The sequence below is a fragment of the Citrobacter sp. CK202 genome, from assembly GCF_030333225.1.
Classification (GTDB): domain Bacteria; phylum Pseudomonadota; class Gammaproteobacteria; order Enterobacterales; family Enterobacteriaceae; genus Citrobacter_B; species Citrobacter_B koseri.
In genome coordinates, this window is the sequence record NZ_JAOWGI010000024.1 from 168,847 (window position 1) to 224,832 (window position 55,986).

59 protein-coding genes and 1 pseudogene (1 of these 60 only partly in view) are annotated in these 55,986 nt (G+C 54.2%); 22 read left to right on the forward strand and 38 right to left on the reverse strand.

Annotated features, from left to right (window positions below; translation table 11 throughout):
- Positions 1-203: 203 nt before the first annotated feature.
- Complete coding sequence (gene cydH / locus OGX84_RS09065; RefSeq protein WP_096753851.1) at positions 204-293, forward strand: cytochrome bd-I accessory subunit CydH; 90 nt, start codon at positions 204-206, stop codon at positions 291-293.
- Between the two features lie 174 nt (positions 294-467).
- A complete protein-coding gene (locus OGX84_RS09070; protein ID WP_071258165.1) occupies positions 468-1,634 on the forward strand; it encodes an MFS transporter in 1,167 nt (388 codons plus the stop codon).
- Positions 1,635-1,681: 47 nt separating this feature from the next.
- Here OGX84_RS09070 and sodB read toward each other — a convergent pair whose 3' ends face one another.
- Positions 1,682-2,263, reverse strand: coding sequence for a superoxide dismutase [Fe] (gene sodB / locus OGX84_RS09075; protein WP_110494293.1), 582 nt, complete (start codon positions 2,261-2,263; stop codon positions 1,682-1,684).
- Between the two features lie 125 nt (positions 2,264-2,388).
- Positions 2,389-3,201 (reverse strand): C40 family peptidase, encoded by an 813-nt coding sequence (locus tag OGX84_RS09080; RefSeq protein ID WP_049008644.1) that lies wholly within the window; start codon positions 3,199-3,201, stop codon positions 2,389-2,391.
- A 337-nt stretch (positions 3,202-3,538) separates the two neighbouring features.
- On the opposite strand from OGX84_RS09080, the gene grxD reads away from it, so the two are divergent.
- The gene (gene grxD / locus OGX84_RS09085) at positions 3,539-3,886 is read left to right on the forward strand and encodes a monothiol glutaredoxin 4 (protein WP_003832760.1); all 348 of its coding nucleotides are present in this window, start codon (positions 3,539-3,541) and stop codon (positions 3,884-3,886) included.
- Between the two features lie 110 nt (positions 3,887-3,996).
- Here the strand turns inward: grxD and rnt are convergent, their stop codons facing one another.
- From rnt to OGX84_RS09105, 4 genes are all read right to left on the reverse strand, one after another.
- The gene (gene rnt, locus OGX84_RS09090; RefSeq protein ID WP_047457270.1) at positions 3,997-4,644 is read right to left on the reverse strand and encodes a ribonuclease T; all 648 of its coding nucleotides are present in this window, start codon (positions 4,642-4,644) and stop codon (positions 3,997-3,999) included.
- Between the two features lie 101 nt (positions 4,645-4,745).
- Entirely contained in the window at positions 4,746-5,153 is a 408-nt protein-coding gene (gloA, locus tag OGX84_RS09095; protein WP_024130371.1) for a lactoylglutathione lyase, read from the reverse strand.
- Positions 5,154-5,241: 88 nt separating this feature from the next.
- A complete protein-coding gene (locus OGX84_RS09100; RefSeq protein ID WP_058669065.1) occupies positions 5,242-6,339 on the reverse strand; it encodes an alkene reductase in 1,098 nt (365 codons plus the stop codon).
- A 58-nt stretch (positions 6,340-6,397) separates the two neighbouring features.
- Positions 6,398-6,997, reverse strand: coding sequence for a TetR/AcrR family transcriptional regulator (locus OGX84_RS09105; protein WP_047457263.1), 600 nt, complete (start codon positions 6,995-6,997; stop codon positions 6,398-6,400).
- Between the two features lie 101 nt (positions 6,998-7,098).
- Between OGX84_RS09105 and OGX84_RS09110 the strand changes: the two genes are divergently transcribed.
- From OGX84_RS09110 to sodC, 3 genes are all read left to right on the forward strand, one after another.
- Complete coding sequence (locus OGX84_RS09110; RefSeq protein WP_012132532.1) at positions 7,099-7,338, forward strand: DUF1289 domain-containing protein; 240 nt, start codon at positions 7,099-7,101, stop codon at positions 7,336-7,338.
- 49 nt (positions 7,339-7,387) lie between these two features.
- Complete coding sequence (locus OGX84_RS09115) at positions 7,388-8,284, forward strand: aldo/keto reductase (protein WP_012132531.1); 897 nt, start codon at positions 7,388-7,390, stop codon at positions 8,282-8,284.
- A 79-nt stretch (positions 8,285-8,363) separates the two neighbouring features.
- Positions 8,364-8,885 carry a superoxide dismutase [Cu-Zn] SodC gene (sodC, locus tag OGX84_RS09120; RefSeq protein WP_012132530.1) on the forward strand — a complete coding sequence of 174 codons (522 nt, stop codon included), beginning with the start codon at positions 8,364-8,366 and terminating at the stop codon, positions 8,883-8,885.
- Here sodC and OGX84_RS09125 read toward each other — a convergent pair.
- The 3 genes and pseudogenes from OGX84_RS09125 to OGX84_RS09135 all read right to left on the reverse strand — a co-directional run bounded on the left by OGX84_RS09125 (position 8,861) and on the right by OGX84_RS09135 (position 12,000).
- Positions 8,861-10,901: pseudogene (locus OGX84_RS09125) on the reverse strand (FUSC family protein). The gene sodC and the pseudogene OGX84_RS09125 sit on opposite strands and share 25 nt — an antisense overlap.
- Complete coding sequence (locus OGX84_RS09130; protein WP_112002410.1) at positions 10,901-11,761, reverse strand: efflux RND transporter periplasmic adaptor subunit; 861 nt, start codon at positions 11,759-11,761, stop codon at positions 10,901-10,903. Before OGX84_RS09130 ends, OGX84_RS09125 begins: the two are co-directional and overlap by 1 nt.
- 2 nt (positions 11,762-11,763) lie before the next feature.
- On the reverse strand, positions 11,764-12,000 hold the full coding sequence (locus OGX84_RS09135) for a DUF1656 domain-containing protein (protein WP_012132527.1): 237 nt from the start codon (positions 11,998-12,000) through the stop codon (positions 11,764-11,766).
- Positions 12,001-12,194: 194 nt separating this feature from the next.
- Between OGX84_RS09135 and slyA the strand changes: the two genes are divergently transcribed.
- Positions 12,195-12,635 carry a transcriptional regulator SlyA gene (slyA, locus tag OGX84_RS09140; protein ID WP_012132526.1) on the forward strand — a complete coding sequence of 147 codons (441 nt, stop codon included), beginning with the start codon at positions 12,195-12,197 and terminating at the stop codon, positions 12,633-12,635.
- 48 nt (positions 12,636-12,683) lie between these two features.
- On the opposite strand, the gene slyB is transcribed toward slyA, so the two are convergent.
- On the reverse strand, positions 12,684-13,151 hold the full coding sequence (gene slyB, locus OGX84_RS09145) for an outer membrane lipoprotein SlyB (protein WP_012132525.1): 468 nt from the start codon (positions 13,149-13,151) through the stop codon (positions 12,684-12,686).
- A gap of 283 nt (positions 13,152-13,434) precedes the next feature.
- On the opposite strand from slyB, the gene anmK reads away from it, so the two are divergent.
- The 5 genes from anmK to pdxY all read left to right on the forward strand — a co-directional run bounded on the left by anmK (position 13,435) and on the right by pdxY (position 18,010).
- Entirely contained in the window at positions 13,435-14,556 is a 1,122-nt protein-coding gene (gene anmK, locus OGX84_RS09150; protein ID WP_024130367.1) for an anhydro-N-acetylmuramic acid kinase, read from the forward strand.
- Between the two features lie 86 nt (positions 14,557-14,642).
- A complete protein-coding gene (gene mliC, locus OGX84_RS09155; RefSeq protein WP_012132523.1) occupies positions 14,643-14,972 on the forward strand; it encodes a C-type lysozyme inhibitor in 330 nt (109 codons plus the stop codon).
- A 58-nt stretch (positions 14,973-15,030) separates the two neighbouring features.
- Positions 15,031-15,687 carry a pyridoxamine 5'-phosphate oxidase gene (gene pdxH / locus OGX84_RS09160; RefSeq protein ID WP_049011113.1) on the forward strand — a complete coding sequence of 219 codons (657 nt, stop codon included), beginning with the start codon at positions 15,031-15,033 and terminating at the stop codon, positions 15,685-15,687.
- A 126-nt stretch (positions 15,688-15,813) separates the two neighbouring features.
- Positions 15,814-17,088, forward strand: a complete 1,275-nt coding sequence (gene tyrS, locus OGX84_RS09165; RefSeq protein WP_024130365.1) for a tyrosine--tRNA ligase — start codon at positions 15,814-15,816, stop codon at positions 17,086-17,088.
- A 61-nt stretch (positions 17,089-17,149) separates the two neighbouring features.
- The gene (pdxY, locus tag OGX84_RS09170; protein WP_112002437.1) at positions 17,150-18,010 is read left to right on the forward strand and encodes a pyridoxal kinase PdxY; all 861 of its coding nucleotides are present in this window, start codon (positions 17,150-17,152) and stop codon (positions 18,008-18,010) included.
- Positions 18,011-18,341: 331 nt separating this feature from the next.
- Here pdxY and gstA read toward each other — a convergent pair whose 3' ends face one another.
- The 12 genes from gstA to blr form a co-directional block, all read right to left on the reverse strand.
- Positions 18,342-18,947, reverse strand: coding sequence for a glutathione transferase GstA (gene gstA / locus OGX84_RS09175; RefSeq protein ID WP_024130363.1), 606 nt, complete (start codon positions 18,945-18,947; stop codon positions 18,342-18,344).
- Between the two features lie 104 nt (positions 18,948-19,051).
- Entirely contained in the window at positions 19,052-20,557 is a 1,506-nt protein-coding gene (dtpA, locus tag OGX84_RS09180; protein WP_024130362.1) for a dipeptide/tripeptide permease DtpA, read from the reverse strand.
- 611 nt (positions 20,558-21,168) lie between these two features.
- Positions 21,169-21,804, reverse strand: coding sequence for an endonuclease III (nth, locus tag OGX84_RS09185; RefSeq protein WP_049008478.1), 636 nt, complete (start codon positions 21,802-21,804; stop codon positions 21,169-21,171).
- On the reverse strand, positions 21,804-22,496 hold the full coding sequence (locus OGX84_RS09190; protein ID WP_012132516.1) for an electron transport complex subunit E: 693 nt from the start codon (positions 22,494-22,496) through the stop codon (positions 21,804-21,806). Before OGX84_RS09190 ends, nth begins: the two co-directional genes overlap by 1 nt.
- A gap of 3 nt (positions 22,497-22,499) precedes the next feature.
- The gene (gene rsxG, locus OGX84_RS09195) at positions 22,500-23,120 is read right to left on the reverse strand and encodes an electron transport complex subunit RsxG (protein WP_012132515.1); all 621 of its coding nucleotides are present in this window, start codon (positions 23,118-23,120) and stop codon (positions 22,500-22,502) included.
- A 9-nt stretch (positions 23,121-23,129) separates the two neighbouring features.
- Positions 23,130-24,182, reverse strand: coding sequence for an electron transport complex subunit RsxD (rsxD, locus tag OGX84_RS09200; RefSeq protein ID WP_012132514.1), 1,053 nt, complete (start codon positions 24,180-24,182; stop codon positions 23,130-23,132).
- A complete protein-coding gene (rsxC, locus tag OGX84_RS09205; protein ID WP_286457870.1) occupies positions 24,183-26,201 on the reverse strand; it encodes an electron transport complex subunit RsxC in 2,019 nt (672 codons plus the stop codon).
- Positions 26,194-26,772 (reverse strand): electron transport complex subunit RsxB, encoded by a 579-nt coding sequence (gene rsxB / locus OGX84_RS09210; protein ID WP_012132512.1) that lies wholly within the window; start codon positions 26,770-26,772, stop codon positions 26,194-26,196. Before rsxB ends, rsxC begins: the two co-directional genes overlap by 8 nt.
- A complete protein-coding gene (rsxA, locus tag OGX84_RS09215; RefSeq protein ID WP_005121199.1) occupies positions 26,772-27,353 on the reverse strand; it encodes an electron transport complex subunit RsxA in 582 nt (193 codons plus the stop codon). Before rsxA ends, rsxB begins: the two co-directional genes overlap by 1 nt.
- A 76-nt stretch (positions 27,354-27,429) precedes the next feature.
- Entirely contained in the window at positions 27,430-27,870 is a 441-nt protein-coding gene (locus tag OGX84_RS09220; RefSeq protein ID WP_012132511.1) for a DUF2569 domain-containing protein, read from the reverse strand.
- Positions 27,871-27,959: 89 nt separating this feature from the next.
- Positions 27,960-28,175 carry a transcription modulator YdgT gene (gene ydgT / locus OGX84_RS09225; protein WP_024130361.1) on the reverse strand — a complete coding sequence of 72 codons (216 nt, stop codon included), beginning with the start codon at positions 28,173-28,175 and terminating at the stop codon, positions 27,960-27,962.
- A 306-nt stretch (positions 28,176-28,481) separates the two neighbouring features.
- Positions 28,482-28,607: a division septum protein Blr gene (gene blr / locus OGX84_RS09230; RefSeq protein ID WP_048902389.1), complete on the reverse strand. Its 126-nt coding sequence runs from the start codon at positions 28,605-28,607 to the stop codon at positions 28,482-28,484.
- Between the two features lie 244 nt (positions 28,608-28,851).
- Here blr and OGX84_RS09235 point away from each other — a divergent pair, with 244 nt between their 5' ends.
- Complete coding sequence (locus OGX84_RS09235) at positions 28,852-29,892, forward strand: oxidoreductase (protein ID WP_024130359.1); 1,041 nt, start codon at positions 28,852-28,854, stop codon at positions 29,890-29,892.
- A gap of 116 nt (positions 29,893-30,008) precedes the next feature.
- Here the strand turns inward: OGX84_RS09235 and add are convergent, their stop codons facing one another.
- From add to malX, 3 genes are all read right to left on the reverse strand, one after another.
- Complete coding sequence (gene add, locus OGX84_RS09240; RefSeq protein WP_275166268.1) at positions 30,009-31,010, reverse strand: adenosine deaminase; 1,002 nt, start codon at positions 31,008-31,010, stop codon at positions 30,009-30,011.
- A 100-nt stretch (positions 31,011-31,110) separates the two neighbouring features.
- Positions 31,111-32,283 carry a MalY/PatB family protein gene (locus tag OGX84_RS09245; protein ID WP_112002416.1) on the reverse strand — a complete coding sequence of 391 codons (1,173 nt, stop codon included), beginning with the start codon at positions 32,281-32,283 and terminating at the stop codon, positions 31,111-31,113.
- 10 nt (positions 32,284-32,293) lie between these two features.
- Positions 32,294-33,886 (reverse strand): maltose/glucose-specific PTS transporter subunit IIBC, encoded by a 1,593-nt coding sequence (gene malX / locus OGX84_RS09250; RefSeq protein ID WP_112002417.1) that lies wholly within the window; start codon positions 33,884-33,886, stop codon positions 32,294-32,296.
- A gap of 176 nt (positions 33,887-34,062) precedes the next feature.
- Between malX and OGX84_RS09255 the strand changes: the two genes are divergently transcribed.
- Positions 34,063-35,091, forward strand: a complete 1,029-nt coding sequence (locus OGX84_RS09255) for a Mal regulon transcriptional regulator MalI (protein ID WP_112002418.1) — start codon at positions 34,063-34,065, stop codon at positions 35,089-35,091.
- 70 nt (positions 35,092-35,161) lie between these two features.
- On the opposite strand, the gene OGX84_RS09260 is transcribed toward OGX84_RS09255, so the two are convergent.
- The gene (locus OGX84_RS09260) at positions 35,162-36,670 is read right to left on the reverse strand and encodes a YdgA family protein (protein ID WP_112002419.1); all 1,509 of its coding nucleotides are present in this window, start codon (positions 36,668-36,670) and stop codon (positions 35,162-35,164) included.
- A gap of 102 nt (positions 36,671-36,772) precedes the next feature.
- On the reverse strand, positions 36,773-37,948 hold the full coding sequence (gene manA, locus OGX84_RS09265) for a mannose-6-phosphate isomerase (RefSeq protein WP_049011602.1): 1,176 nt from the start codon (positions 37,946-37,948) through the stop codon (positions 36,773-36,775).
- Between the two features lie 261 nt (positions 37,949-38,209).
- Here manA and fumB point away from each other — a divergent pair, with 261 nt between their 5' ends.
- Together fumB and fumC are read left to right on the forward strand one after the other, a co-directional pair.
- Positions 38,210-39,856: a class I fumarate hydratase gene (fumB, locus tag OGX84_RS09270; protein ID WP_012132495.1), complete on the forward strand. Its 1,647-nt coding sequence runs from the start codon at positions 38,210-38,212 to the stop codon at positions 39,854-39,856.
- Positions 39,857-40,015: 159 nt separating this feature from the next.
- Positions 40,016-41,419 (forward strand): class II fumarate hydratase, encoded by a 1,404-nt coding sequence (gene fumC / locus OGX84_RS09275; RefSeq protein WP_112002420.1) that lies wholly within the window; start codon positions 40,016-40,018, stop codon positions 41,417-41,419.
- Here the strand turns inward: fumC and tus are convergent.
- The 3 genes from tus to rstA form a co-directional block, all read right to left on the reverse strand.
- Positions 41,416-42,345: a DNA replication terminus site-binding protein gene (tus, locus tag OGX84_RS09280; RefSeq protein WP_012132493.1), complete on the reverse strand. Its 930-nt coding sequence runs from the start codon at positions 42,343-42,345 to the stop codon at positions 41,416-41,418. The two genes, fumC and tus, sit on opposite strands and share 4 nt — an antisense overlap.
- A 97-nt stretch (positions 42,346-42,442) precedes the next feature.
- On the reverse strand, positions 42,443-43,744 hold the full coding sequence (gene rstB / locus OGX84_RS09285) for a two-component system sensor histidine kinase RstB (RefSeq protein ID WP_248623288.1): 1,302 nt from the start codon (positions 43,742-43,744) through the stop codon (positions 42,443-42,445).
- Positions 43,745-43,756: 12 nt separating this feature from the next.
- Positions 43,757-44,491 carry a two-component system response regulator RstA gene (gene rstA / locus OGX84_RS09290; RefSeq protein WP_275166267.1) on the reverse strand — a complete coding sequence of 245 codons (735 nt, stop codon included), beginning with the start codon at positions 44,489-44,491 and terminating at the stop codon, positions 43,757-43,759.
- Between the two features lie 127 nt (positions 44,492-44,618).
- On the opposite strand from rstA, the gene OGX84_RS09295 reads away from it, so the two are divergent.
- Complete coding sequence (locus tag OGX84_RS09295) at positions 44,619-44,954, forward strand: GlpM family protein (RefSeq protein ID WP_012132490.1); 336 nt, start codon at positions 44,619-44,621, stop codon at positions 44,952-44,954.
- Here OGX84_RS09295 and folM read toward each other — a convergent pair.
- The 3 genes from folM to ydgH all read right to left on the reverse strand — a co-directional run bounded on the left by folM (position 44,951) and on the right by ydgH (position 48,326).
- A complete protein-coding gene (gene folM, locus OGX84_RS09300) occupies positions 44,951-45,673 on the reverse strand; it encodes a dihydromonapterin reductase (protein WP_024130355.1) in 723 nt (240 codons plus the stop codon). The two genes, OGX84_RS09295 and folM, sit on opposite strands and share 4 nt — an antisense overlap.
- 36 nt (positions 45,674-45,709) lie before the next feature.
- Positions 45,710-47,092: an amino acid permease gene (locus OGX84_RS09305; RefSeq protein ID WP_012132487.1), complete on the reverse strand. Its 1,383-nt coding sequence runs from the start codon at positions 47,090-47,092 to the stop codon at positions 45,710-45,712.
- Positions 47,093-47,381: 289 nt separating this feature from the next.
- A complete protein-coding gene (ydgH, locus tag OGX84_RS09310; protein WP_012132486.1) occupies positions 47,382-48,326 on the reverse strand; it encodes a DUF1471 family protein YdgH in 945 nt (314 codons plus the stop codon).
- Positions 48,327-48,851: 525 nt separating this feature from the next.
- Here ydgH and pntA point away from each other — a divergent pair.
- On the forward strand, positions 48,852-50,381 hold the full coding sequence (gene pntA, locus OGX84_RS09315) for a Re/Si-specific NAD(P)(+) transhydrogenase subunit alpha (protein ID WP_286457872.1): 1,530 nt from the start codon (positions 48,852-48,854) through the stop codon (positions 50,379-50,381).
- Between the two features lie 10 nt (positions 50,382-50,391).
- On the forward strand, positions 50,392-51,780 hold the full coding sequence (gene pntB / locus OGX84_RS09320) for a Re/Si-specific NAD(P)(+) transhydrogenase subunit beta (protein ID WP_012132483.1): 1,389 nt from the start codon (positions 50,392-50,394) through the stop codon (positions 51,778-51,780).
- A gap of 60 nt (positions 51,781-51,840) precedes the next feature.
- Here pntB and OGX84_RS09325 read toward each other — a convergent pair whose 3' ends face one another.
- The gene (locus tag OGX84_RS09325; RefSeq protein ID WP_047457210.1) at positions 51,841-52,875 is read right to left on the reverse strand and encodes an AI-2E family transporter; all 1,035 of its coding nucleotides are present in this window, start codon (positions 52,873-52,875) and stop codon (positions 51,841-51,843) included.
- Between the two features lie 136 nt (positions 52,876-53,011).
- Here OGX84_RS09325 and OGX84_RS22795 point away from each other — a divergent pair, with 136 nt between their 5' ends.
- The 3 genes from OGX84_RS22795 to mdtI all read left to right on the forward strand — a co-directional run bounded on the left by OGX84_RS22795 (position 53,012) and on the right by mdtI (position 53,975).
- The gene (locus tag OGX84_RS22795) at positions 53,012-53,185 is read left to right on the forward strand and encodes a protein YdgV (RefSeq protein WP_012132481.1); all 174 of its coding nucleotides are present in this window, start codon (positions 53,012-53,014) and stop codon (positions 53,183-53,185) included.
- 111 nt (positions 53,186-53,296) lie between these two features.
- Positions 53,297-53,659 carry a multidrug/spermidine efflux SMR transporter subunit MdtJ gene (gene mdtJ / locus OGX84_RS09330; protein ID WP_012132479.1) on the forward strand — a complete coding sequence of 121 codons (363 nt, stop codon included), beginning with the start codon at positions 53,297-53,299 and terminating at the stop codon, positions 53,657-53,659.
- Positions 53,646-53,975, forward strand: coding sequence for a multidrug/spermidine efflux SMR transporter subunit MdtI (gene mdtI / locus OGX84_RS09335; protein WP_012132478.1), 330 nt, complete (start codon positions 53,646-53,648; stop codon positions 53,973-53,975). The genes mdtJ and mdtI overlap by 14 nt, the downstream gene beginning before the upstream one ends.
- A 45-nt stretch (positions 53,976-54,020) precedes the next feature.
- On the opposite strand, the gene OGX84_RS09340 is transcribed toward mdtI, so the two are convergent.
- The 4 genes from OGX84_RS09340 to OGX84_RS09350 all read right to left on the reverse strand — a co-directional run.
- The gene (locus tag OGX84_RS09340) at positions 54,021-54,839 is read right to left on the reverse strand and encodes a trypsin-like serine peptidase (RefSeq protein WP_047457207.1); all 819 of its coding nucleotides are present in this window, start codon (positions 54,837-54,839) and stop codon (positions 54,021-54,023) included.
- Between the two features lie 101 nt (positions 54,840-54,940).
- Positions 54,941-55,021, reverse strand: coding sequence for a small membrane protein YdgU (gene ydgU, locus OGX84_RS22800; RefSeq protein WP_455549893.1), 81 nt, complete (start codon positions 55,019-55,021; stop codon positions 54,941-54,943).
- Positions 55,022-55,109: 88 nt separating this feature from the next.
- Positions 55,110-55,373, reverse strand: a complete 264-nt coding sequence (gene asr, locus OGX84_RS09345) for an acid resistance repetitive basic protein Asr (RefSeq protein WP_047457204.1) — start codon at positions 55,371-55,373, stop codon at positions 55,110-55,112.
- Positions 55,374-55,533: 160 nt separating this feature from the next.
- A protein-coding gene (locus tag OGX84_RS09350) for a carboxypeptidase M32 (RefSeq protein ID WP_275166266.1) crosses the window boundary here: on the reverse strand, positions 55,534-55,986 show its 3' end. Its footprint extends 1,038 nt past the window's final position; only the last 453 of its 1,491 coding nucleotides appear in the window; its start codon lies off the right edge, out of view; it ends in the stop codon at positions 55,534-55,536.

Consider the following 55,986-nt stretch of genomic DNA (forward strand, 5'->3'; position numbering starts at 1 on the left):
ACGCCGGGAAAACGACACGGAACATCAGGAAGGGGGCAATGGCCGGTACGCTAATCAAGTAAGCGTGGAATTTTGTCTGATCTTGACGAAAAGGGGAAGAGTTAAAAGCGCTTATCAATATAAATCATGGGAGATTTTTGCATTCAAGTGTGTAAAAATGCGCAATATCACTTTTTGTGTGGGAATAAAAAGGAGAAAACTTGATGAGCACCGATCTGAAATTTTCGTTAGTGACCACCATTATTGTGCTGGGCCTGATTGTCGCAGGCGGTCTGACTGCCGCACTGAACTGATTTACCTCTGAGGGAGAGCATTCTCCCTCTGTCTTTCCTCTCTCTTCTTCCTCATTTTTAACCAAATCGTAAAAGTCTTTTGCTATTTTGCTTACTTTATTAGTTTTGTGATTGATGTCATGCTTTTGACTCTTTTGCGTGCCCCGTGACGGCACGAAGCTGCGGAGTCGATGTATGAAAATAAATTATCCCTTACTGGCGCTGGCAATTGGCGCATTTGGTATTGGAACCACCGAGTTCTCTCCGATGGGCTTGTTGCCCGTTATCGCTCGCGGCGTGGATGTCTCGATTCCTGCGGCCGGAATGCTAATCAGCGCGTATGCCGTTGGTGTGATGGTCGGCGCGCCGTTGATGACGCTGCTGCTTTCCCATCGCGCACGTCGTAATGCGCTTATTTTTTTGATGGCGATTTTTACCCTCGGAAATGTGCTGTCGGCCATCTCGCCGGATTACACTACGTTGATGTTGTCGCGGATTCTGACCAGCCTGAATCACGGCGCTTTCTTCGGTCTGGGGTCGGTGGTGGCGGCCAGCGTCGTCCCCAAACATAAACAGGCCAGCGCGGTCGCCACCATGTTTATGGGGCTGACGATCGCCAATATTGGCGGTGTTCCTGCGGCGACCTGGCTGGGAGAAACCATTGGCTGGCGTATGTCCTTCATGGCGACGGCGGGGCTGGGCGTAATTTCAATGATTAGCCTCTTTTTCTCGTTGCCAAAAGGCGGTGCGGGAGAGCGCCCTGAGGTGCGCAAAGAGCTGGCGGTGCTGTTGCGACCACAGGTGTTATCGGCATTACTGACCACCGTTCTGGGCGCAGGCGCGATGTTTACGCTCTATACCTATATCGCCCCGGTGCTGCACAGCATTACGCATGCAACGCCTGCTTTCGTTACCGGTATGCTGGTACTGATTGGCGTTGGCTTTTCTATCGGTAACTACCTGGGGGGAAAACTGGCGGATCGTTCGGTTAACGGCACCCTGAAAGGATTTTTGCTGCTGCTGATGGTGATTATGCTGGCGATCCCGTTCCTGGCGCGCAATGAAGTGGGCGCCGCTATCAGCATGGTGGTATGGGGGGCGGCGACATTCGCGGTGGTTCCGCCTTTACAAATGCGCGTCATGCGGGTTGCCAGCGAAGCGCCAGGTCTCTCTTCATCGGTCAATATCGGTGCCTTTAATCTCGGTAATGCGCTTGGCGCAGCGGCGGGGGGCGCAGTGATTTCCGGTGGTTTGGGCTACAGCTTCGTACCGGTGATGGGGGCGATTGTGGCAGGGCTTGCGCTGTTGCTGGTCTTTGTCTCTGCGCGCAGACAGCCTGAAGACGTTTGCGTGGCGAGCTAAGCGCCAGCATTAAAACGCAGAAGGGACTCCCTTCTGCGTTATTCTCTTTATGCTGCGAAGTTTTTCGCCACAAAGTCCCAGTTTACCAGCGCCCAGAAGTGCTCCAGGTAGCCAGGACGGGCATTGCGGTAGTCGATATAGTAGGCATGTTCCCACACATCAACGGTCATCAACGGCGTGGCGTCGGTGGTCAGCGGCGTACCGGCATTCGACGTAGAGACGATAGCCAGTTTCCCATCCGTCCCTTTCACCAGCCAGGTCCAGCCGGAACCGAAGTTCTTAATTGCGGCGTCGGTGAACTGCGCTTTGAAATCGGCAAAGCTGCCGAAGGACGCGACAATGGCGTCAGCCAGTTTACCCGTTGGTTCGCCGCCAGCATCAGGCGCCAGGCAGTTCCAGTAGAAGGTGTGGTTCCAGACCTGTGCCGCGTTATTGAAGACGCCGCCTTCAGCGCTGCGAACGATCTCTTCCAGTGATTTCCCCTCAAACGGCGTGCCTTTGATCAGGTTGTTAAGGTTGGTCACATAGGTCTGATGATGTTTGCCGTAATGATATTCCAGCGTCTCAGCAGAAATGTGCGGTGCAAGAGCATCTTTGGCATACGGTAATGCAGGTAATTCAAACGACATTGCTTCTCTCCTTATATTTATATTAGGTGCGCACAATAACCTTATTGTACGTAAGGATAGGGTAGCAAATTGAAAGGTGATACAAAAGAAGAACTTACCCTGTAGCCATACTACAGGGTAACGTTTTATCGAATGGTTTTCGGCGTCATGACCCGGCGTGCGCCCACGTAATGGCGCTGCCAGTAATCTTCGCTAAGAGAGGTAATCTGTATTTCCTGACCGCTGCGCGGAGACTGAATAAATTTGCCGTTGCCAACGTAAACGCCAACGTGATCGGCGGTACCGCGACCCTGGGTACGGAAGAACACGAGATCGCCATTTTTCAGTTCGCCACGTTCAATCGGCGCGGCATCGCGCAAATGATACATTTCATTTGCAGTACGCGGGATGCGGAATTTCACCAGATCCTTATACGCGTAATAAACCAGACCGCTGCAATCAAAACCGGTTCGTGGAGACGTTCCGCCCCAACGATACGGTTTGCCAATCTGATTCATTAATTTATTCATCGCCGTGTTGGTGGCTTTCTGCATTTTCGCTTTATGCGCATCAGCAATGGCAAGCGGGGCGCCTTTTACTTTGACACAATGCGGCTTACGACCCTTGCGCGGCGTACATTTTTCCGTCCAGGTTACGGCGGCGGTTTGTGTGGTGGCGGGTTTGCTACGACGGCTTGCGGTTTTGGTGGTTTTCGCAGGGGAGGCAATGCGTTTTTTCGATGTGGAGGCCGTTTTACTTTGGGTTTTACTCACGGCTTTTTTTGCAGTCTTCGTTTTTTTCTTGCTGGTCGCTGTGTTCTTCTGCTTATCTGCCGTTTTCGTGACATGCGCGGCAGGCGTCGCCCTGGCTTGCCGGGAAGCATGCGCCATTGACGTAAAAGGGAGCGTGGTAAAAAGCAAAGCACAGAGCGTGATCGAGATCCGGTTTATCCGCGCCACTGAGCAATCCTCTGGTTAAGGGCAGGTCGAATTCATGCCTGCGTATGATTTACAAAACGCATCGATTCTAATCTATAAAATCCCCGGAAGTTAATAGCTTTTGTCATCTAAAATCGCGTTTCGTTATTGAGTGCAAAAAAAAGCAGCAACAAAAGCGGAAACGGGTCAACAGATAAACAATTCCATACTGTTTAAGTGGATAAGAGATATTTAGAATGCAACTTCAGGCTTCAGACGATAAAATAGTAAAGCGTGATGAAAATGTTATTTTCCGTTGCCAGCCTGACCCGCTACAATGTCAGACTACTGCCGTAAAGAAGTTTAAGGAAGCAAGACAATGAGCACCACTATCGAAAAAATCCAGCGCCAGATCGCTGAAAACCCGATTCTCCTGTACATGAAAGGCTCTCCAAAACTGCCAAGCTGCGGTTTTTCCGCACAGGCTGTTCAGGCGCTTTCTGCCTGTGGTGAACGTTTTGCCTATGTCGATATTCTGCAAAACCCGGACATCCGCGCCGAGCTGCCGAAATATGCAAACTGGCCGACCTTCCCGCAACTGTGGGTGGACGGTGAGCTGGTTGGCGGCTGCGATATCTTAATTGAAATGTACCAGCGCGGTGAGTTGCAGCAGTTGATCAAAGAGACTGCGGCAAAATACAAAACCGAAGAGCCTGACGCTGAGTAATTCAGCCGAAATAAAAAAGCGACCATCTGGTCGCTTTTTTTTTGCTGAAAACGCGCTTGCCTGATGGCGCGTCGCTTATCAGGACGCGCGGACACTGCCACCCGACACGATTATGCCTCTTCTGGTACCGGCAACGGCCAGCCGCCAAGACGCTTCCAGCGGTTAACGATTTCGCAAAACAGAACGGCCGTTCGTTCGGTGTCGTATAGCGCAGAGTGCGCCTGCGTTCCATCAAACGCCATTCCCGCCGCCAGACACGCTTTTGACAGCACGGTCTGTCCCAGCGCCAGGCCGCTCAGGGCCGCAGTGTCAAAGGTCACGAAGGGGTGGAAGGGGTTACGTTTCAGCGAAGCGCGCTCAGCGGCGGCCATCATAAAACTGTGATCGAACGTGGCGTTATGGGCGACCATGATCGCACGATTGCAACCGCTGTCTTTAATTCCCTTGCGCACCATTTTGAAAATAGCATGCAGCGCATCGTACTCGCTGACCGCGCCGCGCAGCGGGTTAGAAGGATCGATTCCGTTAAAGGCAAGCGCTTCAGGCTGTAAGTTTGCGCCTTCGAACGGCTCAACATGGAAATGCAGCGTCGTGTCCGGCATCAGCCAGCCTTGTTCATCCATTTTCAGCGTGATGGCGGCAACCTCAAGCAGCGCATCGGTTTTGGCATTGAATCCCGCCGTTTCGACATCAATGACGACAGGATAAAAACCACGAAAACGGTCGCACAGACCGGAAAGTTGAGCGTTATCGGACATCTGGATCTCTTAATACGGAAAATTGCAGCGCGCATTATGGCAAATTTTACGCTGAGATGCAGTAAAACAACGGGCACAGAGAGTCTGCGCCCGGCGGGAGATTAGTTGCCCAGACCGCGACCGGCGTCTTTGGCTTCAATCAGCTCAATTTTGTAGCCATCAGGATCTTCAACAAACGCGATGACGGTGGAGCCGCCTTTTACCGGACCCGCTTCACGCGTGACGTTACCGCCGTTCTGGCGAATGCGCTCGCAGGCTTCGGCAGCATTGTCGACGCTCAGGGCGATATGGCCATAGGCCGTGCCCAGCTCGTACTTATCAACGCCCCAGTTGTAAGTTAACTCGATCACCGCTTCTTCGCTTTCCGGGCCGTAACCCACGAATGCCAGAGAGTATTTGTATTCCGGGTTTTCGCTGGTGCGCAGCAGCTTCATGCCCAGTACGTTGGTGTAGAATTCGATGGAACGCTGCAAGTCGCCAACACGCAGCATGGTATGAAGTAAACGCATCTTTTTCCCCTCAAAAGTGCTGAATGGTCAATACATTCAAAATGTTGTTCTAGTATAGCGGCGTTTTTACGCCGCTACCAACGCAGGATTACAGGGTAGGATAGTCCGTGTAACCTTCCGCGCCGCCGCCGTAGAAGCTTTCTGCGCGTTGTGGATTCAGTTCTGCTTTGCGTTGCAGACGAGCCACCAGGTCCGGGTTAGCGATATACGCCCGGCCAAACGCGACGGCGTCGATCAGGCCCTTATTGAGCAGGTCTTCCGCTTTTTCCGGCGTATAGGCGCCTGCGCCAATGATTGGGCCGTGGAAGCGGGCGCGAACTTTCTCACGGAAGGCGTCAGTATACGGTTCGCCGCCAGCCCAGTCAGGTTCGGACATGTGCAGATAGGCAATGCCGCGTTTACCCAGTTCCTCAATCAGATAGAGCGCATCGGCTTCTTCATTCGGGCCATTGTCGACATTCTGGAATGTGCCGATAGGGGAAACACGAATACCAATTCGATCTGCCCCCCATTCCTGAATACCGGCATCGACGACTTCCAGCACCAGACGCGCGCGGTTCTCAACGCTACCGCCGTACTGGTCAGTACGATGGTTTGACGTCGGGGAAAGGAACTGGTGCAGCAGATAGCCGTGGGCGGAATGCAGTTCTACCAGGTCGAAACCGGCTTCACGCGCATTGGCGATAGCCTGACGGAAATCGTTGACGATGCCTGGGATCTCGTCGGTTTCCAGCGCGCGCGGCATTGAGGTATCGACACGAATGGCCTGGCCGTTTTCATCGCGCAGCGAGGTACGGGTGCCAGCGCCGATCGCAGACGCGGAGACAGGGGGCTGGCTGCCGGGTTGCAGGCTGGAATGAGAGATTCGACCGGTATGCCAGAGTTGAACAGCAATGTGCCCTTGTTCGGCATGAACGCCAGCGGTAATTTTTTTCCATGCCTCGATCTGCTCCACGCTGTGCAGACCCGGCGCGCCCGCATAGCCTTTCGCCTGTGCGGAGATCTGCGTCGCTTCGCTGATGATTAGCCCGGCGCTGGCGCGTTGACGATAATACTCGGCCATTAACGGGGTGGGAATGTCGCCCGGTTCAATGCTGCGCAAACGCGTCAGAGGGGCCATGAACACACGGTTTGCTGCCGTAATTGCGCCCACTTTCAGCGGGGTAAACAGTTTCTCAGATGACATAATGGCTCCTGGTATAAGTAGACCGGTCGTCTAGTGATAAGGAAAATAAAAACGCCCGTTAAGCCGCAGGCGTTGCGATAATCGTTTTTACATGTGCCAGCGCGCTTTCAAGCGGGGCGGCACTGCGAGAAATTTTGGCGTGCAGATTCGCGCCTAACCACAGCGCATACAGGATCTGCGCCTGTTGCAGCGGCTCGCCAGCAAAAGAGAGACAGCGGGCTTCGCGTCCTTTTTCCAGCGCTTGCGCTAACAGCGTAATAATATGCCGCGCGCCTTTGTCCATCGCAGTGCGCATATCTTCTGAGAGATCGCACACTTCGGCGGACAGCTTTACGGTCAAACAGCCGCTGATAGTGCCTTGCTGGCAAAACTGATTCAGGGTTTCCTGATAGTAAGCCAGAATGCGGTCACGGTAGTTGCCCGCACCGGCGTCAAAATGCGTTGCCAGCCGCTGATGATATCCGGCGTAATGCCGTTCCAGCATGGCGACGCCAAACGCTTCTTTGGAACGAAAATAGTGATAAAACGACCCCTTCGGCACTTCGGCGGTTTTGAGCAGCTCGCTCAATCCCATTCCGGTGAAGCCACGCTGCATACAAAGCTGCTCGCCGGTAGCCAGAAGATGTTCGCGGGTATCATGTTCAGTCTGTTTGTTCATGCCGCAGAGTGTAATAGACCAATCGGTCTAATGCAAGTCAGGTTGCCAGAAAGCCAGTTAGCGTCTTCAATAAGCATAAGTGCTTTCGTTGAGGAGAGAGTGTGGCCGAGCAGTTAGAGTTTTTTCCCGTCCCAAGCCCGTGCCGGGGGATCTGTCAGTCGGATGAGCGCGGATTTTGTCGCGGCTGTCTGCGCAGTCGGGATGAACGTTTCAACTGGCAAAAAATGAGCGACGCCGAGAAGCAGGACGTGTTGCGGCTTTGTCGTCAGCGTCTTATGCGCAAATTACGCGCAAACAAACCGAACCCGCAGGAAGAACCTCAACAACCCTCACTCTTTTGAAACCGTAATTGCGTATACTCGCTAAACATCTATATATGAGGAAGCGGTTATGGTTCAGCGTATCACTATTGCCCCGCAAGGCCCGGAATTTTCGCGCTTCGTGATGGGTTACTGGCGTCTGATGGACTGGAATATGTCTGCGCGTCAGCTGGTCAGCTTTATTGAAGAGCATCTTGATCTGGGCGTCACGACCGTTGACCATGCGGATATCTACGGCGGTTATCAATGTGAGGCCGCGTTTGGCGAAGCGTTGAAACTGGCGCCGCACCTGCGTGAGCGGATGCAGATCGTAACGAAGTGTGGTATCGCCACGACCGCCCGGGCTGAAAATGTACTCGGCCATTACATCACTGACCGCGACCACATTGTCGCCAGCGCTGAACAGTCCCTGAAAAATCTGGCGACCGACCGTCTTGATCTGCTGCTCATCCATCGTCCCGACCCGTTAATGGATGCGGACGACGTAGCGGAAGCATTCCAGCATCTCCACCAGAGCGGAAAAGTGCGCCACTTTGGCGTCTCTAACTTTACCCCGGCCCAGTTTACGCTGCTGCAATCGCGTCTGCCGTTTACCCTTGCCACGAACCAGGTTGAGATTTCACCGGTTCATCAGCCGCTGCTACTGGACGGCACGCTGGATCAGCTACAGCAACTGCGTATTCGACCGATGGCGTGGTCCTGTCTTGGCGGCGGTCGTCTGTTTAATGATGATGAATTCGCGCCGCTGCGCAACGAACTTGCTGCGATTGCGGAAGAGCTGAACGCGACCACGATTGAGCAGGTGGTATATGCGTGGATTTTACGCCTGCCGTCTCAGCCGTTGCCGATTATCGGCTCCGGTAAAATTGAGCGCGTACGCGCAGCGATTGAGGCGGAGTCTCTGACGATGTCGCGTCAGCAATGGTTCCGTATCCGCAAGGCGGCGCTAGGTTACGACGTGCCGTAATGCTCCGTTTTCGGCTTTCCGTTCAAAATTGTGTCACTGGTTTACACTTAACCGGGTAAACACATTTGACGGAGGTCTTATGAAGCGTTTGAGTCTGGCAATGTTAACCCTGCTGGCCTGTGCGGGTGCACAGGCCGCCAGTGAAGAAGTGACGATGAATCTGGTGACTTCGCAAGGCGTCGGGCAGTCGATTGGCAGCGTAACTATTGCCGAAACGGATAAAGGGCTGGAGTTTACTCCCGATCTGAAAGCGCTGCCGCCGGGTGAACATGGTTTTCATATCCATGCTAACGGCAGTTGCCAGCCTGCGATTAAAGAGGGTAAAGCCTCGGCGGCAGAAGCGGCGGGTGGGCATTTCGACCCGCACAATACCGGGAAGCACGAAGGGCCGGAAGGCGCCGGGCATATGGGCGATCTTCCCGTGCTGGTGGTCAATAATGACGGGATAGCCACCACGCCTGTTACTGCGCCGCGCCTGAAATCTCTTGATGAAATCAAAGATAAAGCGCTGATGATCCATGTCGGCGGCGATAACATGTCCGATCAGCCGAAACCGCTTGGCGGTGGTGGCGAGCGTTACGCCTGCGGCGTCATCAAATAGTCAGGATGTCAGTGAACCCTGCGGGGGCGCTTGCTCAAGCTGCGACAGCGAGCAGTGTAATCGCCAGATGAGCGCCGCCAGTTCCTGAGCCGCAGATTGATGATGATGCGACAGCGTGTTGCAAATACGCTGTAGCTCCTGGAGCGTGGCCGCCAGCGGTCGTTGCTGTACGCCGCGCTCGCTCATCACGTCGCGCAACAAGGCAATACAGATATCCCGGACGCGCGAAAGCGGGTCGGAGCGGGTTTCCCAGGCACGCAGTTGCCACACCACATGTGAACAATTCAGCAGTACCACTCCCCAGCGTAACAGCCAGCGTCGCGCCAGCGCATCCTGGCTATTGCTGAGTTGACTGACGTGATGATAGGTCAGCGATTCAAACTCATTCTCGCTGTGTGATGGATGACGACTGAGCTGATCGACAAAATCTCTGCGCAATGCGCGGATATGGCGACGGCTTTTGCGGGCATCCGAACCCGGACGCAGGATCGCAAACGCCAGCCACGACAGCGCGACCCCGGCAATTTTAGCCGTATTGTCATTAAGAAAATCAGCAAAGTCATACACGGGGGGATTGGTGACGGCGATAAACGATCCCATAAAAACGATCAACTGCCCCCAAAGTCCGGCGAGTTTCGGCATTTGCAGCTTCAGCAGTTGCATCGTGGCCAGCAAAGGAAACAGAAACAGCAAAAACTGCCAGAGATCGGTTATCTGCACCATCAAACCGAATTTGACGACGAAGCTGAATAACGAGAGCAGAATCAGCGTGCGCATCAATAAAGAGAGTGATTTAAACGGCGTGGCGACGGCGGAATAGAGCACGCAACTGATGGCCGCCAGCGTTAATGCCCCTGAACCGGATTCCCATTGTGAACCGATACTCCACGCGCCAATCACCATGAGGGTGGTAAATGTGCGCAATCCGCTCCATATCGCTTCGGCGTTGTCCGTATGGCGGGCCAGACCGGGGCTACGCGTTACTTTGATCTCATCGACTGCGGCGCCGTTTTCCAGCAACCGTAGCTGATGGCTGTTGTGTAAGTAGAGCTGGCAGAAATAGCGCAATCGCTGCCAGAAGGCGACGTGGCGGTAATCCTGTCGGTTTTTCGGATGTAGCGGGGCAATAATGCGCGCGACGGTATAACTGTCGGTACGCGGATTAGCCAGCGCGGCCAACAGTTGTTCAATCACATCGCGGGTCTGCTCCGGCGGGTTGGGCCAGTTCAGCAACATCCTGCGGAGGCTGGAAATGACGCTGGTCAGGCGAAGCTGCTGATGCAGCAGAGCGTTAAGCAGCGCGTTCTGGCGACGAAAACGGTAGTGACTCCAGAATGCCTGAATGCGCAGCAGGTTCATCGTCAGAATTTGGCCGATAACCCCTTCATGGGCAGAACGTATCGCATCGGTGGTTTCCGGCTGCCAGAGCAGGCTGGCGTGCTCCAGCAACCGTGCGTGCATATTTTTCAGCGCGGTCAACAGCGCCGTGCCGTCAGAGGTGCTGGGCAGGATCATCATCATCATGCCGCCGCAAAGAATACCGACGATCACCTCGCAGACCCTGGCCTGGGCGATATCCCACAACTGTGTGACCTCGATGATGTTGACCATGGGAAAGGCAATGATGGCGGCCGTGTAACCCGCCAGCTGGAAGGCGTAGGCGACGTTATTGGTGAAATGGGCGCAGGCCCAGGTGCAAAAGCCAATCCAGGCCGCCATGCTTAATAAAAAGAGCCAGGGTTCGTTTAGCGTGTGACCTGCGATGATGAGCGCGGCGGTGGCGCCAAGTAAACTCCCGGCAATACGCCCCAGACTTTTACTGATCACGCCGCCTACCGTCGGAAAACTTACCACGGCGGCAGAGGTCATCGCCCAGTATGGCTCATCCAGGTTGATGTAGTAGGCGAACGTCAGCGCCAGGCACATGGCGAGGGTATTGCGCAATGCATAGCGCCATTGCCCAGAGGTTGCTTTGAACCAGGGCGTATCGCGCCAGGTCAGGTGAGGGAGCTTCATTAGCGCTGACCGATAGCCACGCTGCATGTTGTGCCCGAAACCAGCGTGACATCATGGGGTAACGCATCAAATTCGATACGCACCGGTACGCGCTGCGCCAGACGAACCCAGGGAACGTTAGGTTTAATGTCAGGGACCAGGCCGGAATCGCTCTCCACGCTTTGATCATAAATCGCCCGGCCAATACTGGCGACGTGACCCTGTAACTTTACGTTGCCGCTGTAGAGGGTGATCTGCGCCGGAGCGCCTTCGCGAATATGGCGCAGTTTCGTCTCTTCGAAATATCCCATGACGTAGAACGAGTGGCTGTCGACCAGCGCAAACAGCGGTTGGCCGGTGGAGGCGTAATCCCCCGTGCGCGTTGAGAGGTTTGTCACCCAGCCCGCGACCGGCGCGCGAACGTCGGTCTGGGCTAATTGCCATTGCGCCTGTTTTAATGACGCTTCCGCCGCTTCGACGCTGGCCTGCATCGCTTTAACGTTCAGGTTTGCGGTGTCCATATCTTCGGCAGAGATGTAATTTTGTGATAAATGGCGACGCCGGTTGGCTTCATTATTGGCTTTCGCTAAATCGGAGCGGGCTTTAGCCAGTTCTGCCTGCGCATTAAGCTCAGCGATGTGAAAAGGGGTCTTATCGATAGAAAAGAGCAGATCGCCTGCATTCACGAACTGGTTATCTTTTATATTGAGTTCGGTGATGCTGCCGGAGACCTGAGGCGTAATGCTCACCTGTTCCGCCCGTACTTTACCGTCGCGCGTCCACGGAGATTGCATGTAGTAATTCCATAGCCACCAACCGGCCAGAACCGCGATGGCCGCAACCACAATCGTTGAAAAGTATTTCATTGTTTTAAGCGACATAATCACCACGCAATCAGCAAAATAAGGCTCAGGCACACGCAAAGTGCAAATATCGACAGATCCATCAGCAGGGGATGCCAGATTTCACCCGAGTAAATCCAGTCGCGTAGCAGGCGATGCGCCAGCAGCCAGATAACAAATCCAAGCGCGAATGCTTTGAAAAGCGGAGGGAAATAGACAGATGCGCCGATCACCAGATCTTGTAGGGGCAATCCTGTTGCAGTGGGTATAAACGTCACAAGCAAGAATCCTTTGCGTTAAACAGCGTTGCTATAGGTTTAGTAAAAACCGAGGTACAGCACGTCTTTTCCGCATAATGTCTGAAAAAATGTCTACCTGTAAGCAAATTTAGCAATACATTTGTTTTGAGCATATAAATGCTGCACACTATTCTAAAATCAGTATAATATCTTAGCAAGCTAATTATAAGGAGATGAAATTGGAATCGCCACTAGGTTCTGATCTGGCACGGTTGGTGCGCATTTGGCGTGCTCTGATTGACCATCGCCTGAAACCTCTGGAGTTGACGCAGACACACTGGGTAACGCTGCATAATATTCACCAACTTCCGCCGGATCAGTCGCAAATACAGTTAGCCAAAGCGATTGGCATTGAACAACCGTCTCTGGTGCGTACGTTGGATCAGCTTGAAGACAAAGGGCTTATCTCACGACAAACCTGCGCCAGCGATCGTCGCGCCAAGCGAATTAAGCTGACGGAGAAGGCGGAACCGCTCATCACAGAGATGGAAGCCGTGATCAATAAAACGCGTGGAGAGATTCTGGAAGGGATTTCGCCGCAGGAACTTGAGCTGTTAATTAAGCTGATTGCGAAACTTGAGCACAATATTATTGAGTTGCAGTCTCAGAACTAAGACCAGAAGAAAGGCGTGTGGCCAGAGGCTGACCACACGTCTGTTGGATTAGCGCGGAGAAACAGTAACCTGGCTGCCGTTGCTGGCCAGAACAACACGCTGACCTGCGGAGAAACGGGTATCGCCCTGTTTCTGTACGACCATGATGGTGTTGCCGTCATCCTTACGGATTTCCAGCTCCACACCCTGAGTTTTGTTCATCGCGCCCTGGACGCCTTGTCCCGCTACGCCACCTGCGACTGCGCCAGCGGCCGTCGCCAGTGAACGACCCGTCCCGCCACCGATGGTATTACCGAGGAAACCACCGAGCACTGCACCACCGATAGCGCCGATCACGTTGGAGTCATCACCGCCCTGGATTTGCACCGGACGAACGTTAACGACAGTGCCGTATGTGACATTCTGCACTTGTTTCGCCTCGGACGCGGTATAGACATCACCGGACAGGCTATCGTTATTCACACAACCCGCTAAAGATAAGCCCATCAGTGAAACGATCAGCACACGTTTAATCATCTATAAATCTCCTGTTCACCATGAAACGCCACAAAGCATCCCTCATGGTTAAATTATATGGCATATACGACCGTAAAGGCACATGTTCTGCTGGAACAATGTGAAAATCATAATCAGATTTGGGTTAACCAAGTATAAACGAATCATCCATGAGATTTATCAGAACAGAGTGTCAGCGTCTGCATCGAAGGGTAAAAATGCTTAATGAAGCATGGTATTAGCAGAAACTTTGTGGTTGAGTGGTAGCGCTAAAATCATGCTTAACACGCTAAAAGGAAGATGTATGAAATCGGGCCGTTTTATCGGCGTTATGTCTGGAACCAGCCTTGATGGCGTCGATGTTGTGCTGGCGGCAATTGATGAAACGATGGTCGCACAGCAGGCGAGCCTGACCTGGCCCATCCCCGTTCATCTTAAACAAGCCATTCTGGATATTTGCCAGGGGCAACAACTCACGCTTTCCCAGTTTGGCCAGTTGGATACGCAGCTCGGGCAGCTTTTTGCCGACGCGGTGAACGCGCTGCTGGCGCAGGAAAAACTGCGGCCGCGGGATATTGTCGCCATCGGCTGTCATGGTCAGACGGTCTGGCATGAACCTACCGGCGCTGCGCCGCATACCTTACAAATCGGTGATAACAACCAAATTGTCGCGCGAACCGGGATAACGGTTGTCGGTGATTTTCGTCGTCGCGATATTGCGCTGGGCGGGCAAGGCGCGCCGCTGGTTCCCGCGTTTCACCAGGCGCTGCTGGCGCACCCGACAGAGCGTCGGATGGTGCTAAACATTGGCGGTATCGCCAACCTGTCTTTGCTCATACCGGGTCAACCGGTAAGAGGGTACGATACCGGGCCAGGCAATATGCTCATGGATGCCTGGATCTGGCGGCAGTGCGGTAAGCCTTATGATAAAGACGCGCAATGGGCCAGTGAAGGGAAAGTGATAATTCCGCTGCTGCAAAATATGTTGAGCGATCCCTATTTTTCAGCGCCCGCGCCGAAAAGCACCGGGCGTGAGTATTTCAACTATGGCTGGATAGAACGCCACCTTTCGGCCTTTCCTGGCCTCGCTCCCCGCGATATTCAGGCAACGCTGGCTGAGCTGACCGCGGTGACAATTTCTGAACAGGTTCTGTTAAGCGGCGGCTGTGAGCGGCTGATGGTGTGCGGCGGCGGGAGTCGTAACCCTTTGCTGATGGCGCGTCTGGCCGGGTTGCTGCCGGGCACGGAAGTTACCAGCACGGATGAAGCCGGGATCAGTGGCGATGATATGGAAGCGCTGGCGTTTGCCTGGCTGGCGTGGCGCACGCTCGCCGGGTTGCCGGGGAATCTCCCTTCGGTGACGGGGGCCACAGAATCCAGCATTCTGGGGGCCATTTTCCCGGCGAACCCACGAACTCAGAGTTAACTGAATTTTTCCGGGACTGTCTGCCGTTAAACTGAAAGGGTTAGGAAGGGCGTATTTGCCCTTCGGACCAGGAAAGTCTTCGGGATATGTCTATGAAAAAACTGCTCATTGTATGTCTGCCTGTGCTCCTGAGCGGTTGTAGCGTCTACAACCAATTGCTTGAGCGTATGCAAACGGACACGCTGGAATATCAGTGTGATGAAAAACCGCTTACCGTAAAAATGAACAATACCCGGCAAGAGGTGAATTTTGTTTACGACAATAAACTGCTGAACCTCAAACAGGGCATGTCTGCGTCGGGAGCACGTTACACGGACGGCATCTACGTCTTTTGGTCAAAAGGCGATGGCGCAACGGTCTATAAACGCGACAGAATTGTGCTGAATAACTGCCAGTTACAAAACCCGAAGCGTTGAGATTTTCACCTGGGCGGCGCACAATAGCGCCACCCACTGACAATCCGTAGCGAACACCATGTCTGATAACGACGAATTGCAGCAAATCGCGCATCTGCGCCGTGAATACACCAGGGGCGGCCTGCGTCGCCACGATCTTCCCGCTGAACCGTTAACCCTTTTCGAACGCTGGCTGGGTCAGGCATGTGATGCCAGACTGGCGGACCCGACCGCGATGGTGGTCGCCACCGTCGATGAAAACGGCCAGCCTTATCAACGCATTGTGCTGCTTAAACATTACGATGAAAAAGGGATGGTGTTTTACACCAACCTGGGCAGCCGTAAGGCGCATCACCTCGAAAATAATCCGCGTATCAGTCTGTTGTTCCCGTGGCATATGCTGGAACGGCAGGTGATGGTGACTGGCAAAGCGGAACGCCTTTCCACGCTTGAAGTGGTGAAATACTTCCACAGCCGCCCGCGCGACAGCCAGATTGGCGCCTGGGTGTCTAAACAATCCAGCCGAATCTCTGCGCGCGGCATTCTGGAAAGCAAGTTCCTTGAGCTGAAGCAGAAGTTCCAGCAAGGGGAAGTCCCGTTGCCCAGCTTCTGGGGCGGATTCCGCGTCAATATTGAACAGATGGAGTTCTGGCAGGGCGGCGAACACCGTTTACACGACCGCTTTTTATACCAGCGCGAAAACAACGCGTGGAAAATTGACCGGCTTGCTCCTTAAACCCCGAAATTTGTTGTGTTAAGCGCTAGCGCTGCGTGCGTCAGCGCTTTATTCTATATACCTTTCGCGTCTGGCGAAAAGTCGTGTACCGGCAAAGGTGCAGTCGTTTTATACATGGAGATTTTGATGGCAAGCAGTAACTTGATTAAACAATTGCAAGAGCGGGGGCTGGTGGCCCAGGTAACGGACGAGGAAGCGTTAGCAGAGCGACTGGCGCAAGGCCCGATCGCGCTCTATTGCGGCTTCGACCCTACCGCTGACAGCTTGCATTTGGGGCATCTTGTTCCATTGTTATGCCTGAAACGCTTCCAGCAGGCAGGTCACAAGCCTGTTGCGCTGGTAGGCGGCGCGACCGGTCTGATTGGCGACCCGAGCTTTAAAGCCGCTGAGCGTAAACTGAACACCGAAGATACTGTGCAGGAGTGGGTGGATAAAATCCGCAAGCAGGTTGCACCGTTCCTCGATTTTGACTGTGGTGACAATTCCGCCATTGCCGCGAATAACTACGACTGGTTTGGCGGCATGAATGTGCTGACCTTCCTGCGCGACATCGGCAAGCACTTCTCCGTCAATCAGATGATCAACAAAGAAGCGGTGAAGCAACGTCTGAACCGTGACGATCAGGGCATCTCCTTTACCGAGTTCTCCTATAACCTGTTGCAGGGTTATGACTTTGCCTGCCTGAATAAACTGCACGGCGTTACGCTGCAAATCGGCGGTTCTGACCAGTGGGGCAACATCACCTCCGGTATCGATCTGACCCGTCGTCTGCATCAGAACCAGGTGTTCGGCCTGACCGTACCGCTGATCACCAAAGCGGATGGCACCAAGTTCGGTAAAACCGAAGGCGGCGCGGTATGGCTGGACCCGAAAAAGACCAGTCCGTACAAGTTCTACCAGTTCTGGATCAACACCGCAGATGCTGACGTGTACCGCTTCCTGAAATTCTTCACCTTCATGGACATTGCCGAGATCAATGCGCTGGAAGAAGAAGATAAGAACAGCGGTAAAGCGCCGCGTGCCCAGTATGTGCTGGCAGAGCAGGTCACGCGCCTGGTGCATGGCGAAGAAGGTCTGGTTGCGGCGAAACGTATCACTGAAAGCCTGTTCAACGGTAATCTGAGCGATCTCAGCGAAGCCGATTTCGAACAACTGGCTCAGGATGGCGTGCCGATGATCGAGATGGAAAAAGGCGCCGATCTGATGCAGGCGCTGGTGGATTCCGAACTGCAACCGTCTCGTGGTCAGGCACGTAAAACCATCGCCTCTAATGCGGTGACCATCAACGGTGAAAAACAGTCAGACCCGGAATATTTCTTCCAGGACAGCGACATTTTATTCGGGCGCTACACGCTGTTGCGCCGTGGTAAAAAGAATTACTGTCTGATTTGCTGGAAATAATAAAAAGTCAGCAGGGGCGTGGGAAACCACGCCCCTTTATTATTTTAGGGTTATGGTAAACATGAAGAATATCCTCGCCATCCAGTCGCATGTTGTGTTCGGCCATGCGGGCAACAGTGCTGCTGAATTTCCGATGCGCCGTCTTGGCGCAAATGTCTGGCCGCTGAATACCGTTCAGTTTTCTAACCACACGCAGTATGGCAAGTGGGCAGGGTGTGTTATGCCGCCCGAACATTTGACTGAAATTGTTCAGGGTATTGCGGATATTGATAAACTTCAGACGTGCGATGCGGTTCTTAGCGGCTATCTGGGTTCCGCAGAGCAGGGTGAGCATATTCTGGGGATTGTCCGTAAAGTAAAAGCGGCGAATCCACAGGCGAAATATTTCTGCGATCCGGTTATGGGTCATCCTGAAAAAGGGTGCATCGTGGCGCCTGGCGTCGCTGAGTTCCACGTTCGCCATGCGCTCCCGGCCAGCGACATTATCGCGCCCAATCTGGTGGAGCTGGAAATTCTCTGTGAACATGCGGTCAATAATGTTAATGAAGCTGTACTGGCTGCCAGGGAGCTGATTGCTGAAGGGCCGCAAGTCGTGCTGGTTAAACATCTCGCCCGGGCAGGATATAGCCCCGACCGCTTTGAGATGTTGCTGGTGACGGCGGATGAAGCCTGGCATATTAGCCGTCCGCTTGTTGATTTCGGGATGCGTCAGCCGGTGGGTGTCGGGGATGTGACCAGCGGTTTGTTGCTGGTAAAACTGTTGCAGGGCGCAACGTTGCAGCAAGCGCTTGAACACGTTACTGCGGCAGTATATGAAATTATGATCGCCACGAAAAATATGCAGGAATATGAGTTGCAGGTGGTGGCCGCGCAGGAGCGCATTGCTAAACCTGAACACTATTTCAGCGCGACGCAGCTGTGAGTTTTACCGAAGCGCCCGGTGGCGCTAACGCTTACCGGGCCTACGGGCTGTTTTGTAGGCCGGATTAAGGCGCAGCCGCCATCCGGCAAAGTGCTCGGAGGTGCTAACGCTTACCGGACCTACGGGGTGTTCTGTAGGCCGGATAAGGCGCAGCCGTCATCCGGCAAAGTGCCAGGTGGCGCTAACGCTTACCGGGCCTACGGGTTGTTTTGTAGGCCGGATAAGGCGCAGCCGTCATCCGGCAAAATGCCAGGTGGCGCTAACGCTAACCGGGCCTACGGGCTGTTTTACAGGCCGGATAAGGCGTAGCCGCCATCCGGCGCAACAACCATTAGTTCAAACCTTCCGCCTTCAGCGCCGCCGCCACGCAGGGGCGTTCAGCGACCCGCGCCATATAAACGTCGATATGGCTTAATCCTTCCATATTCAGCTTCACCGCTTTCGCCCAGCGCAATACGGTAAAAAGGTAGGCATCTGCGATCGTGAAACGCTGGCCGCAAAGACACTGGCCTTCCTGGAGCGCGTCATTCACGTAGTGCAATTTTTTCTCCAGTTGCGTACGGACAATCGGTTTATATTCCTCTGGCGTATCCGGGCGGAAGAGTGGCGTAAAACCTTTGTGCAGCTCCGTGGCAATATAGTTGAGCCATTCCAGCGTTTTGTAGCGGGAGATGGTGCCTGTCGGTGCCAACAGCTGACGATCGGGTACGCTATCTGCCAGATATTGCATAATCGCAACGCCTTCGGTCAGTAAGGTGCCATCGTCCAGCAGCAGAGCCGGAACCTGTCCTTTTGGGTTTACCGCGAAATAATCATCGCCGTTTTCCAGACGCTTTTTCGCCAGATCAACGCCATCCAGCGTGAAATCAATACCGCTTTCCCGCAGGGTGATGTGAGAAGCAAGAGAACAGGCGCCCGGTTTGTAGAACAGTTTCATCGGTAACTCCTTTTTGCTGAGGTTTAACGTATGGTAGTGCGGCATCAGGCAAAAAAAAAGCCGCTAACGCACGTTAGCGGCCTGAATATCAGTTTCCCTGAAAATTACGCGGTAGCGGTTTTGGCGGCCTTCGCGTTTTCTTCATCATCCTGAGTCATACGATTCAGTTTCGGCGCGGTGATAAGCATCAGCGCGGCGATAACCGCAGTGGCGACACCGATTTGCAGGAATACGCGACCGTAAACTTCCAGAGACATCAGCGGGTCAGTAACGTTTTCCGGCACCGCCATCATGCCAGCCACGTAGCCACCAATCAGGTTGGCGCCCGCCGTAGTCAGGAACCAGCTACCCATGATGAAGCCCATCAGACGCTGCGGAACCAGCTGGGCAACCATTGCCAGACCCAGGCCGGAGATCATCAGTTCACCGATACTTTGCAGACCGTAGCTGAGGATGAGCCAGTTAACAGACACAATGCCTGCATCTGTAGCGAATTTCGCGCCCAGCGGCAGAACGAGGAACGCGCCAGAGCACAGAACCATACCGATAGCGAATTTGGTCGGCATCGGCAGCGTATCACCCATCTTGTTATAGATGGCCGCCAGAATCGGGCTACCAATGATGATCCAGAACGGGTTCAGCGCCTGATACTGCTCCGGTTCAACCGCGATACCGAGGATTGTGTGTTCAACGTTACGGATTGCGAAGAAGTTCAGTGACGTCGGCATCTGGCTGTACAGCACAAAGAAGATAATCGCTTCCAGCATCAGGATGAATGCGACGATCATTTTACGACGTGCCGCGCCCTGCATCGCGAACGCTTCTTTACCAAAGATAATCACGATACCCAGAGCGATCACGCCCAGAACCATACGTGCAATGCCCTGGTTGTGCAGCAGCCAGGTCGCGATAGCGATCAGCACGATAACGCCTGCGATAGTCGCCAGCAATTTACCGAAATGTACCGCTTCGAAGTCTGGTTTTGAGCCGTAATCTTTAACCCAACTGCGGCAGAACAGGAAGTTAACCACCGTGATGAGCATACCGACGAAGCTCAGGGCAAACGCCACGCTCCAGCCGAATTTTGCGGCAAGCCACGGCGTCGCCAGCATAGAGAAGAAGGAACCGATGTTGATGGACATGTAGTACATGGTGAATGCACCGTCCAGACGCGGGTCATCTTTGGCATAGCAGGTCGACAGCAGAGAAGACGGGTTCGCTTTGAACAGACCGTTACCTACGGCGATGGTCGCCATCCCCATATAGACGATCGCAACGTCATGACCGGACCAGGCGACCAGGCCATAACCAATCGCCAGTACGATAGCACCCAGCATAATGACGCGTTTGGTGCCCAGAACTTTATCCCCTAACCAGCCGCCAATGGCGACCAGACCATACACCAGGGCGCTAAAGGAAGAGAAAAGGGTGATGGAATCCGCTTCTGACATACCCAGTTGTTTAACCAGGTAGACGGCCATAATTCCTTGCAGGCCGTAATAACCAAAACGCTCCCATAACTCAATAGAGAAAATGAGATAGAACGATTTCGGTTGTTTGAAAGCGTTCAAACTGACGCTTTCAGTTGGTTTATTGTTTGCAGTAGACACTTTTACCTCTTTTTTTACATCCCATATTAACGGGGGTGTTCTGGCGCGTGATGAGTCAAGTTCATCCGTCCGATTGTTATAGTGGGAGGGGAAACGGCAAGTAATGTTCACTATCTTTCCCTTCCATACAAGGGGTTTGTAATACTCTGTTACATATATCTTGCATGGTGGAATCATCGGGACTGAGAAATGTTATGTAGCGTTAAATTTCTTCATTTGTAAAATGGCAGTTTTTTACACTACAGGGAGGGGCGAAAAAGCGGATGGTGGCGATATGTTCTGCTATTTGAGGTTTAAAGTAGTGATATAGGCCATTATCTGAAAAATAGCCAGTGTAATGTTTTGTATTGAAAAGGCATCATCAGGTCATCTGGTTGTAATTTTAACCGTATTTGATAAAAAATTTTACACGAAGTTATCAATGTGATCTGGATCACGTATAGATAGAAATTTCAGTTTCTAAAAAAACGATTAACCTGGTGAAGTGTTAAATCAAAAGAACATTGCATTAAGAAAGCGAAGCGGGCCGGTATCATAGTCGGGTAAACAGGTGAACCGAAGTGGATAACAAATTGTTATACGTCGGGGCGTACGGCGTCGCCCCTGGCGCATCAGATATCGACTTTCTCTTTGTATTCGCAAAGATCTTCAATAATGCAGGAGCCGCAGCGTGGTTTACGGGCAATGCAGGTGTAGCGGCCATGCAGAATTAACCAGTGGTGGCAATCGACTTTAAATTCCGCTGGAACGACCTTGAGCAGTTTTTCTTCCACCTGCTCGACATTTTTACCGGGGGCGAACTGTGTCCGGTTACAGACGCGGAAAATATGCGTATCGACGGCGATAGTTGGCCAGCCAAATGCGGTATTGAGCACCACGTTGGCTGTTTTACGCCCGACGCCGGGCAGCGCTTCCAGAGCCGCCCGATCCTCTGGAACCTCGCCATTGTGCAGTTCAAGCAACATCCGGCAGGTCTTAATCACATTCTCCGCTTTGCTGTTGAACAGGCCGATAGTCTTGATATACGACTTTACGCCCTCGACGCCAAGCTCCAGCATAGCCGCCGGGGTATTGGCGACGGGATAAAGTTTTGCGGTCGCTTTATTCACGCTGACGTCCGTGGCCTGTGCTGACAGCAATACGGCGATGAGTAGCTCAAACGGCGAGGTGAAATTTAACTCCGTTGTGGGGTGTGGATTGTTGTCACGCAGGCGCGTTAATATTTCCAGTCGTTTTGTTTTGTTCATTACACATTCCCTGTTTCACCTGACGGAAGCTCAGCGGCAACGGCTTCGGCGCGGCGTTTTTTCATTTTCTCGTCAATAAGGTACTTCACGGCCAGCATCAGCCCCAGGCCAATAAAAGCGCCGGGCGGCAGCATCGCCAGCAGGAAAGGCGAGTCGGTATGAAAAATCTCCACGCGCAGCACTTTCGCCCAGTCGCCCAGCAGACCGTCAGCGCCATCAAACAACGTGCCATTGCCGATGATTTCACGCATGGAGCCGAGGACAAACATGGCACCGGTCGCCCCCATGCCAATGGAAAAACCGTCCAGCGCGGACAGCGCCGGGCCTTTTTTCGCGGCAAAAGCCTCTGCGCGCCCCACAACGATGCAGTTGGTCACAATCAGTGGAATGAAGATCCCCAGCGACTGATACAAGCCGAAGGCATAAGCGTTGATCAGCATCTGTACTGCACTGACCACGGACGCGATGATCATTACGTAGATTGGGATGCGGATTTCCGCTGGCGTCCAGCGGCGCAGGGCGGAAATTGTCAGGTTGGTCAGCGTCAACACCAGCGTGGTGGCGAGGCCGAGGCCTAATGCGTTCGTGGCGGTGGAGGTCACTGCCAGTAGCGGGCACATACCAAGCAGCTGTACAAGCGCTGAGTTGTTTTTCCACAAGCCCTGAACGATAACGTCTTTAATTTCGCTCATGGTTTATTCTCCACAGGCGGTAAGTTGAGGAAGTTGCGCCGGTAAGGTCTGCGCGTACAGGCCCGCACGTTTCACCGCGTTGACCACTGCCCGAGGGGTAATGGTTGCGCCGGTAAACTGGTCAAAATCACCGCCGTCTTTTTTCACGGCCCAGTGAGCATCGTTCTCAGCGCCGATCGTCTTCCCGCTGAAGTGGGTGATCCAGTCGGATAAGCGCAGCTCAATTTTATCGCCCAGGCCAGGCGTCTCATGATGTTCTGTCACGCGTGTACCCAGCACTGTGCCGCTGAAATCAGCGCCAACCAGGAGCTGTATGGCGCCAGAATAGCCGTCCGGCGCCGTGGCTTCAAGAATGGCGGCGACGGGCTTATCGTCCTGACGGGCGATATAGATGCGGTGCGTACCTTTGCCCAGCGCCGGAGCATTCACCAGAAAGCAGCTGTCCTGCAAGGTATTATTGTAGCGATCGGCAGGCAGAACCTGATCAAATAACGCTTTTTGCTGGAGAACCGCCTGCTCGGCAATCGTCGATTTAGTGACCAGGTTAATAGCCGCCGTCAGCCCCGTCGAGCCTGCGGCAAACAGCGCCAGCGTGATACCGTGTTTACGAATCGTTTTTAGCATGGGGTGTCCTTAGCGATGCCCGTAGACGCGAGGTCGGGTGTAGTAATCAATCAAAGGCACCGTGATATTCGCCAACAGTACGGCGAACGCCACACCGTCCGGGTATCCCCCGAAGCTGCGAATCAACCACACTAACAACCCCGCCAGCGCGCCAAAAATCAGACGACCACGATTGGTTGTCGAGGCGGTGACGGGATCGGTCAGAATAAAGAACGCGCCCAGCATTGTCGCGCCAGAAAGCAGATGCAACTGCGGAGACGCCAGTGAATCCCCGGCGAATGCCCATCCCAGAGTGGAGCAGACAGCCAGCGTCACTAAAAAGCTGACCGGAATGTGCCAGCGGATCGCTTTTTGCCAGAGCAGCCACACGCCACCAATAAGCCAGGCGATGTTTACCCACTGCCAGCCCGCACCGGCCAGCATGCCGCTGTAGATGGGGTACTGCATAATCTGTTCAACGGCGTGCCCGGCATGTAACGAGGTTTTGAACGTATCGAGCGGCGTAGCCTGGCTGATGCCGTCAATGCCCATGCGTAACGTATTCATGTCGCCGCCGCTGGCGGTGTGTCCGGTGAAGATGACCTGCAACGCATCCAGAAGGCCTGGCGCCGTTGCGGCGATGTCATGCGGCGGGAGCCAGCTTGTCATCTGTACCGGGAATGAAATCAACAGAACGACATAACCAATCATCGCTGGGTTGAATGGGTTTTGCCCCAGACCGCCGTAAAGCTGCTTGGCGATAATGACGGCAAATACGGTGCCCAATACCACCATCCACCACGGGGCGAGAGGCGGTATGCTCACAGCGAGCAGCAAACCGGTCAGCAATGCTGAATTGTCTTTTAAGATAGCGGCGATCGGCTGTTTACGCAGTTGAAGCACGGCGGCTTCTGCGGCCAGCGCGCTGACTGCGGCCAGTATAATCTGGAACAATGTGCCCCAACCGAAAAACCATAGCTGAGTGGCAATCCCCGGCAGCGCGGCGATTAACACCAGCATCATGATACGCGATGTCTGGCGCTGGTTATGGGTATAAGGCGAGCTTGCGATTCTGAATACCATTTATTCCTCGTTAACAACCTGCTGCTGTGCTGCTTTTTTTGCCTGAACGCGGGCAATCGCCGCTGCGACGGCGGCTTTACGCGGGTCGACCGGTTCGGCGGGTTCCGCAGCGGCCTGCTGTTCCTGCTTACGCGCTTTGGCGCGGGCAATTGCCGCTTCGACAGCGGCTTTGCGCGGGTCGACCGGTTCGGCGGGTTCCGCTGCGGTCTGCTGTTCCTGCTTACGCGCTTTGGCGCGGGCGATTGCCGCTTCGACGGCGGCTTTACGCGGGTCGACCGGTTCGGTAGGTTCCGCAGCGGTCTGCTGTTCCTGCTTGCGCGCTTTGGCGCGGGCGATTGCTGCTTCGACGGCAGCTTTACGCGGGTCGACTGGTTCGGCGGGTTCCGCAGCGGCGTTCTCCGTCTGCCTGGCGCGCGCCTGCGCTTTACGCGCTTCACGGGCAGCAATAACCGCGCTGTTATCCGGCTTCTCTCCCGCGTTAATGACAACAGGCTGAGTCGCCTGTGCCTGTTTCTCTTTTACGCGCGCCAGCGCTGCGGCGATGGCATCCTGATCTTTTGCCGCAGGTTGTGCAGCCGCATTTTTATGGCGCTCAAGGCGTGCGGCTTTCTCACGCTCCAGTCGCGCCTGTCTGGCCTCAAAACGCGCTTTCGCTTCAGCCGCGCGTTTTTCTTCTTGCGCGATCGCGTAAATCTCCGCTTTTTCCTGACGGAAATACTGCACAAGCGGAATACTGCTGGGGCATACCCAGGCGCAAGCGCCGCACTCAATGCAGTCGGCAATGTTATGCGCGGTGGCTTTATCGTGCTGTTGGCCTTTGCTGAACCAGTACAACTGCTGGGGCAACAAATCGGCGGGACAGGCATCGGCACAGGCGCTACAGCGGATACAACCTTGCTCTTCCGGCGTTTCGCCCATTTCCGTAGCGGAAGGCGCGAGAAGGCAGTTAGTGATCTTCACGACGGGAACATCAAGCCAGGGCAGGGTAAAGCCCATCAGTGGGCCGCCCATAATCACCATTTGATCGGCTGAAGAACAGAAGCCCGCATCATTAAGCAGGTGGCTGACAGGCGTCCCCAGCCTGGCCCAGACGTTACCGGGACGGCTGACGGACTCTCCGGTCAAGGTCACAACGCGCTCGGTGATCGGTTCCCCGTCAATCACTGCGCGTTTGACGGCATAAGCCGTACCAACGTTTTGCATCAGCACGCCGATATCAGAAGAGCGGCCGCCGTGCGGAACCTGTTTCCCGGTCAGGATCTGGGTAAGTTGTTTTGCGCCGCCGGAAGGGTATTTCGTTGGGATAACGCGTAACGCGATATCATGCGCATCGGCCAGAACGGCACGCAGCATTGAAATGGCCTGCGGCTTGTTATCTTCGATACCTATCAGGATCTCACGCGGTTGCAGAATATGGGCAAGGATACGGATGCCTTCCACCACCTGCGCGGCGCAATCCTGCATTAAGCGGTCATCAGCGGTGATATAGGGTTCACACTCCGCCGCGTTGATGATCAGCGTTTCAATCTTATCGCCGCCGCCCTGTAATTTGACGCCGGTCGGGAACCCCGCGCCGCCGAGCCCGGCAACGCCGAACTGGTGAATCCGGGTAATTAGCTCTTCGCGGCTGCGGCGCTGATAATCCGCCCAGCCGTCGCGTTCGATCCAGCGATCTTCGCCATCGGCATCAATAATCACGCTAAGCTCAGCCAGGGCTGACGGGTGCGCGGTAGAGTGGGGCGCAATCGCGATAACCTTCCCGGACGTCGGCGCATGGACGGGCAGCATGCGGCCGCGACCTCGGGTCAGCGGCTGGCCTCGCAGGACGCGATCGCCCACGTTAACGCACAGCTCTCCCTCAGCGCCAATATGCTGCTTAAGAGGAATGATAAAGCGCGGCGCCAGTGGAACCTGTCGCAGAGGCGTACCGTTTGACTGGGTTTTCATTTCCGGCGGATGAATGCCGCCATCGAAATCCCAGATTTTATCTTTTCTGAATGCAGAGAATAACTTAAGCATGTTGTTCCACGGGAATGATACGAACGGGGATGGTGTTCAAATCCCACTTCCAACTGTCAGGTGTTTCCGCGACCGGGCGTAATTCAATGCATTGCGTCGGGCACGGGTCAACGCACAGATTACAGCCAGTGCAGAGATCGCTCATGACCGTATGCATCGCGCGCGTGGCGCCCACAATGGCATCCACCGGGCATGCCTGAATACATTTAGTGCAGCCGATGCAATTGTTTTCATCGATGACCGCCAGCATACGCACTGGCGCAACTTCTTGTTCATCACCGTCGATAGGTTGCGGATCGACGTTCAGTAACGTTGCAATTTTCAACATCACCGCTTCGCCGCCTGGCGCACAGCGGTTAATTTTTTCACCCTGACTACCGATGGCTTCAGCATAAGGGCGGCAGCCAGGATAGCCGCACTGCCCACACTGGCTCTGCGGTAAAATTTCGTCGATTTTTTCGACTACGGGATCGTCTTCCACGGCAAACCGGCGGGAGGCGTACCCCAGGATGGCGCCGAATGCCAGGCCCAGCAGGCTCACAGCGACTACGGCAATCCAGATAGCATTCATTACAACTTCACCAAACCACTAAAGCCCATAAAGGCCAGAGACATTAAACCTGCGGTAATCAGCGCAATCGCGTTACCGCGAAAAGGGGCAGGGACGTCTGCCACGGCGAGGCGCTCGCGAATCGCCGCGAACAGCACCATCACCAGAGAGAAGCCGACGGCGGCGGAGAAACCGTACAACGCCGACTGCAAAAAATTATGACCGAGGTTAATGTTCAACAGCGCCACGCCAAGCACCGCGCAGTTGGTGGTGATGAGCGGCAGGAAAATCCCCAGCAGACGGTACAATGCCGGACTGGTTTTACGCACCACCATCTCAGTAAATTGCACTACCACCGCGATGACCAGAATAAACGCCAGCGTCCGCAGGTAGATGAGATCGAGCGGAATCAAAATCCAGGTGTCAATCAGCCAGGCGCAGATAGACGCCAGCGTCATCACAAACGTGGTGGCGAGCCCCATACCCATTGCGGTTTCCAGCTTTTTGGAAACCCCCATAAACGGGCAAAGACCCAGAAACTTGACCAGTACAAAGTTATTGACCAGCACAGTTCCGACAAAGAGCAGCAGGTAATCAGTCATTTTTCGGCCTGAAATAAAAAAGCCGCCTATTATCTGTCAATCTACAGCAGGCGACAACAGGTTAACTGTAAGGGTATTACGGGTTCACAAACGTTGCTTTAACGCGCGCCGAGCGTTTGAAATAGGGTACGATCAGCGCGGCCGCCAGTAACGGGAACAACAGCTGGCGAACCGCAAACGCGTCTGAGACTGGCGAAAAGGCAAAGGCTTTAATTGCCAGCAAGACCGACACCAGCAGCCAGATAATATAATGTTTAGGCACGCAGTGGCGGCGCTTGAAGAAGGCGATGGTCAACCATAGGGTGTAATACCACATTGCGATGGCGGTAATAAACGAAACGCCCCACAACAACAGGTTGCCGGTACTTTGCTCACTGAGCATATGGAATGTCTGCGGCGTAGCCAGCGCAGTAGCATAGAGCAATAACGCGAGCGAGGCGCTCAGTAACGCGACTAACAGCCAGGCCAGTGGGCCAAGCAACCAGCCCCCGATGCGTTGTGCCGGTGTTGTGGTCATATCTTCTCCAGATTTGCCAGCGCGAACAGGCAGACTATTTCATTTTGGGGCCAGTATTATAAAGCTTTTAATGCCGATCGCTACTTTCTTTATTGTACGTAATGCCAGACTGATTTTGGCACCTGACCGACATCATACAGACGACCGCCCGAGACCAGTTCCGCGCGACGATGATCTGCGGCGCGATACATATTGATGATCTCCCGATCGTCAGAGAGGGTGTAGTTAAGGTGATCAAACAGTTTTTCCAGGCTCTCAAGCGAACTGATTTTGCGGAATTTTAATAAATAATCCTGAACTGTCATAAATAGCGATCCATATTAAACAAATAACACCAACGGAGTAGTGAATATAAAAATAAACAAAACGACACCGAAAAGAATAATCGGCGCGCAAGGGTAAATAAGCGTATTCTTACGTGTCATGAATCAGGTGAGCAGAGCACCTGCCGGAAGGGTAACGCGCTTCATGACAACTGGCAATAAGCGTGCGGCCAGCAGACGGCATATTTCGCTTTTTTTGCCGCTTTTCATCTTTTCCTGATTTTTCTGGCTGTAAACCGAAACCATTTCTGACGATATGCTGCTATGCCGCAACTGGCCAGGACACGCTTATTTTTTCTGAACGGAGGCCGTCGGTTCAGGGGGCTGGTAATTATCGATATGGCTGGCGACGCCTAAGAGGATCACTGAGACAACGAGAACAATCCAACCGGTTAATTCAATAAGGCGATTCATTACTGACGACATTTTTTGCTTTGATTTATCCATAAACACAGGATGCAAATGTTACTCATCAATAAATAAGACGGCAAGGGTGTCGGGAACGATTTCAGCGACTTTTTCGCCGCAGGAGAGCCCAAAGTCACTGATGTTTGACTTAAGTTAAGCAACAACCTTTATAACCTGGCGGTTATTAAACTATTGTGAGTGGTTAAGGGATAGTGTGAAATGACCCCGTTCTGACATGAGAGGCAAAGACATGAGTGACAACATCCGGGTAGGGCTAATTGGTTATGGTTATGCCAGCAAGACTTTCCATGCGCCCTTAATCGTGGGGACGCCGGGTCTGGAACTGGCGGCGGTTTCCAGTAGTGATGAAACAAAAGTGAAGGCGGACTGGCCTTCTGTGGCGGTTGTCTCAGAGCCTAAGCATCTTTTTAACGATCCGAATATCGACCTTATCGTCATTCCTACGCCCAACGACACCCATTTTCCGCTGGCGAAAGCCGCGCTTGAAGCGGGAAAACATGTGGTTGTGGATAAACCCTTTACCGTGACACTGTCACAAGCCCGTGAACTCGACGCCCTGGCGCGCAGCCTGGGGCGCGTGCTTTCTGTGTTCCATAACCGCCGTTGGGACAGTGATTTCCTGACGCTGAAAGGATTGCTGGCCGATGGCGTTCTGGGGGAAGTGGCTTACTTTGAATCCCATTTCGACCGTTTCCGCCCGCAGGTACGCGATCGCTGGCGCGAACAGGGCGGCCCTGGCAGCGGTATCTGGTACGATCTGGCGCCGCATCTGCTGGATCAGGCGATCAATCTGTTCGGTTTGCCGGTCAGCATGACGGTGGATCTGGCGCAGCTTCGTCCTGGCGCGCAGTCGACGGATTATTTCCACGCGATATTATCCTACCCGCAGCGTCGGGTGATTCTGCACGGTACGATGCTGGCAGCGGCAGAATCAGCACGTTATATCGTGCATGGCTCACGCGGCAGTTACGTGAAATATGGCCTCGATCCACAAGAGGAACGGTTGAAAAACGGTGAGCGACTGCCGCAGGAAGACTGGGGTTACGACATGCGTGACGGCGTGTTGACGCGCGTGGAAGGCGAAGACCGTGTGGAAGAGACCTGGCTGACGGTGCCGGGTAATTATCCGGCTTATTATGCGGGCATCCGTGACGCGCTGAATGGCAACGGTGAAAACCCGGTTCCGGCGAGCCAGGCGATCCAGATTATGGAGTTGATTGAGCTGGGGATTGAATCAGCGAAGCATCGCTCTACGCTGTGCCTCGCGTGATGACGGTGTACTCTTCTGGCGCCGGGTGTTGCCGGATGGCGGCGTAAACGCCTTATCCGGCCTACGGTTGTGTCGTTACAGGACTGATAAGCGCAGCGCCATCAGGCGTTGCGTGCTTAAACCGCAGCGACTTTCTCACGCAATGTGCGTTTTTCCGCTTCGCTTAAAAACGCCATTTCCAGACCATTGATCTGCGCCTGACGAATCTGCTCGCGGGTTAATCCTGCCGCCGGCGCCGCTACCGTGTATTCGTGAATAATATCCACACCCTGTACCGCGGGATCATCCGTATTCAAACTTGCCTGCACGCCATGCTCAAGGAACGTTTTCAGCGGATGTGCAGCCAGCGAGGCAACGGTGCTGGTCTGGATATTAGACGTCAGACAGGATTCGATACCGATTCGCTGTTCGACCAGAAAATCCATCAGCGCGCGATCTTCCACGGCCTTCACGCCATGACCGATACGCTCGGCGCCCAGTTCGCGAATGGCCTGCCAGATGCTCTCCGGTCCCGCCGCCTCGCCAGCATGTACGGTAATATGCCAGCCCGCATCACGCGCGCGGTTAAAGTGAGAGAGAAACAGACTGCCCGGGAAGCCAAGTTCATCGCCCGCTAAGTCAAGCGCAGTAATGTGATCGCGGTGCGCCAGCAGCGCTTCCAGTTCCTGCTGACAGGCAGCCTCGCCGAAAGTACGGCTCATGATGCCGATCAGACGAGCTTCAACGCCAAAAGTCTGGCACCCTTCACGTACGCCAGCGATGACCGCTTCGACCACACCTGCCACAGGCAACTGGTGCGTCATCGCCATATAACCCGGAGAAAAACGCAGTTCGACATAATGCAGGCCGTTGCGGGCGGCATCTTCAATATTTTCAAAGGCCACGCGACGACAGGCATCCAGCGACGCCAGAACTTTAACGCCCCAGTCGAGCTTTGCCAGAAAACTGACCAGGTCAGGCTCCGTTAAGGTGATCTGCACATGCGGAATGAGCGCGTCAAGCGTTTGTGCCGGAAGGGCTAAATTGAACTGGCGGCCAAGATCAAGAATAGTTTGGGCTCGAATGTTGCCATCAAGGTGGCGATGAACGTCAGTTAACGGAAGGGAAGTATCAATCATGGTCGCACTCTTTTTTAATATAAAAGTGCTCGCCATTATAAAAATAAAACGGGCGTAAAATCTATGTTGCGCAATAAATAATTTTATTGCGCAATCATTGTCAGCGTATAGCGTGGATCGCGTTGATCAGCCCGTTAACGCCTTTTTCGAGTTTCGAACGTGGACAACCGGCATTTAGACGAAGAAACCCGCGACCTTCTTCGCCATAAGTATACCCAGGCATGATGGCCACTTTCTGCTGATGAATCAGCGCATCCTGTAAGGCGTGGTCGTCAATATTTAGCGCTCGCAGATCAATCCAGGCCAGATAGGTCGATTGCGGAACCTGCCAGTTTAGCGTCGGGAACGCGGTGTTTAACGCATGCGCGATATAATTCAGGTTATCAGCAAGATACTCGCGCAGGGCATCCAGCCACGGCGCGCCCTGTTGATAAGCGGCAATGTGCGCGCTAAGCGCCAGAACGGCGGGCGACGACAGCCCGTCACGCCCCTTCAATACGCTGAGGTAACGATTGCGGCTTTCCTCATCGCCGATGAGCCCGTAGGCGCCGGTCAGCGCCGGAATGTTGAAGCTTTTTGACCCGGAGGTCAGCAGCGCCCAACGACCACGCGCCACATTGCTCCAGGGGATATGCGGCTGCGCGCCCCATACCATATCCATGTGGATTTCATCGGAAATGACCCGCACGCCGTGACGATGGCATAGCTCAGCCATCGTTTCCAGTTCATCGCGCGTCCATACCTTTCCGGTAGGGTTCTGCGGGCTGCACAGCAGGAGAATTTTACTCTCTGGCCGGGCGAGCACCGCTTCCAGCGCGGCCATATCGCAGTGCCAGCCGTCCGCGTTTTTCTGTAGCGTAACCGCCATAACGGTACGCTGGTTGCCTTCGATGGCGTTATAGAACGCATCGTAAGCGGGGGTGTGAATCACCACCCCTTCACCGACGGATGACCACTGGCGGATCAGCTCCGACACCATGTAGATCACGGAGGGGCCGTACACGATCGACTGCGGGTCGACCGTGGTGTGGTGACGGGTTGCGAACCAGTGGGCGATCGCCCCTAAAAACTCATCGTTTTTCCAGCGGCTGTAACCCAGCACGCCGTGCGCCAGACGTTGGTTGATGGCCTCCAGGATGCACGGCGCGGTAGCGAAATCCATATCCGAGATCGTAAACGGAAGCAGGTCAGGGGCGCCAAAGCGATCGGCGACATAATCCCACTGCGTGCACCACGTACCGTGACGATCCACCACCTTTGAAAAATCGAACATATCGTTGTCCTTATGCCTCAACCGTGTTCATCAGACCTGCCATTTCATCCTTAACGGACTGTACCTGAGGGCCAATAACCACCTGTAAGTTATGTTGATTCAGCTGTACTACGCCGATAGCGCGATTGTCCTTCAGCGCCTGTACATTCACAAGCGACATATCCTTCACTGACAGGCGCAGACGGGTAATGCAGTTATCCAGGCTGACGATATTTTCACTGCCGCCAAGCGCGGCCAGAATCGCCGGGACGTTATAGCCTGATTTCCCTGGCGTGCCCGCCATGACTTTTTCAATATTGCTGGCGATTTCGGTATCGCGGCCCGGCGTTTTCAGATTAAAGCGCGTAATAGCGAAACGGAAGATGACGTAGTACACCGCGAACCAGACGGCGGCGACCACCGGAACCAGATACCACTTGGTCGACAGACCGTGCAGGACCCCGAATACCACAAAGTCGATGATGTTGCCGTCGGTGTTGCCGATGGTGACGCCGAGGATCGCCATGATGGTGAATCCCAGACCTGTCAGCAGGGCGTGAATCACATACAGCACAGGCGCGACGAACAGGAACAGGAATTCCAGCGGCTCTGTGGTACCGCCAACGACACAGGCGATAAGACCAGAAATCAGCAGGCCCTTAATTTTGTGACGGTTTTCAGGACGCGCACAGTGGTACATCGCCAACGCAGCGCCCGGCAAGCCGCCGAGGAAGGCAGGCATTTTCCCCTGAGACAGGAAGCGGGTCGCACTTTCAGAGAAGCCGTGCGTTGTCGGGCAGCTCAGCTGCGCCTGGAAAATGGTCAACGCGCCGCTCACGCTATGGCCGCAGACTTCCTGCGTACCGCCCGCTTCGGTAAAGCGAATCAACGCGACCAGAATGTGGTGCAGGCCGAACGGCAGCAGCAGGCGCTCACCCGTACCAAAGATCATCGGACCGAAATCACCCGCGCTATTGATAATGTGGCCCAGACCGCTGATGCCCATTGCAAAAACAGGCCATACCAGCGGAATGACCAGCCCGACCAGTCCCATCACCACGGAAGAGACGATCGGCACGAAACGCGTACCGCCAAAGAAAGCCAGCGCATCGGGCAGACGAATATTGTGGAAACGCTCATGCAGCATCCAGACAACGATACCGGCGATCACCGCCCCCAGAATCCCCGTGTCGATAGACTGAATCCCGAGGATATTCTGTACGTTATTGGCTTTCAGAATGGCGGCGTCAGTCGTCGGCAGAATGCCTTTCGCCGTTAACCAGAAGTTCACGGCAAGGTTCATTACGGCGTAACCGACGAAACCGGCAAACGCGGCGACACCTTTGTTTTCACGCGCCAGACCGAGCGGAATCGCGATACAAAACATCACCGGGAGGAAGCTAAAAGCGAACGAGCCGACTTTACTCATCCAGGTAAAGATGGCCTGTAGCACCGGGTTGCCCAGCGCCGGGAGCAGGGTGACGACATCGTGGCTGCTTAACGAGCTGCCGATCCCCAGCATGATCCCGCAGAAAGAGAGCAGCGCCACGGGCAGCATAAACGTTTTACCCAACTGCTGGAAAAATTCCCATAATGTTATTTTTGGTGTTGTCTTCGTCGTCATCTAACGACTCCTCGTGAAAAAGAAGGCTGTGGTCAATTATTTGAGCGAGAAGATAAAACGTTTTACCTAATTTTAGTGCGGCGCAAATCACATTATCGAACGATAATAAAGCGTATAAATATAAGTGATTGATAAAACGTTTTATCTGTCACGTTATCAGGGAGCTTTCTTTTTTCATGGCTATAGCCAAAAAAACCACCATTCATGATGTCGCGTTGGCGGCTGGCGTTTCCGTCAGTACCGTCTCATTAGTGCTCAGTGGCAAAGGGCGGATTTCGTCAGCCACCGGCGAGCGGGTTAACGCGGCGATTGAACAGCTGGGCTTTGTGCGTAACCGCCAGGCATCGGCGCTTCGCGGTGGGCAAAGCGGCGTCATTGGGCTGATTGTGCGCGATCTGTCTGCGCCTTTTTATGCGGAACTCACGGCCGGGTTGACAGAGGCGCTGGAAGCGCAGGGGCGCATGGTCTTTTTGTTGCACGGCGGTCAGGATGGCGAACAGCTGAGTCAGCGCTTCGCTATGCTCCTTAATCAGGGTGTGGATGGCGTGGTGATCGCCGGAGCGGCGGGTAGCAGCGATGCGCTCCGGGAACGGGCAGAAGAAAAAGGGATTCCGGTGGTGTTTGCCTCGCGCGCCAGTTATCTGGAAGAGGTGGATACTGTCCGGCCGGATAACATGCAGGCGGCGCAGCTACTGACGGAACATCTGATTCGCCTTGGGCATCAGCGGATCGCGTGGCTGGGAGGGCAAAGCTCCTCATTAACGCGCGCGGAGCGCGTCGGCGGCTATTGCGCGACGCTGCTGAAGTTTGGGTTGCCTTTTCACAGCGACTGGGTGCTGGAGTGCGCATCCAGCCAGAAGCAGGCCGCCGAAGCCATTACCGCATTACTGCGGCATAACCCGACCATCAGCGCAGTGGTGTGCTACAACGAAACCATTGCAATGGGGGCATGGTTTGGCCTGATGAAAGCGGGGCGGCAGAGTGGTGAAATTGGCGTTGATCGCTATTTTGAACAACAGATCTCGCTGGCGGCGTTTGCTGATGTGGCGGAAAACGCGCTGGACGATCTGCCGATTATCTGGGCCAGTACGCCAGCTCGCGAAATTGGCTATACCCTTGCGGAGCGCATCCTGCAACGGATTGGTCATGAAGAGAGCCATTCGCGCAGCCAGACCATTTCCGCTCGTCTGGTGACGCAAAAATAGCGTGGCGGGACAGGTGTTTGAATGGCGGCCCGACGGGAAAATCCCGCCGGGCGCGGGACGTACAGAAAACTTACTGCTGAGGAATCGCCGGAGCGTCCGGCACGGAGAGCGCAGGCATACCAAACATGCCGACAAACTCTTCCAGCGTCATTTTTTGCCCGTTGAGCGTTACCTGACCATTGGCATACTGTAGGTTGGTGGCGATGGTATTATCCTGCAACGTGGTGATGCGGAACATTTGCCCCATCGCGGCTAACCCTTTGACTTGTTGATTCGCCAGCTTATCGGCATCTTCCTGCTGATAACCTTCCAGTCTGGCGACCTGAGTCATAAACTCAACGGCCATATCCATCGGGATCGTCAGCTTCGCGTCAAGAGATTTAACGGAACGATCCACTTCCTGAGTCAGCGTTTGCGGTTCTTCAGTGGTCGCGGCCGGATCTTTCAGGAACAAGGAGAGGTTCAGCGCGGTCTCGCCTTTAGCGTTTTTCCAGCTTAACGGCGCGACGGTAATCACCGGTTCGCCCTTCATCAGCAGCGGCAGGGCGCCAAAGAACGCTTCGGTCACTTTCTCCTGATAAAGTTCAGGATTTTGCACCACCTCGGGTTGCGTCATCAGCGCCTGAGTCTGAGCGTTATACTGGCGGCTAAACTGGTGCCAGGCTTCACCATCGATCTGTCCCACTTTCAGCGTCAGCTTGCCGCTACCCAGATCCTGATTCTGCACTTTAAGGCTGTTCAGCGAGTAATCCAGCTGGCTATTGATGGTTTTGCCGTCGTTGACGAGATCGGACTTACCGTCGATCACCATGCCTTCCAGCACGGCCATCTCTTTACCTTCTACCGATACCGTCATTTTTTCCAGCGACAGCGTCTGGTTGCCAATACGCTCGCCGAAGCTGGCCAGGGTGCTGGAACCGTCGGTTTTCAGATTATTAAAAGTAATCTGGACTTTCTGGTTATATTCGTTGACGGCATCCACCAGGCCGCTTTGCGCTTCGCCTGACAGTGAAACAACATTGCCGTCTTTATCGGCATTCAGCTGAAATTCCCCGCCGCTAAAGGCGACTTTTTCACCGTTATTTTCATAATTCAACGGCTTGAGCGAGATATCTGAGCGGGTATCGCCGCCATAACCAATCCGGGAATTAATCTCGACCGGCGTCTCGCCCTTTGCGATATCAAACAACGGTCTGGTGACGTCGTTGTTGACCAGGGTCGTCTTCACCGAGGCCATCGCAGGGATAAGGTTAAACGATTTCAACTGTGTGAACGGGAAAGGGCCATGATCCACCGCTTCGTTCAGTACGACGCTTTGTCCTGGTTTCAGCCAGGGGTTTTCCTTGCCTTCGACAGGCTTCGCCACCAGCTGTAACTGGCTGCTGAAAATGCCGCGCTGGTAGTTTTGATAGCTCAGCTCAATGGCGGCTTCAGGCGCCGTGCGTTTAAGCTGCTCATTTGCCTGATTCACCATCTGTGCGAGATGCGTTTCCAGTTTTTTCCCGGTGTACCAGGCCCCGCCTGTCCAGACTACGCCCAGGGCGACGATCACACCTGTAGCTACCAGCGATTTTTTCATATCGATTATCCATAAAAATGAAACCAGGCGGATTAAACCGCCTGGAGAAGTTGTGAGCCTTTAACTAGCTTAGCAAGAGTTATTAAAAAATTCAGTATGTTGCTACAGCTTGTTGTAAACCCTGGCCAAACGGCCCACGCCGCTGGCGTTGACCGGAGACTCATCAGCGCCGATAAACGCGGATTCGCCGGGTTTCAACACCAGACGCTGCTCGCCCTTGCTCAGCACCGCTTCTCCTTCCACGCAGAACAGAATGGCGGCGCTCTGCTGGCTGATAGCCGTTTCCTGAGCGGAGAGGTCATGCAGCGAAAACGCGAAATCTTCCACCGGAATCGGGAAGTCCAGTTCCGCACCGTGTTTTACCGGCGTTGTCAGCAGCTGATCCGCTGGTTTGGCAACGAATTTGACGTTTGCGACCAGTTCAGGAATGTCGATATATTTCGGCGTCAGCCCGGCGCGCAGGACGTTATCGGAGTTCGCCATCACTTCCAGCGCCACACCCTGCAAATAGGCATGAGGCGTTTCGGCAAACAGGAACATGGCTTCGCCAGGGTTCAGCTTGACCACGTTCAGCAGCAGTGGAGAGAAGAGGCCGCTGTCATCCGGGTAAAATTCGGATATGACGCGGATCGTCTGCCACGGTTCACCCTGTTGGCTGTTCAGCGCCGCTTTCAGTACCGCCAGCGCGCGGGATTTTTCATCGCCCTGCATATTGAGCAGGCTGGCGAACAGCTGGCTCAGGCGTTCGGCATTCGGTTCTTGCAGGAAGTGGGCAATGGCGGTATGCGCGCCGGAAACAGGTTGCAGCAGGGAAACAATCTCAGAGAACTCGCGGAATGCGTTCATCGCCAGGAACGGCGTCAGGGCAAAGACCAGTTCAGGCTTGTGGTTCGGATCTTTATAGTTACGCTCGGCGGCATCCATCGGAATACCGGCCGCATTCTCTTTCGCGAAACCCATTTCTGAGTTGTGTTTATTCGGATGAACCTGGATGGAAAGCGGCTGCGCGGCACACAGCACTTTAAACAGGAAGGGCAGCTCGCCAAAACGTTTTGCGACAGACTCACCCAGCAGTGTGGCTTTATCGTGCTCAATCACGTCGCGTAACGAGACGGCTTTCCCGTCAGCGCCTTCAATTCGGGAGCTGCTCTTGGGATGGGCGCCCATCCAGAGCTCTGCCATTGGCTGCTGAGACGGATTCGCAATGCCGTAGAGTTCCGTTAACGCAGTTTTACTACCCCATGCATAGTTTTGCACTGAGTTGATGAGTTTTTGCATTATCAAGCCCTGTTTCAATATGGAAATTAATTCGCGTATTAAACCAAGAAACCCGCGGGAAGTAACCTCTGCGCGCAAAAAGTCGTACTTGTCTCAGTTTTTGTTAAAAAATTGTGTAGGATGGTGTAACTCGCTTTTTACACCCTGACGCATTCGGGTTGCAGGACAATAACATGTCTGCCGCTGGAGGCGTGACGGGTAAGCAGGGCAATGGAACATCTGCCCAGAGAATAACCAGACCGAGCAGTAAGTGAGAGAACAATGTCGAACAAACCCTTCCATTATCAGGCTCCTTTTCCCCTCAAAAAGGACGATACCGAATATTACCTGTTGACCAGTGAGCACGTTTCCGTTGCCGAATTTGAAGGGCAGGAAGTGCTTAAGGTCGCTCCTGAAGCGCTAACGCTGATGGCGCGTCAGGCATTCCACGATGCTTCGTTTATGCTGCGCCCTGCGCATCAACAGCAGGTCGCTGATATCCTGCGCGACCCGGACGCCAGCGAAAACGATAAATATGTCGCGCTGCAATTCCTGCGCAACTCGGACATTGCCGCAAAAGGGATTTTACCAACCTGCCAGGACACCGGTACGGCCATTATCGTTGGTAAAAAAGGCCAGCGCGTCTGGACTGGCGGCGGTGATGAGGCTGCGCTGGCGCGCGGCGTTTATAACACTTACATCGAAGATAACCTGCGCTATTCGCAAAATGCCCCGCTGGATATGTATAAAGAGGTCAATACCGGCACCAACCTGCCCGCGCAGATTGATCTCTACAGCGTTGATGGCGATGAATACAAATTCCTGTGTATCGCCAAAGGCGGCGGTTCCGCCAACAAAACCTATCTGTATCAGGAAACCAAAGCGCTGCTGACGCCGGGCAAACTGAAAAATTACCTGGTCGATAAAATGCGCACTCTGGGGACGGCGGCCTGTCCTCCGTATCACATCGCCTTCGTGATCGGCGGGACGTCGGCGGAAGCAACGCTGAAAACGGTTAAGCTGGCCTCCGCAAAATACTATGACGAACTGCCGACGGAAGGGAACGAACACGGTCAGGCATTCCGCGACGTGGAGCTGGAAAAAGAGTTGCTGACGGAAGCGCAGAATCTCGGGTTAGGCGCCCAGTTCGGCGGTAAATATTTTGCCCATGATATCCGCGTCATTCGTTTACCGCGTCACGGCGCGTCCTGTCCGGTCGGGATGGGCGTCTCCTGCTCTGCGGATCGCAACATTAAAGCGAAAATCAACCGCAAAGGTATCTGGATCGAGAAACTGGAACATAATCCGGGTAAATATATTCCTGAAGAATTGCGCCAGGCAGGCGAAGGCGAGGCGGTTCGCGTTGACCTCAATCAGCCAATGAAAGCGATCCTGCAACAGTTGTCGCAGTATCCGGTTTCGACTCGTCTGTCGCTGAACGGGACGATTATTGTGGGGCGTGATATCGCGCACGCCAAACTGAAAGAACGGATGGACCGTGGCGAAGGGTTGCCGCAGTATGTTAAAGATCATCCGATCTACTACGCGGGGCCGGCAAAAACGCCTGAAGGATACGCGTCCGGTTCGCTGGGGCCAACGACCGCAGGACGTATGGACTCTTACGTCGATCAGCTTCAGTCGCAGGGCGGCAGTATGATTATGCTGGCCAAAGGCAACCGTAGCCAACAGGTGACCGATGCCTGCCATAAACACGGCGGCTTCTATCTGGGCAGCATTGGCGGGCCTGCCGCCGTGCTGGCGCAGGGCAGCATCAGGAGTCTGGAATGCGTGGAATACCCTGAACTGGGGATGGAAGCGATCTGGAAAATTGAAGTGGAAGATTTTCCGGCCTTTATCCTGGTGGATGACAAAGGCAATGATTTCTTCCAGCAAATTCAAACTTCGCAGTGCACGCGCTGCGTGAAGTAAGACAATAAGAAGGTACATTTGCAGGCCGGGTAAGGCGCTGTGCCGCCCGGCATTTCAGAAGCGCACAAAGCGCCATGCAGTATTTATGAAGCAATCAATACTTAATCCTGACAGGTGTGTGAGCATGTCCTCAACTTCATTGTTAACAAGGAGAAAGTAATGACGACGGTACGCTGCGAGAAAGATTCGATGGGCGGGATTGATGTTCCGGCAGATAAACTTTGGGGAGCGCAAACCCAACGATCGCTGGAGCATTTTCGTATCTCCACGGAGAAAATGCCCGTCTCGCTGATCCATGCGCTGGCGCTGACCAAGCGTGCGGCAGCCAAAGTTAACGAGGACTTAGGGCTGCTGTCGGCGGAAAAAGCCTCCGCCATTATGCAGGCGGCTGATGAAGTGCTGGCCGATAAACATCCCGACGAATTTCCGCTGGCGATCTGGCAAACCGGGTCGGGCACGCAAAGCAACATGAACATGAACGAAGTGCTGGCGAACCGCGCGAGCGAACTGCTGGGCGGCGTTCGCGGCATGGAGCGCAAAGTTCACCCGAACGATGACGTCAATAAAAGCCAAAGTTCGAACGACGTCTTCCCGACCGCGATGCACGTTGCGGCGCTGCTGGCGCTACGCAAGCATCTCATCCCGCAGCTTAATGTCCTGACCGATACGCTGCGCAAAAAGTCCCATGCGTTTGCCGACATTGTGAAAATTGGCCGCACGCACTTGCAGGATGCGACGCCGCTGACGCTCGGTCAGGAAATTTCCGGCTGGGTGGCGATGCTGGAGCACAATCTCAAACATATTGAAAATAGCCTGCCGCATGTGGCGGAGCTGGCGCTGGGCGGTACGGCGGTGGGCACAGGGTTGAACACTCATCCTGAATATGCCCGCCGCGTGGCGGATGAGCTGGCGGTGATCACCTGCGCGCCATTTGTGACGGCGCCGAACAAGTTTGAAGCACTGGCGACCTGTGATGCGCTGGTTCATGCGCACGGCACGCTAAAAGGGCTGGCGGCGTCGCTGATGAAAATCGCTAATGACGTTCGTTGGCTGGCCTCTGGCCCTCGATGCGGCATTGGTGAAATTGCCATTCCTGAGAACGAGCCGGGCAGTTCGATTATGCCAGGCAAAGTGAACCCGACCCAGTGCGAGGCGCTGACCATGCTCTGCTGTCAGGTGATGGGCAACGATGTGGCTATCAATATGGGCGGGGCGTCGGGAAACTTTGAGCTTAACGTCTATCGCCCGATGGTTATCCATAATTTCCTGCAATCGGTACGCCTGTTGGCGGATGGGATGGAAAGCTTTAATGCGCACTGTGCGGTCGGTATTGAGCCAAACCGTGAGCGTATTAATCAACTGCTCAATGAATCGCTGATGCTGGTCACCGCGCTCAACACGCACATCGGCTATGACAAAGCGGCGGAGATCGCCAAAAAAGCGCACAAGGAAGGGCTGACCTTAAAAGCCTCCGCCCTGGCGCTGGGGTATCTCACTGAAGCCGAGTTTGATAGCTGGGTGCGCCCGGAACTGATGGTGGGCAGCATGAAGCCCGGCCGTTAATCCGCCACATACAGGTGCAACCGGGGGATGATAAGTCGCAACGGTTGCGCCTGAGGCTTAAAGCGGTGCTGAACATTGTCCGCATCGTAATTCAGTAGTTCGCCGATATCCGGCACGGTCATGCCTTTATCGGTATTGATCAGCGCGATAAGCGGCGTCGGGCAGGCGTGTTGAACCTGTTTCTGCTGCCCTTTGTACCAGACGCGGGCAATCGGCTGTACCTTCACCGGTCTTTTAATCTTCAGCCGCGCCTGTTGCGGCAGGGCGGCGATATCCTGATATTCGCGCTCCAGCCTGGCCTGCCACTCTTCGCGCGTCCAGGGATGCACGCTGCGCGGCGTGTTCAGGCTTTTCTCCAGTTGCGCCAGCACCTCATCCCGGCGCAGATTCTTAATAATGTGCTTGTTGGCCCAGCCAAAACGGAGGGTGGCGGGATTCTTGATCACCGTTAACGCGCGGTAGGCATTCAACGTGATAAGACCGGGCAGATGGCGATGCACCCACTCAAAACGCGCCGCTGACGGCAATCCTGATTCCACCGTCACAATACGCTCAAATGTCGTTTTTAACTGATTGATGTGCTGGATCTGGTTTTCCAGCGCGGCCTGCGTGGCATCATCAACCTGATAGCACAATACGCCGGGCAGGCGAACCGCCGCTTTGCTGCTGCGATTTTCAGACTGTTGCTGAATAAACAGGTGGCGATAGTGGCGCAGCGCCAGCGATTCGGCCTCTTTTCCCAGATGCTGCTCCACCGCAATGGTCGCCAGAGGGTTGTGCTCCGCCTCTTTGGTCACTTCGGGGAGGGAGAAGACGCGGGCAATCAGCAGCGGTTGCTGTTCGAGATTTTCTGTCAGGGTTGCCAGGGCGTGTTCTGTCTGGCGAAAAGTACCATTCAGGCGTTCGACAAGATCGTAACGGGCCATATCACCACCATTTCAGTGTCGCAGAAAGAAGGATATTAGTTACAACATACTTACTGTATATCACATCATACCCGGCCTGACCATCGTGCGCTATGCGTCAGGCAGGGGGAAATTCGGGGATGTTTTGCCAGACGGGCCAGTTGAAGGTGAATCTGGCGCCGCCCAGTTCACTTTCGCGACAGTTTACCGTTCCGCCCATCGCCAGGGCGATGGAGCGCACGATGGCTAACCCCAGCCCGCAGCCTCCGGTAGCGCGGTCGCGGCTGGGATCGAGGCGCACAAAGGGTTCGAACACATGTTCGCGCGCGTCTGGCGCGATGCCGGGGCCGTCGTCTTCAACAATCAGGGTCGCCTGATTGCCGCTTAACAACAGGCTGGCCTGAACGGTGGAATGGGAATAACGCAGCGCGTTATTGAGCAGATTATCCAGCACACGCTCCATTAGCCGCATATCCAGCGCGCCGTAATCGCCAGGCGTAAGCTGGCTGAGCCGCACCGTGCACCCGGGGTTGACGCTCTGTACGTCTTCCAGGTGGCTCGCCAGCCACACGGGGAGGTCGGGAACGGTGAGCGTTAACGCAGTCTGCGGCCTGTCCAGCCGCGCATAGGTCAGTAACTCTTCGATTAACGCTTCCAGTTGGCCGATATCGCGATTCAGCGCCTGCGACTCCTGTGCGCTGAGATTTTCACTCATCTCCAGCCGGTAACGCAGACGCACCAGCGGTGTACGCAGTTCGTGGGCAATGCCGTCAATAAGCTGTTTTTTACTGGCGATCAGCGCGTTGATGTTATCCGCCATCTGGTTAAAGGCGATGCCGAGACGTTCAAAACTGGAACCGTTGTCGAAGTGAAGGCGCTCTGCGAGGTGCCCTTCGCCAAAACGCTGAGCGGCGGCCTCCAGGCGCAGCATCTCCTGCCAGTGCGGGCGCATCCAGATAAACACCGGAAAGGCGAGGGAGATGGCGATAAAGGCCATCAGCGCGATATCCAGTAGCCGCATCTGGTGAAGAAAATAGAGATAAGGAACCGGCCCGACGGCCAGCACGTAATGGCTGCGAGGGATGCGCTGGATAAACGTATACTGATCGTCCAGCGCGACGATGTCGCCTTCGCGCAGCCGCTGTGTGGTAAGCGCGTCGAGTTTGTATTTATTGAGTGGCTCTACGCGCAAATCGAAAGAGAGATTAAGATCCATCTCTTTGAGGGTTTTCCCCCAGTCGCGCGGAGGGATCTCCCGCAATTCGCTGCGCATTAAATACAGCGAGCTTTTCATCAAATCATCCAGCGACTGTCTGCCTGCGCGTTCTGCGGTGAACTTATACACCAGCCCGACCAACAGGGTCATGACCAGAAAGCAGACAAACAGCAGCAGATAAAACTGAACGAACAGTTTTTTCATTGATGCACCCGGTTAATCACGTTGACTCTCTTCCCACGCATGGGGGGCAAACAGATACCCTTTGTTGCGAACCGTTTTGATTCGATAGGGCTCGGTGGCGTTATCCTGCAATTTCTTACGCAGCCTTGAGATAGCGACATCCACGCTGCGGTCCATGCCGTCGTAGCTGACGCCGCGCAAGTTTTTCAGCAGCGCGTCGCGATCCATAATCTGCCCGGCATGGGTTGTCAGTTCCCAGAGTAATTCGAAATCGGCGGTGGAAAGCGAAACCGGTTCGCCGGAGAGGGCGACTGAACGATTGACCGGGTCAATAATCAACGCGCCAAAACGCAGCGTTTTATGCGGGGTCATTGCCGTATCCTGAATGCCTTTTGCCTGCGCGGTGAGTTCATTCTGCCGTAAATGCAGGCGCAGACGGGCGAGGAGCACGGCAGGGGGCGTGGTTTTCAGGATGTAGTCACAGGCGCCCATTTCCAGCGCCAGGATGTGGTTCATGTCGCTGTCCAGCGAGGTCAACAGGACAATCGGCCCTTGCCAGCGGCCTCGCAAATCGCGGCAAATGGTCATACCGTCTTTGCCCGGCAGCATGATATCCAGTAACACCAACTCGGGTTGTGTGCGAAGGATCGTCTCTTCAGCCAGATCGCCGCGAGGTTCAATCAGCACCTCAATATCGTGTTTCGCCAGATAAGCGGCAATCAGCGAGCCAACTTCAGGGTCATCCTCAACAAATACGATGGTGTTCATAACGTTCATTACGCGGAGAAAACGCCAACATACACCGCCTCCGTTTTCCCTTCCATTAATCTTTTCTAAACGAGAGCGCTTCCGTTATGCTACAGCCTCAATGTTATTGATGTGTTAAGGCATCGAAATGGGACTCGTGATAAAAGCCGCGCTGGGTGCGCTGGTGGTGGTATTGATTGGTTTGCTGGCAAAAACAAAAAATTACTATATCGCCGGATTAATTCCGCTTTTTCCGACATTTGCACTGATTGCCCACTATATTGTCGCCAGCGAGCGCGGAATTGACGCGTTACGCACGACCATTGTATTCAGTATGTGGTCGATCATCCCTTATTTTGTCTACCTCGCCACGCTTTGGTATTTCACCGGTTTTCTGCGTTTGCCCGTTGCGCTCGGCGGGGCGGTGGTGTGCTGGGGCCTGAGCGCATGGCTGCTGATATTTTGCTGGATCAAATTGCATTAACGCAGGTGCCGGCCGCCATCCACGGCGAAACTGCGGCCGGTAACGAAGCAGCTGGTGAGAAGGTAATCCACCAGGTCGATTACCTCTTTCTCGCCGGGCGCTGTCTTCATCAGGGATTTATTGAGCGCCTGCTGACGGTACTCGGCGTCGTCGTTTTCGTTAAACAGGATCAGCGACGGGGCGATGGCGTTGACTTTCACTTCCGGGGCCAGTTTGCGGGCAAAGGAGCGGGTCATATTATCCAGCGCTGCTTTACTGGCGGCATAGGCGATGTGTTTGTCGCTGCCGCGTTCCACAACATAGTCCGTAAAATGGATGATATCGGTGGCCGCATGTCCGTGGCCGCGCAACAGTCTTTCCAGCGCATGGTTTAACAGATAGGGCGTATTGACGTGAATCTGCATCATGCATGCCAGCACGTCAGAGAGCGGGGTGCCAGGCGCCTCGGCCATCCAGGCACTGGCGTTATGCAAAATAGCCCGCAGGCCTGGCGTATGGGTTTTTATCTTCTCAGCAAATGCCAGGACGCCGTCATCGGTGGAAAAATCGGCCTGAATGCACAGCGCGCCCGCTTGCGTCAGGCCGTCGATGGCCGGATAGTGCGTCCGGTAGCTGACAATCACCGGCTGTTTTTGATTGAGAAAGTGCCACGCGATCGCGAGGCCGATGCGGCGGCCTCCTCCCGTGATAAGGATGGGCAAGGGCTGGTTTTTACCCATTGTAGTCTCCTTTGGCATCAAACAATGGGGCGACGATTACCCCACCAACATCCACGTAGCCGGAACAGCGGCGATGAGTAGCAGACCGATCAACATCACTTCCTGACGATTCAGGACATTATCGTGCGTATGCGTCTTGCGTGCGTAGAGGAAAACTAACAATCCCGGCGCATACAGCACCACCGACAGCAACAGGTGCATCGGGCCGGACGCATACAATAACCATAAGCCATAAATGCAGGCCCCGACACCTACCGCCTGATGAAGAGGGCGCGCGGCGATTTTCAGCAGGAACGCGCCGACCAGGAAATAGGGTACCAGAATCATCTCTGAAGCAATCGTCAACAGTGTGTTGTAATCCGAACCTGTGAGCCAGATCAGCACCAGGCAGATCTGAACGCACGCGTTGGTGAGCCACAGCGAAGCCGATGGCGCGCCTTGCGCATTTTGGCGGGCGAAAATGCGCGGGAAGGCTTTATGCGTTGAGGCCAGAAACGGCACTTCCGCCGCCATAATGGTCCAGCTCAGATAAGCGCCGCAGACTGAAACGATAAGACCCGCCGCGATAATGATTTCGCCCCACGGCCCCATCATTTTCACCATCAAACCCGCCATTGACGGATTGCGAATCTCCGCCAGTTCCGGGCGGGCGACGACGCCTAAAGAGAGCAGCGTCACCAGCAGGTAGACGCCCAATGCGGCGAGAACCGCCAGCAGCGTCGCACGTCCGACATCACGCTTATTTCTCGCCCGGGCGGAGACGACAACCGCGCCTTCCACGCCGATAAACACCCACAGCGTGATGAGCATCGTGTTTTTAACCTGCTCCCAGACGGGAACGCCCAGCGCCAGACCGGTGAAATCCAGGCTGAACGTATCGAGCTTAAACATGATGATAGCCAGGACGATGAACAACCCCAGCGGCAACAGCTTCGCCAGCGTCGCGACCAGGTTGATGCTGGCGGCGGTTTGCACACCGCGCAGCACCAGGAAGTGCACCACCCAAAGCAGCACCGACGCGCCGATGATGGACTGCCAGGTGTTGCCGTCGCCAAACAGGCGGAGTTCCGGCGTATCGGTAAAGAAGCTCAGGGCAGAAAAAACGATAACCAGATAAGAGACGTTGGCGATAACGGCACAGAGCCAGTATCCCCAGGCGGAGCAGAAACCGATCAGTTCGCCGAAACCTTCGCGCGCGTAGGTGAAAATCCCGCCATCCAGTTCCGGGCGAACGCGCGTCAGGATCAGCATAGCGAAAGCCAGTAGCAGTATCCCGACGCCCGTAATCGCCCAGCCAATCAGCAGCGCTGCCGGGCTGGCCACCGCTGCCATGTTCTGTGGCAGACTAAACACACCTGCGCCAAGCATTGAGCTTAAAACCAGCGCGGTCAGCGCGCTCAGTCCCAGTTTCTTTTCCATCGGTATCCAGTTATAAAAACGAGAGTGGGAGAATAATTATTTTGGCAAAACGCATAAAAATGGTGAAAGCCACTAAGGCGCGGGATTTTACGGAGAGAAGAGACCGCATGCAATGATCTCTGAAACATTTGTGACTAAAAATGCTAAAGGTGGGTAGATTTCACATAGGGCAGCATCGTATTGGCGCCTGATGGCGCTACGCTCATCAGGCCTACTAACACGTAGGCCGGATAAGATGCCTGGTCTCGCCATCTGGCGTTATGACAACACCGGATGGCGGAAGCGTACTTTACTTATACAGGTCGGCGCTGATCGTCATGTTGTTACCACGTTCCTGCCACTGGCGGGTAATGTGATAATATTTCGCGCCTTTCTTCGCCGCACGCTTGGCAACCTGGTAGGAGACTTCCGTCATGTTGCCGTAGTTGCCGGTGAATTTGATGCTGTCAAACGGCACCATCATCGCCGCGGTCGCTTTGTTCAGCTCTTCGACTTTCGTTCCATCAGGCAGAGTGACAGTGTAACGTCCACCTTTTGAGGATTGCGTTTCGAAGAAGCGTCCGACTTCAGCGCTTGGAGAAGCGGTCGTCGCGACGCCCGGAATCTCCACTTTCTTCGCTGCTTCACCGCCGGCGGCCAGCGCTGCACGACCCGCATCGGAATCAGCAGGAATAACGTCCGGGCTCTGGACAACGCGTTTCTTCGCATCTTCTTTATAGATAAACGCGGTAATACGCTGGTTGCCGCCCTGGTTGGCATCGACCTGACGCACAATGTAGAACGAGTAGGCGCCTTTCGCTTTTGCTGCTTTGGTGATGGCGTCATTCACTTCCGGCTGGCTACGGTAGAAACCCTGCACCGTTACGGTGTCGTAAGGTTCCAGCAGCACGGCCTGATCTTTCGGTAATTCGACGATACCGTTAATTACACGGTTTTGAGGCGCGTCGGATTTTGGCGCGTCTGATTTATAAACGTCAGCCACGACACGCCAGTTACCGCTGTTGCCAAAATCGGACGTATCAACAACATAAAAAGAGGCTGCACCTTCTTTATCTGCGCGGCGGGATACGGCATTTACCGCATCGCCAATGGCATTAAAACGCCCGGTGACCACAATGCGGTCATAAGGTTTTAGTGCTGCCGCTTGCTCCGGCGTCAGTTCTGTCGCTGCATTTACGGAAAAAGCAGTCGCAGAAAGCAGTGCGGACGCCAGGAGAGTGTTCTTAAGCTTCATAAAAATAATCCTTCGCCTTGCGCAAACCAGGTACTGGTATTGTTATTGACTAGAAACGTGGCTGATTATTGCATTTAAACCCTGCAAATGTCTGCGTCATTTTTCACTCATCGTACCGCCTGAAGTGACAAGAATGATAACATTTGGTGATATGTCTAAAAAACAGGCGCTTGACCGGCAAAACTGATAAAGCATACGCATTTTATAAGTTAATTTAATGTTAAACGATTGAATGTCGATGGCGCTAAATCATGTTTTGCCGCTTCGCTTGAGCGAATTATCGGTCACTGAAGGTGATTTCAAGGTCATTATTCCTGTTTGTGGGCTGAATCGTTCATATTTTGCAAATTTCATAATAAATACTGTTTTTTGGCGCTAGATCACAGGCGCTATTTTCAGTAGGTTATAGAGAGTTTGTTACTGTTTTATTTTTCCGGGGTAGCACTTACCTCTTACGCAGGCGTGCGTATGCATCCTGCGATCACTGACAAACCATCATCAAAAAAACCGATGGAAGGGAACATTATGCGAATTGGCATACCAAAAGAGCGGTTAACCAATGAAACCCGAGTCGCAGCAACGCCAAAAACGGTTGAGCAACTGCTGAAACTGGGTTTTACCGTCGCGGTTGAAAGCGGCGCGGGTCAACTGGCAAGTTTTGACGATAAGGCATTTACAGAAGCGGGCGCAGAAATTGTAGAGGGAAATGCGGTCTGGCAGTCAGAGATCATCCTGAAGGTCAATGCGCCGGAAGACGATGAAATTCCTTTACTGAATGCGGGCACGACGCTGGTGAGTTTCCTCTGGCCGGCGCAGAATCCTGAGCTATTGCAAAAACTCGCGGAACGCAATGTAACCGTGATGGCGATGGACTCCGTGCCGCGTATTTCGCGCGCGCAGTCGCTGGATGCCCTGAGCTCAATGGCCAACATCGCCGGTTATCGCGCGATTGTGGAAGCCGCACATGAATTTGGTCGTTTCTTTACCGGGCAAATTACCGCTGCGGGCAAAGTGCCGCCAGCGAAAGTGATGGTGATTGGCGCGGGCGTCGCAGGTCTGGCGGCCATTGGCGCGGCAAACAGCCTTGGCGCCATTGTACGTGCGTTTGATACCCGTCCAGAGGTGAAAGAACAGGTTCAGAGTATGGGCGCTGAATTCCTCGAACTGGATTTTAAAGAGGAAGCGGGCAGCGGCGACGGCTATGCCAAAGTGATGTCCGAAGCGTTTATTAAAGCGGAAATGGAACTCTTTGCCGCGCATGCGAAAGAGGTCGATATTATCGTCACGACCGCGCTAATCCCGGGTAAACCAGCGCCGACGCTGATCACGCGCGAGATGGTTGATTCCATGAAGTCCGGCAGCGTGATTGTCGATCTGGCCGCGCAAAACGGCGGTAACTGTGAATACACCGTCGCCGGTCAGGTGAGCACGACCGACAATGGCGTGAAGGTTATCGGTTACACCGATCTGCCGGGTCGTCTGCCGACGCAATCCTCCCAGCTTTACGGCACCAACCTGGTCAACTTGCTCAAACTGCTGTGCAAAGAGAAAGACGGCAATATCGACGTCGACTTTGACGACGTGGTTGTGCGCGGCGTAACGGTCGTGCGTGACGGTGAAATTACCTGGCCCGCGCCGCCGATTCAGGTGTCTGCTCAGCCGCAGGCTGCGCCGCAAGCGGCTCCCGCGCCGAAAGAAGCGGAAAAACCGGCTTCACCGTGGCGTAAATATGCGCTGATGGCGCTGGCGATCGTTCTGTTTGGTTGGCTGGCTGACGTGGCGCCGAAAGAGTTCCTCGGCCACTTCACCGTTTTCGCACTTGCTTGCGTGGTGGGTTACTACGTGGTGTGGAACGTTTCGCACGCGCTGCATACGCCGTTGATGTCTGTGACTAACGCCATCTCAGGGATTATCGTTGTCGGGGCATTGTTACAGATTGGCCAGGGAGGCTGGGTGAGTTTCCTGAGCTTTATCGCGGTGCTTATCGCCAGCATTAATATTTTCGGTGGCTTCACCGTGACTCAGCGTATGCTGAAAATGTTCAGGAAAAACTAAGGGGTAACACATGTCTGGAGGATTAGTTACAGCTGCATACATTGTTGCCGCGATCCTGTTTATCTTCAGTCTGGCCGGGCTCTCTAAGCATGAGACGTCCCGACAGGGTAACAACTTTGGTATCGCCGGGATGGCGATTGCGCTGGTGGCGACGATCTTCGGCCCGGATACCGGCAACGTTGCCTGGATTCTGGTGGCGATGATTATTGGTGGGGCGATCGGTATCCGTCTGGCGAAACGCGTTGAAATGACCGAAATGCCGGAGCTGGTGGCGATTCTGCACAGCTTTGTCGGCCTGGCGGCGGTACTGGTGGGCTTTAACAGCTACCTGTACCACGAGGCGGGCCTGGAACCGATTCTGGTGAATATTCACCTGACGGAAGTGTTCCTCGGCATCTTCATTGGCGCGGTTACCTTCACCGGTTCCGTGGTGGCGTTTGGCAAGCTGTGCGGTAAGATTTCGTCCAAACCGCTGATGCTGCCGAATCGTCACAAAATGAACCTGGCGGCGCTGGTGGTTTCTTTCCTGCTGCTGGTGGTGTTTGTACGTACCGAAAGCGTTGGCTTGCAGGTTCTGGCGCTGCTGGTGATGACCATTATTGCGCTGGCTTTCGGCTGGCACCTGGTGGCGTCCATTGGCGGGGCGGATATGCCGGTTGTGGTATCCATGCTGAACTCCTATTCCGGTTGGGCAGCGGCGGCGGCAGGCTTTATGCTGGGCAACGACCTGCTGATCGTCACCGGCGCGCTGGTTGGTTCTTCGGGTGCGATTCTGTCTTACATCATGTGTAAGGCGATGAACCGCTCTTTCATCAGCGTTATCGCGGGTGGTTTCGGCAGCGATGGATCTTCTACTGGCGACGATCAGGTCGCGGGCGAGCACCGTGAGATCACGGCGGAAGACACGGCTGACATGCTGAAAAATTCGCACTCGGTCATCATTACCCCTGGCTATGGCATGGCGGTTGCGCAGGCGCAGTACCCGGTGGCGGAAATCACCGAGAAACTGCGCGCGCGCGGTATCAAGGTGCGTTTTGGCATCCACCCGGTTGCAGGGCGCCTGCCTGGTCACATGAACGTACTGCTGGCGGAAGCGAAAGTGCCGTATGACATCGTGCTGGAAATGGACGAAATCAACGACGACTTCGCTGACACCGATACGGTGCTGGTTATCGGCGCGAACGACACGGTGAACCCGGCTGCGCAGGACGATCCGCGTAGCCCGATTGCCGGTATGCCGGTTCTGGAAGTCTGGAAAGCGCAAAACGTTATCGTGTTTAAACGCTCGATGAATACCGGTTATGCCGGGGTGCAGAACCCGCTGTTCTTTAAAGACAACACGCATATGCTGTTTGGCGATGCGAAAGCCAGCGTGGATGCGATTCTGAAAGCGCTTTAATCTTTACCGGCGCGAGTTATAAAACGGCCTCTCAGGAGGCCGTTTTTGCATCTGAAGAGATCAGGTTTTATTCAAATCACTGAGCAGGACGGCAATGCTTTGCCCGCCGGAGGTTTGCTCCAGCGCGATTTTAACGATGATCGTCAACGGCACGGAAAGCAGCATGCCGACAGGGCCTAATAACCACCCCCAGAAGATCAGGGAGAGAAAAACCACCAGCGTGGAAAGGCCTAATCCACGCCCCATGATGCGGGGCTCAAGGATGTTCCCGAACACCAGATTGATAATCAGATACCCCGTCAGCACCACCAGCGCGTCATAAAGGCCGCTGAACACCAGAACCTGCGCAATAGGCGGGATTGCGGCCAGAACCGAGCCAATATTGGGGATGTAGTTAAGCGCGAAGGCCAGCAGTCCCCAGACGAATGCGAAACGAACTTCCAGCAGCGCCAGCATTCCCCAGACCACAACGCCCGTGATAATGCTGATCGCCGTTTTCAGCACCAGATAATGCGACACGCTGTCGATTGCGCGCTGAATCGCGGCCATACCTTCAACCGGCCTGGCCATCATCTGCTGGAGTTTACCGGGCAACTGCGGAACTTCCAGCAGCATAAAGACCACGGTTAACAAAAGCAGGAAAATGGATGACATGGCGTTAGACAACTGCGCCAGCAAATTCGTCACCAGCGTCATGGCGGCGTTAGGGTCGATATATTTCACCAGCTCATCCACCGAGACGCCGATGCCCAGGCGCTGTAGCCACGGTTCAATGTTTTTCAGCGGCACAACCAATGATGAGCGGTATTGCGGCAGCGTGCGGGCTAACTCATTTAGCGATGTGCCGAGATAGGCCAGCAGCAACACCATGCCCATCACGATAATCCCGATCAGTATCGATACGGCCAAAACGCGCGGGATGCGAAGCCTGACCATGCGCTGCACCAGCGGACTCAGTACCACCGCAATAAATAACGCCAGAATAAACGGCACAATAATATCGGCAGCGAAGCGAATACCGGTGAGAATGATGACCAGCATTCCCAGCATGATTACGAGTTTCAGGCCGTTAAGCGTGATGATCGGTTTTGCCATGATAATTCCTGAATTTTTGTTCTTACTCTTTATAATAATGTGATTTTTGTCGGGCTGTGCTAACAAAAATCAAACGGCGCGGGTAAAGAAGTGAAAAGGTTTTGAGTTAATTCTAAGGCTGTGGTACAAATCAGACGTGTTTAACTACCGAGGACAATTTTCATCCGCGATGACGAGAAGCAACACTGCGGATAATTGTAATATTATGGACAATATGTTCAGGACGTTTTTTTCTACACAGACCGTACTTCTTCGCACTTCTTCCTCTTTCCTGCTTGCTGGTGAGCAGCACTGGCGCAACGCGCTTTAGTCCCTTACTTCTGCCTGAGCTGGCGTTACGCGCCTGGCTAATTCATTTTATTTTTTGGTTTGCTGCATGTAGCAGGCCCGAAGGACTATATTCTCAAGCAGGAGAAGCACCATGTTTTACTGGATTTTATTAGCCCTTGCCATTGCGGCTGAAATTACCGGAACGCTGTCGATGAAATGGGCAAGCGTAAGCAATGGCAACACGGGTTTTATTTTAATGCTGGTCATGATTACGCTGTCGTATATTTTTCTCTCTTTTGCCGTAAAAAAAATTGCGCTTGGCGTAGCGTATGCCTTGTGGGAAGGCATCGGTATTTTATTTATTACGCTGTTTAGCGTGCTGTTATTTGACGAAGCCTTATCGGCCATGAAAATTGCGGGTCTGGTTACGCTGGTATTCGGGATCGCACTGATCAAATCGGGTACGCGCAAGCCAGTAAACGCCGCGAAGGAGGCGACGCATGCCGCAGTTTGAGTGGGTTCATGCCGCGTGGCTGGCGATGGCGATCGTTCTGGAAATCGTCGCTAACGTGTTCCTGAAGTTTTCTGACGGCTTTCGTCGCAAGTTCTATGGCATTCTGTCGCTGGCCGCGGTGCTGGCGGCCTTCAGCGCGCTCTCTCAGGCGGTAAAAGGCATTGATCTTTCGGTGGCATATGCGTTGTGGGGCGGATTTGGTATCGCCGCCACGCTGGCAGCCGGGTGGGTGCTTTTTGGACAGCGTCTGAACAACAAAGGCTGGGTAGGCGTGGTATTGCTGCTTATCGGCATGATCATGATAAAACTGGCCTGACAGCTATGCTGCCCGTTACGGCGGGCAGCGCACGGGAACCATCATCTATTCCTGAGCCAGCGCTTCCAGCTTGTCGCGAAAGCCGGTGACGGAAATCGCGCGGTTGTCAGCCCGCCAGCGATCTTTTGCCGCTGGAGCGGAACTTTGTACGCCAATCAACTGCCAGCCAGCGTCGGTATGCAGCATTAACGGAGAACCGCTGTCGCCGGGCAGCGTGTCGCACTGGTGAGAGAGCACCGCGTTTTGCGCCCAGCCGGTAATCAGGCAATCCTGATGCGAGTAAAGCGTATCAAGATGATCTTCCGGGTAACCTGACTGCGTCACTTTGCGGTCGGCGGTTTTCAGGGCAGCGGTTAGCGCGGCTTTATCGCCTTCAAATAAGGGCAGTGGAGTAATGCCGGACGGCGGATAACGCAACACAATCAAACCAAAATCCCACGGCGCGGCGGCCGGAGGGACAATCCAGCCATCGCCATCAGGCTTTAAGCGCTTTCCCAGCGACGGATCGACCCGACCTTCAATACCGTGAATTTCATAACGCCAGAGACCTTTTTGCGATACGAAACGCAAAGCCACGGCTTTATCTGGCTTCCCTTTCGGCGGCGTTAACAAGCAGTGTCCGGCGGTGAGCGCCAGATGAGATGAAATGAGCGTGGCGGTACACAGGTTGCCGCTGGCGGTTTCCAGTTGACCAATAGCGTCCCACGGCGACTGCGTCGGATCTTCAACCTTGACCCGATCGTCATGGTCAAAAAATAACGTTTTGGCTTCACGGGTATCCGTGGTGGTATCAGCCTCATCCGCATGAGCAACAACAGGGGAAAGACAAATTACGCCCAGTAATACCGCAATGGTTTTATGCATATCACACTCTGTGTGGGTAATTATGATTATTAAAAGCAAACCCTCAGTGAATACTATAGACGTGACGGCAGGAAAGTGGGAGTAAAATCAGATAACTACACTCAGGAAATATAAAAATGCGTGGCAATAAGGGCGCATAATATAAGCATGGTGAGAATCAACTCAAAGCGGTAACGAAACACGTTAACCCTCCGAAGAAACGGCGCTAAACCCGATGATTTAGCGCCGTGTGTTATGGCGCGGGGGAGCGCCATAGAACTCGCCAGTGCCTTATGCCGCCGGTTTAGCTGCCGGTTTAGCCGCAGTATGTTTTACCGCTTTTTTGGTGTGTTTTTTCGCTGCCTGCGCTTTTTGTTCAGGCGCTTTCTGAGTCGCTGCTGCTTTGTGGTGTTTTTTGTGATGCGTGGTTTTTGCCGGTGCGGTTTTAGCGGGTGCCGCAGCCGGAGCCGTCGTGGACGTTGCCGTTTCAGCAGCAAATGCAGCAGAAGACAGACCCATAGCAGCGGCAACAACCAGAGCTAATACTTTTTTCATTCTGATACCCTCGATTTGGTTTTTTATTCAACCCCACTGCGGGGCCGGTGAAATCACTATATCGCTGTAAATCGAGGGCTTCCGTGAGTCATTGGTATCGGCGTGTAACGGTATGTACAACCGGCCCGGCAGATTGACGCTACCGGGCAAATAAGAGACATCATGACAAATAGCGTGATTCCAGATGCGCCCGGAAGTAACGGCTGCTCAACGGTTCTCCGGTGGCCTGAGCGATCAGCTGCGCGGTAGTAAAGCGACTGCCGTGCTGCCAGATATTTTGTCGCAGCCAGTCAAACAAGGCGCTGAGATCGCCTTGCGCAATCTGATTATGCAGATCCGGCAATGCGCTATGGGCGGCGCTAAACAGCTGTGCGGCATACATGGCGCCCAGCGTATAAGACGGGAAGTAGCCAAAGCCGCCGTCGGTCCAGTGGATGTCCTGCATACAGCCGTTACGGTAATCTCCCGCGGTTGACAGCCCCAGCCAGGCCTGCATTTTTTCATTCCACAGCGCGGGAATATCATCCACTTCGATGTCGCCGTTAATCAGCGCCTGTTCAATGTCATAGCGTAAGATAACATGGGCAGGATAACTCACTTCGTCGGCATCCAC

Bases quoted from the DNA above. Each gene is read 5' to 3' on its own strand.
- cydH (WP_096753851.1), top strand. From the start codon at position 204: ATGAGCACCGATCTGAAATTTTCGTTAGTGACCACCATTATTGTGCTG.
- OGX84_RS09070 (WP_071258165.1), top strand. From the start codon at position 468: ATGAAAATAAATTATCCCTTACTGGCGCTGGCAATTGGCGCATTTGGT.
- sodB (WP_110494293.1), bottom strand. From the start codon at position 2,263: ATGTCGTTTGAATTACCTGCATTACCGTATGCCAAAGATGCTCTTGCA.
- grxD (WP_003832760.1), top strand. From the start codon at position 3,539: ATGAGCACCACTATCGAAAAAATCCAGCGCCAGATCGCTGAAAACCCG.
- rnt (WP_047457270.1), bottom strand. From the start codon at position 4,644: ATGTCCGATAACGCTCAACTTTCCGGTCTGTGCGACCGTTTTCGTGGT.
- gloA (WP_024130371.1), bottom strand. From the start codon at position 5,153: ATGCGTTTACTTCATACCATGCTGCGTGTTGGCGACTTGCAGCGTTCC.
- OGX84_RS09100 (WP_058669065.1), bottom strand. From the start codon at position 6,339: ATGTCATCTGAGAAACTGTTTACCCCGCTGAAAGTGGGCGCAATTACG.
- OGX84_RS09105 (WP_047457263.1), bottom strand. From the start codon at position 6,997: ATGAACAAACAGACTGAACATGATACCCGCGAACATCTTCTGGCTACC.
- OGX84_RS09115 (WP_012132531.1), top strand. From the start codon at position 7,388: ATGGTTCAGCGTATCACTATTGCCCCGCAAGGCCCGGAATTTTCGCGC.
- sodC (WP_012132530.1), top strand. From the start codon at position 8,364: ATGAAGCGTTTGAGTCTGGCAATGTTAACCCTGCTGGCCTGTGCGGGT.
- OGX84_RS09130 (WP_112002410.1), bottom strand. From the start codon at position 11,761: ATGTCGCTTAAAACAATGAAATACTTTTCAACGATTGTGGTTGCGGCC.
- slyA (WP_012132526.1), top strand. From the start codon at position 12,195: ATGAAATTGGAATCGCCACTAGGTTCTGATCTGGCACGGTTGGTGCGC.
- slyB (WP_012132525.1), bottom strand. From the start codon at position 13,151: ATGATTAAACGTGTGCTGATCGTTTCACTGATGGGCTTATCTTTAGCG.
- anmK (WP_024130367.1), top strand. From the start codon at position 13,435: ATGAAATCGGGCCGTTTTATCGGCGTTATGTCTGGAACCAGCCTTGAT.
- mliC (WP_012132523.1), top strand. From the start codon at position 14,643: ATGTCTATGAAAAAACTGCTCATTGTATGTCTGCCTGTGCTCCTGAGC.
- pdxH (WP_049011113.1), top strand. From the start codon at position 15,031: ATGTCTGATAACGACGAATTGCAGCAAATCGCGCATCTGCGCCGTGAA.
- tyrS (WP_024130365.1), top strand. From the start codon at position 15,814: ATGGCAAGCAGTAACTTGATTAAACAATTGCAAGAGCGGGGGCTGGTG.
- pdxY (WP_112002437.1), top strand. From the start codon at position 17,150: ATGAAGAATATCCTCGCCATCCAGTCGCATGTTGTGTTCGGCCATGCG.
- gstA (WP_024130363.1), bottom strand. From the start codon at position 18,947: ATGAAACTGTTCTACAAACCGGGCGCCTGTTCTCTTGCTTCTCACATC.
- nth (WP_049008478.1), bottom strand. From the start codon at position 21,804: ATGAACAAAACAAAACGACTGGAAATATTAACGCGCCTGCGTGACAAC.
- OGX84_RS09190 (WP_012132516.1), bottom strand. From the start codon at position 22,496: ATGAGCGAAATTAAAGACGTTATCGTTCAGGGCTTGTGGAAAAACAAC.
- rsxG (WP_012132515.1), bottom strand. From the start codon at position 23,120: ATGCTAAAAACGATTCGTAAACACGGTATCACGCTGGCGCTGTTTGCC.
- rsxD (WP_012132514.1), bottom strand. From the start codon at position 24,182: ATGGTATTCAGAATCGCAAGCTCGCCTTATACCCATAACCAGCGCCAG.
- rsxC (WP_286457870.1), bottom strand. From the start codon at position 26,201: ATGCTTAAGTTATTCTCTGCATTCAGAAAAGATAAAATCTGGGATTTC.
- rsxB (WP_012132512.1), bottom strand. From the start codon at position 26,772: ATGAATGCTATCTGGATTGCCGTAGTCGCTGTGAGCCTGCTGGGCCTG.
- rsxA (WP_005121199.1), bottom strand. From the start codon at position 27,353: ATGACTGATTACCTGCTGCTCTTTGTCGGAACTGTGCTGGTCAATAAC.
- OGX84_RS09220 (WP_012132511.1), bottom strand. From the start codon at position 27,870: ATGACCACAACACCGGCACAACGCATCGGGGGCTGGTTGCTTGGCCCA.
- ydgT (WP_024130361.1), bottom strand. From the start codon at position 28,175: ATGACAGTTCAGGATTATTTATTAAAATTCCGCAAAATCAGTTCGCTT.
- blr (WP_048902389.1), bottom strand. From the start codon at position 28,607: ATGAATCGCCTTATTGAATTAACCGGTTGGATTGTTCTCGTTGTCTCA.
- OGX84_RS09235 (WP_024130359.1), top strand. From the start codon at position 28,852: ATGAGTGACAACATCCGGGTAGGGCTAATTGGTTATGGTTATGCCAGC.
- add (WP_275166268.1), bottom strand. From the start codon at position 31,010: ATGATTGATACTTCCCTTCCGTTAACTGACGTTCATCGCCACCTTGAT.
- OGX84_RS09245 (WP_112002416.1), bottom strand. From the start codon at position 32,283: ATGTTCGATTTTTCAAAGGTGGTGGATCGTCACGGTACGTGGTGCACG.
- malX (WP_112002417.1), bottom strand. From the start codon at position 33,886: ATGACGACGAAGACAACACCAAAAATAACATTATGGGAATTTTTCCAG.
- OGX84_RS09255 (WP_112002418.1), top strand. From the start codon at position 34,063: ATGGCTATAGCCAAAAAAACCACCATTCATGATGTCGCGTTGGCGGCT.
- OGX84_RS09260 (WP_112002419.1), bottom strand. From the start codon at position 36,670: ATGAAAAAATCGCTGGTAGCTACAGGTGTGATCGTCGCCCTGGGCGTA.
- manA (WP_049011602.1), bottom strand. From the start codon at position 37,948: ATGCAAAAACTCATCAACTCAGTGCAAAACTATGCATGGGGTAGTAAA.
- fumB (WP_012132495.1), top strand. From the start codon at position 38,210: ATGTCGAACAAACCCTTCCATTATCAGGCTCCTTTTCCCCTCAAAAAG.
- fumC (WP_112002420.1), top strand. From the start codon at position 40,016: ATGACGACGGTACGCTGCGAGAAAGATTCGATGGGCGGGATTGATGTT.
- tus (WP_012132493.1), bottom strand. From the start codon at position 42,345: ATGGCCCGTTACGATCTTGTCGAACGCCTGAATGGTACTTTTCGCCAG.
- rstB (WP_248623288.1), bottom strand. From the start codon at position 43,744: ATGAAAAAACTGTTCGTTCAGTTTTATCTGCTGCTGTTTGTCTGCTTT.
- rstA (WP_275166267.1), bottom strand. From the start codon at position 44,491: ATGAACACCATCGTATTTGTTGAGGATGACCCTGAAGTTGGCTCGCTG.
- OGX84_RS09295 (WP_012132490.1), top strand. From the start codon at position 44,619: ATGGGACTCGTGATAAAAGCCGCGCTGGGTGCGCTGGTGGTGGTATTG.
- folM (WP_024130355.1), bottom strand. From the start codon at position 45,673: ATGGGTAAAAACCAGCCCTTGCCCATCCTTATCACGGGAGGAGGCCGC.
- OGX84_RS09305 (WP_012132487.1), bottom strand. From the start codon at position 47,092: ATGGAAAAGAAACTGGGACTGAGCGCGCTGACCGCGCTGGTTTTAAGC.
- ydgH (WP_012132486.1), bottom strand. From the start codon at position 48,326: ATGAAGCTTAAGAACACTCTCCTGGCGTCCGCACTGCTTTCTGCGACT.
- pntA (WP_286457872.1), top strand. From the start codon at position 48,852: ATGCGAATTGGCATACCAAAAGAGCGGTTAACCAATGAAACCCGAGTC.
- pntB (WP_012132483.1), top strand. From the start codon at position 50,392: ATGTCTGGAGGATTAGTTACAGCTGCATACATTGTTGCCGCGATCCTG.
- OGX84_RS09325 (WP_047457210.1), bottom strand. From the start codon at position 52,875: ATGGCAAAACCGATCATCACGCTTAACGGCCTGAAACTCGTAATCATG.
- mdtJ (WP_012132479.1), top strand. From the start codon at position 53,297: ATGTTTTACTGGATTTTATTAGCCCTTGCCATTGCGGCTGAAATTACC.
- mdtI (WP_012132478.1), top strand. From the start codon at position 53,646: ATGCCGCAGTTTGAGTGGGTTCATGCCGCGTGGCTGGCGATGGCGATC.
- OGX84_RS09340 (WP_047457207.1), bottom strand. From the start codon at position 54,839: ATGCATAAAACCATTGCGGTATTACTGGGCGTAATTTGTCTTTCCCCT.
- asr (WP_047457204.1), bottom strand. From the start codon at position 55,373: ATGAAAAAAGTATTAGCTCTGGTTGTTGCCGCTGCTATGGGTCTGTCT.